Annotated in this window: 56 protein-coding genes (1 of these 56 cut by a window edge); 28 read left to right on the top strand and 28 right to left on the bottom strand. The window is 62.9% G+C overall.

Annotated elements, in window-relative coordinates; translation table 11 throughout:
• From ehuB to EN990_RS00270, 3 genes are all read right to left on the bottom strand, one after another.
• A protein-coding gene (gene ehuB / locus EN990_RS00280; RefSeq protein WP_013530327.1) for an ectoine/hydroxyectoine ABC transporter substrate-binding protein EhuB crosses the window boundary here: on the bottom strand, positions 1–830 show its 5' portion. 22 nt of this gene lie to the left of the window's left edge; only the first 830 of its 852 coding nucleotides appear in the window; its start codon is at positions 828–830; the stop codon falls past the left edge of the window.
• Positions 831–917: 87 nt separating this feature from the next.
• Complete coding sequence (gene ehuA / locus EN990_RS00275; protein WP_027162225.1) at positions 918–1709, bottom strand: ectoine/hydroxyectoine ABC transporter ATP-binding protein EhuA; 792 nt, start codon at positions 1707–1709, stop codon at positions 918–920.
• A 126-nt stretch (positions 1710–1835) separates the two neighbouring features.
• Positions 1836–3221, bottom strand: coding sequence for a PLP-dependent aminotransferase family protein (locus tag EN990_RS00270; protein WP_013530325.1), 1386 nt, complete (start codon positions 3219–3221; stop codon positions 1836–1838).
• A gap of 82 nt (positions 3222–3303) precedes the next feature.
• Here EN990_RS00270 and EN990_RS00265 point away from each other — a divergent pair, with 82 nt between their 5' ends.
• The 4 genes from EN990_RS00265 to EN990_RS00250 all read left to right on the top strand — a co-directional run bounded on the left by EN990_RS00265 (position 3304) and on the right by EN990_RS00250 (position 7943).
• Entirely contained in the window at positions 3304–3795 is a 492-nt protein-coding gene (locus EN990_RS00265; RefSeq protein ID WP_127368984.1) for an Lrp/AsnC family transcriptional regulator, read from the top strand.
• A 130-nt stretch (positions 3796–3925) separates the two neighbouring features.
• Positions 3926–5419 carry an NAD-dependent succinate-semialdehyde dehydrogenase gene (locus EN990_RS00260; protein ID WP_127385001.1) on the top strand — a complete coding sequence of 498 codons (1494 nt, stop codon included), beginning with the start codon at positions 3926–3928 and terminating at the stop codon, positions 5417–5419.
• A gap of 32 nt (positions 5420–5451) precedes the next feature.
• On the top strand, positions 5452–6831 hold the full coding sequence (locus tag EN990_RS00255; RefSeq protein WP_127370294.1) for an aspartate aminotransferase family protein: 1380 nt from the start codon (positions 5452–5454) through the stop codon (positions 6829–6831).
• Positions 6832–6839: 8 nt separating this feature from the next.
• Entirely contained in the window at positions 6840–7943 is a 1104-nt protein-coding gene (locus EN990_RS00250; protein WP_127388223.1) for an alcohol dehydrogenase family protein, read from the top strand.
• 12 nt (positions 7944–7955) lie between these two features.
• On the opposite strand, the gene EN990_RS00245 is transcribed toward EN990_RS00250, so the two are convergent.
• The 7 genes from EN990_RS00245 to EN990_RS00215 are packed head-to-tail and all read right to left on the bottom strand — an operon-like array spanning position 7956 to position 15490.
• The gene (locus EN990_RS00245) at positions 7956–9002 is read right to left on the bottom strand and encodes an ornithine cyclodeaminase (RefSeq protein WP_127369881.1); all 1047 of its coding nucleotides are present in this window, start codon (positions 9000–9002) and stop codon (positions 7956–7958) included.
• A gap of 28 nt (positions 9003–9030) precedes the next feature.
• Positions 9031–9660 carry an FMN-binding negative transcriptional regulator gene (locus EN990_RS00240; protein ID WP_127369880.1) on the bottom strand — a complete coding sequence of 210 codons (630 nt, stop codon included), beginning with the start codon at positions 9658–9660 and terminating at the stop codon, positions 9031–9033.
• Positions 9661–9664: 4 nt separating this feature from the next.
• The gene (locus tag EN990_RS00235; RefSeq protein WP_027035600.1) at positions 9665–10546 is read right to left on the bottom strand and encodes a branched-chain amino acid ABC transporter permease; all 882 of its coding nucleotides are present in this window, start codon (positions 10544–10546) and stop codon (positions 9665–9667) included.
• Positions 10547–10550: 4 nt separating this feature from the next.
• Positions 10551–11255 carry an ABC transporter ATP-binding protein gene (locus tag EN990_RS00230; protein ID WP_127388222.1) on the bottom strand — a complete coding sequence of 235 codons (705 nt, stop codon included), beginning with the start codon at positions 11253–11255 and terminating at the stop codon, positions 10551–10553.
• A gap of 4 nt (positions 11256–11259) precedes the next feature.
• A complete protein-coding gene (locus tag EN990_RS00225; protein ID WP_127369931.1) occupies positions 11260–12426 on the bottom strand; it encodes an ABC transporter substrate-binding protein in 1167 nt (388 codons plus the stop codon).
• A gap of 41 nt (positions 12427–12467) precedes the next feature.
• Positions 12468–14324: a branched-chain amino acid ABC transporter ATP-binding protein/permease gene (locus EN990_RS00220; RefSeq protein WP_127369932.1), complete on the bottom strand. Its 1857-nt coding sequence runs from the start codon at positions 14322–14324 to the stop codon at positions 12468–12470.
• Complete coding sequence (locus tag EN990_RS00215) at positions 14324–15490, bottom strand: FAD-binding oxidoreductase (protein WP_127385004.1); 1167 nt, start codon at positions 15488–15490, stop codon at positions 14324–14326. The genes EN990_RS00220 and EN990_RS00215 overlap by 1 nt, the downstream gene beginning before the upstream one ends.
• 145 nt (positions 15491–15635) lie before the next feature.
• On the opposite strand from EN990_RS00215, the gene EN990_RS00210 reads away from it, so the two are divergent.
• From EN990_RS00210 to EN990_RS00195, 4 genes are read left to right on the top strand one after another with little or no spacing between them, the layout of a single operon-like run.
• Positions 15636–16574 carry a MurR/RpiR family transcriptional regulator gene (locus EN990_RS00210; RefSeq protein ID WP_127368895.1) on the top strand — a complete coding sequence of 313 codons (939 nt, stop codon included), beginning with the start codon at positions 15636–15638 and terminating at the stop codon, positions 16572–16574.
• Positions 16571–17218, top strand: a complete 648-nt coding sequence (locus tag EN990_RS00205) for an isochorismatase family cysteine hydrolase (RefSeq protein ID WP_013530318.1) — start codon at positions 16571–16573, stop codon at positions 17216–17218. The genes EN990_RS00210 and EN990_RS00205 overlap by 4 nt, the downstream gene beginning before the upstream one ends.
• Positions 17215–18537 carry a glutamine synthetase gene (locus EN990_RS00200; RefSeq protein ID WP_127368896.1) on the top strand — a complete coding sequence of 441 codons (1323 nt, stop codon included), beginning with the start codon at positions 17215–17217 and terminating at the stop codon, positions 18535–18537. Before EN990_RS00205 ends, EN990_RS00200 begins: the two co-directional genes overlap by 4 nt.
• Positions 18537–19304 (top strand): N-formylglutamate amidohydrolase, encoded by a 768-nt coding sequence (locus tag EN990_RS00195; protein WP_024502302.1) that lies wholly within the window; start codon positions 18537–18539, stop codon positions 19302–19304. Before EN990_RS00200 ends, EN990_RS00195 begins: the two co-directional genes overlap by 1 nt.
• A 186-nt stretch (positions 19305–19490) precedes the next feature.
• Here EN990_RS00195 and EN990_RS00190 read toward each other — a convergent pair whose 3' ends face one another.
• The 4 genes from EN990_RS00190 to uxuA all read right to left on the bottom strand — a co-directional run bounded on the left by EN990_RS00190 (position 19491) and on the right by uxuA (position 24714).
• Positions 19491–20510: an NADP-dependent oxidoreductase gene (locus tag EN990_RS00190; RefSeq protein ID WP_127368897.1), complete on the bottom strand. Its 1020-nt coding sequence runs from the start codon at positions 20508–20510 to the stop codon at positions 19491–19493.
• Positions 20511–20535: 25 nt separating this feature from the next.
• Positions 20536–21858: an LLM class flavin-dependent oxidoreductase gene (locus EN990_RS00185; RefSeq protein WP_127368898.1), complete on the bottom strand. Its 1323-nt coding sequence runs from the start codon at positions 21856–21858 to the stop codon at positions 20536–20538.
• A gap of 335 nt (positions 21859–22193) precedes the next feature.
• Complete coding sequence (locus tag EN990_RS00180; protein ID WP_013530313.1) at positions 22194–23213, bottom strand: isopenicillin N synthase family oxygenase; 1020 nt, start codon at positions 23211–23213, stop codon at positions 22194–22196.
• Positions 23214–23529: 316 nt separating this feature from the next.
• Positions 23530–24714 (bottom strand): mannonate dehydratase, encoded by a 1185-nt coding sequence (gene uxuA / locus EN990_RS00175; RefSeq protein ID WP_127385005.1) that lies wholly within the window; start codon positions 24712–24714, stop codon positions 23530–23532.
• A 99-nt stretch (positions 24715–24813) separates the two neighbouring features.
• On the opposite strand from uxuA, the gene EN990_RS00170 reads away from it, so the two are divergent.
• On the top strand, positions 24814–25599 hold the full coding sequence (locus tag EN990_RS00170) for an SDR family oxidoreductase (RefSeq protein ID WP_127369247.1): 786 nt from the start codon (positions 24814–24816) through the stop codon (positions 25597–25599).
• 107 nt (positions 25600–25706) lie between these two features.
• Here EN990_RS00170 and EN990_RS00165 read toward each other — a convergent pair whose 3' ends face one another.
• Both EN990_RS00165 and EN990_RS00160 read right to left on the bottom strand, forming a co-directional pair.
• The gene (locus EN990_RS00165) at positions 25707–26513 is read right to left on the bottom strand and encodes an SDR family NAD(P)-dependent oxidoreductase (protein WP_127369246.1); all 807 of its coding nucleotides are present in this window, start codon (positions 26511–26513) and stop codon (positions 25707–25709) included.
• A complete protein-coding gene (locus EN990_RS00160; protein WP_127369245.1) occupies positions 26510–27364 on the bottom strand; it encodes an NAD(P)-dependent oxidoreductase in 855 nt (284 codons plus the stop codon). The genes EN990_RS00165 and EN990_RS00160 overlap by 4 nt, the downstream gene beginning before the upstream one ends.
• A gap of 232 nt (positions 27365–27596) precedes the next feature.
• Here EN990_RS00160 and EN990_RS00155 point away from each other — a divergent pair, with 232 nt between their 5' ends.
• The 3 genes from EN990_RS00155 to EN990_RS00145 all read left to right on the top strand — a co-directional run bounded on the left by EN990_RS00155 (position 27597) and on the right by EN990_RS00145 (position 30079).
• A complete protein-coding gene (locus EN990_RS00155; protein ID WP_063173769.1) occupies positions 27597–28241 on the top strand; it encodes an isochorismatase family cysteine hydrolase in 645 nt (214 codons plus the stop codon).
• Positions 28242–28289: 48 nt separating this feature from the next.
• On the top strand, positions 28290–28841 hold the full coding sequence (locus EN990_RS00150; RefSeq protein ID WP_024502291.1) for a MarR family winged helix-turn-helix transcriptional regulator: 552 nt from the start codon (positions 28290–28292) through the stop codon (positions 28839–28841).
• A 101-nt stretch (positions 28842–28942) separates the two neighbouring features.
• Positions 28943–30079: an amidohydrolase family protein gene (locus EN990_RS00145; RefSeq protein ID WP_245460996.1), complete on the top strand. Its 1137-nt coding sequence runs from the start codon at positions 28943–28945 to the stop codon at positions 30077–30079.
• A gap of 3 nt (positions 30080–30082) precedes the next feature.
• On the opposite strand, the gene EN990_RS00140 is transcribed toward EN990_RS00145, so the two are convergent.
• Both EN990_RS00140 and EN990_RS00135 read right to left on the bottom strand, forming a co-directional pair.
• Positions 30083–30667, bottom strand: a complete 585-nt coding sequence (locus EN990_RS00140) for an amino acid synthesis family protein (protein WP_127385006.1) — start codon at positions 30665–30667, stop codon at positions 30083–30085.
• Entirely contained in the window at positions 30664–31248 is a 585-nt protein-coding gene (locus tag EN990_RS00135; RefSeq protein WP_127368017.1) for an amino acid synthesis family protein, read from the bottom strand. Before EN990_RS00135 ends, EN990_RS00140 begins: the two co-directional genes overlap by 4 nt.
• 253 nt (positions 31249–31501) lie before the next feature.
• On the opposite strand from EN990_RS00135, the gene EN990_RS00130 reads away from it, so the two are divergent.
• The 6 genes from EN990_RS00130 (at position 31502) to EN990_RS00105 (ending at position 38152) form a co-directional block, all read left to right on the top strand.
• Positions 31502–32506 (top strand): BMP family ABC transporter substrate-binding protein, encoded by a 1005-nt coding sequence (locus tag EN990_RS00130; protein WP_063172800.1) that lies wholly within the window; start codon positions 31502–31504, stop codon positions 32504–32506.
• Positions 32507–32594: 88 nt separating this feature from the next.
• The gene (locus EN990_RS00125; RefSeq protein ID WP_127368016.1) at positions 32595–34172 is read left to right on the top strand and encodes an ABC transporter ATP-binding protein; all 1578 of its coding nucleotides are present in this window, start codon (positions 32595–32597) and stop codon (positions 34170–34172) included.
• Positions 34169–35209, top strand: coding sequence for an ABC transporter permease (locus EN990_RS00120; RefSeq protein WP_127368015.1), 1041 nt, complete (start codon positions 34169–34171; stop codon positions 35207–35209). Before EN990_RS00125 ends, EN990_RS00120 begins: the two co-directional genes overlap by 4 nt.
• Complete coding sequence (locus EN990_RS00115; protein WP_013530293.1) at positions 35197–36183, top strand: ABC transporter permease; 987 nt, start codon at positions 35197–35199, stop codon at positions 36181–36183. Before EN990_RS00120 ends, EN990_RS00115 begins: the two co-directional genes overlap by 13 nt.
• 11 nt (positions 36184–36194) lie before the next feature.
• Complete coding sequence (locus tag EN990_RS00110) at positions 36195–37208, top strand: nucleoside hydrolase (RefSeq protein WP_127368014.1); 1014 nt, start codon at positions 36195–36197, stop codon at positions 37206–37208.
• Positions 37209–37216: 8 nt separating this feature from the next.
• Entirely contained in the window at positions 37217–38152 is a 936-nt protein-coding gene (locus EN990_RS00105) for a nucleoside hydrolase (RefSeq protein WP_127368019.1), read from the top strand.
• A gap of 19 nt (positions 38153–38171) precedes the next feature.
• Here EN990_RS00105 and EN990_RS00100 read toward each other — a convergent pair whose 3' ends face one another.
• The 6 genes from EN990_RS00100 to EN990_RS00075 all read right to left on the bottom strand — a co-directional run bounded on the left by EN990_RS00100 (position 38172) and on the right by EN990_RS00075 (position 43996).
• A complete protein-coding gene (locus EN990_RS00100; protein WP_245460876.1) occupies positions 38172–39227 on the bottom strand; it encodes a hypothetical protein in 1056 nt (351 codons plus the stop codon).
• Between the two features lie 307 nt (positions 39228–39534).
• Positions 39535–40074, bottom strand: a complete 540-nt coding sequence (locus EN990_RS00095; protein WP_063170098.1) for a prepilin peptidase — start codon at positions 40072–40074, stop codon at positions 39535–39537.
• A 1-nt stretch (position 40075) separates the two neighbouring features.
• Entirely contained in the window at positions 40076–40618 is a 543-nt protein-coding gene (locus EN990_RS00090) for a tetratricopeptide repeat protein (RefSeq protein ID WP_127368012.1), read from the bottom strand.
• A 52-nt stretch (positions 40619–40670) separates the two neighbouring features.
• Positions 40671–41621: a type II secretion system F family protein gene (locus EN990_RS00085; RefSeq protein ID WP_063170096.1), complete on the bottom strand. Its 951-nt coding sequence runs from the start codon at positions 41619–41621 to the stop codon at positions 40671–40673.
• An 18-nt stretch (positions 41622–41639) separates the two neighbouring features.
• Entirely contained in the window at positions 41640–42608 is a 969-nt protein-coding gene (locus EN990_RS00080) for a type II secretion system F family protein (RefSeq protein ID WP_063170095.1), read from the bottom strand.
• Positions 42608–43996 carry a CpaF family protein gene (locus tag EN990_RS00075; RefSeq protein WP_127368011.1) on the bottom strand — a complete coding sequence of 463 codons (1389 nt, stop codon included), beginning with the start codon at positions 43994–43996 and terminating at the stop codon, positions 42608–42610. The genes EN990_RS00080 and EN990_RS00075 overlap by 1 nt, the downstream gene beginning before the upstream one ends.
• A gap of 531 nt (positions 43997–44527) precedes the next feature.
• On the opposite strand from EN990_RS00075, the gene EN990_RS00070 reads away from it, so the two are divergent.
• From EN990_RS00070 to EN990_RS00025, 10 genes are all read left to right on the top strand, one after another.
• Positions 44528–44746, top strand: coding sequence for a Flp family type IVb pilin (locus EN990_RS00070; RefSeq protein WP_127368010.1), 219 nt, complete (start codon positions 44528–44530; stop codon positions 44744–44746).
• 78 nt (positions 44747–44824) lie between these two features.
• On the top strand, positions 44825–45859 hold the full coding sequence (gene cpaB / locus EN990_RS00065; RefSeq protein ID WP_127368009.1) for a Flp pilus assembly protein CpaB: 1035 nt from the start codon (positions 44825–44827) through the stop codon (positions 45857–45859).
• A 53-nt stretch (positions 45860–45912) separates the two neighbouring features.
• Positions 45913–47358, top strand: coding sequence for a type II and III secretion system protein family protein (locus EN990_RS00060; RefSeq protein WP_127368008.1), 1446 nt, complete (start codon positions 45913–45915; stop codon positions 47356–47358).
• Positions 47345–47638, top strand: coding sequence for a hypothetical protein (locus tag EN990_RS00055; RefSeq protein WP_127368007.1), 294 nt, complete (start codon positions 47345–47347; stop codon positions 47636–47638). Before EN990_RS00060 ends, EN990_RS00055 begins: the two co-directional genes overlap by 14 nt.
• 71 nt (positions 47639–47709) lie before the next feature.
• Positions 47710–49239, top strand: coding sequence for a pilus assembly protein TadG-related protein (locus tag EN990_RS00050; protein WP_127368006.1), 1530 nt, complete (start codon positions 47710–47712; stop codon positions 49237–49239).
• A 7-nt stretch (positions 49240–49246) separates the two neighbouring features.
• On the top strand, positions 49247–49741 hold the full coding sequence (locus EN990_RS00045) for a TadE/TadG family type IV pilus assembly protein (protein WP_164753862.1): 495 nt from the start codon (positions 49247–49249) through the stop codon (positions 49739–49741).
• Entirely contained in the window at positions 49735–50370 is a 636-nt protein-coding gene (locus EN990_RS00040) for a TadE/TadG family type IV pilus assembly protein (protein ID WP_127368004.1), read from the top strand. Before EN990_RS00045 ends, EN990_RS00040 begins: the two co-directional genes overlap by 7 nt.
• On the top strand, positions 50367–51530 hold the full coding sequence (locus tag EN990_RS00035; protein ID WP_024502270.1) for an AAA family ATPase: 1164 nt from the start codon (positions 50367–50369) through the stop codon (positions 51528–51530). The genes EN990_RS00040 and EN990_RS00035 overlap by 4 nt, the downstream gene beginning before the upstream one ends.
• Positions 51514–52104: a L,D-transpeptidase gene (locus EN990_RS00030; protein ID WP_127388221.1), complete on the top strand. Its 591-nt coding sequence runs from the start codon at positions 51514–51516 to the stop codon at positions 52102–52104. Before EN990_RS00035 ends, EN990_RS00030 begins: the two co-directional genes overlap by 17 nt.
• Positions 52101–52694 carry a hypothetical protein gene (locus EN990_RS00025; protein ID WP_127368002.1) on the top strand — a complete coding sequence of 198 codons (594 nt, stop codon included), beginning with the start codon at positions 52101–52103 and terminating at the stop codon, positions 52692–52694. The genes EN990_RS00030 and EN990_RS00025 overlap by 4 nt, the downstream gene beginning before the upstream one ends.
• A gap of 38 nt (positions 52695–52732) precedes the next feature.
• Here EN990_RS00025 and EN990_RS00020 read toward each other — a convergent pair whose 3' ends face one another.
• The 4 genes from EN990_RS00020 to EN990_RS00005 all read right to left on the bottom strand — a co-directional run.
• Positions 52733–53266: a hypothetical protein gene (locus EN990_RS00020; RefSeq protein WP_013530274.1), complete on the bottom strand. Its 534-nt coding sequence runs from the start codon at positions 53264–53266 to the stop codon at positions 52733–52735.
• A gap of 60 nt (positions 53267–53326) precedes the next feature.
• Positions 53327–54241 carry a sugar ABC transporter permease gene (locus tag EN990_RS00015; RefSeq protein ID WP_064994612.1) on the bottom strand — a complete coding sequence of 305 codons (915 nt, stop codon included), beginning with the start codon at positions 54239–54241 and terminating at the stop codon, positions 53327–53329.
• Between the two features lie 111 nt (positions 54242–54352).
• Positions 54353–55648 (bottom strand): sugar ABC transporter substrate-binding protein, encoded by a 1296-nt coding sequence (locus EN990_RS00010; RefSeq protein WP_127368001.1) that lies wholly within the window; start codon positions 55646–55648, stop codon positions 54353–54355.
• 95 nt (positions 55649–55743) lie between these two features.
• On the bottom strand, positions 55744–56146 hold a 403-nt coding region (locus EN990_RS00005; protein WP_164766072.1), incomplete at its 5' end, for a carbohydrate ABC transporter permease.

Genomic DNA, 56146 nt, shown 5'->3' with positions numbered 1-56146 from the left:
TCGCGGCTGGTCGACATCGCGGCTGCCGCCGAGAAGCCGTAGGGCTCGATGATCTTGGCGAACTCGCCTGATTTCTTCATCTTGGCCAGTTCCACATCGAAGGCGTCGCGCAGTGCCTCGTCGCCCTTCTTGAAAGCGGCGCCGTCGCAATAGACCGGTGCGCCCTGCACCGGAGCGATGACTTCGAGGTTCGGATCGTTGGCCTTCTTGACCAGATCATTGATCGACAGGACGGGCAGCGAATAAGCGTCGATGCGGCCATCCTGGAGCATCTTCACGCCGCTCTGGCCATCCGGCACGACGATGACGCGATCGCGTGGCACGCCGGCATTGAGCGCGAGCTTCTCCTCGGTGCCGCCGCCCGGCGCGCCGATGGTCGCAGTCGTATCCTTGGCGACATCCTCATAGCTCTTGAAGCCCTTTGGATTGCCTTTCTTCACCAGCATCGCCTCGGCGTCGCACAGCACGGGTTCCGAATAGGCGACCGCAGCACAGCGCTCCGGCTTCATGAACAGGCCGGCGGTGACGACATCGAAGCGACCGGCCTGCAGGCCGGGGATCATGGCGCCATATTCGGAGATCGAAGCGGCAACGTCGGCGACGCCGAGCCGCTTGAATATCTCGCGGGCCACATCAGGCGCGGCACCCGAAACCTTGCCGTCGGCGGCGACCGCCGTATAGGGCGGCTCGTTGGCGATGGCGAGGCGGGCGAAACCTTGCGCCTTGAGCTGCTCGAGCTTGCTGTCATCGGCCGAACCGGGGATCGAGGCGGCCAGCACCGCCGTCAGTGCAAGACCGGCAACGCCGGCCAGAATGCCAAGTTTGTTCATTGTTCCCAACTCCTTGTTTCTTGTCTTGCTTTGTTGCATGGCGGCCCTCGCCGCCTCGGGACGACTTCGTCGCCCTGGGCATTGCGGTCAGACCCGATGTCCGGCCGCGATGATCTTCTTCAGGAAACCTTGCGTGCGCTCCTGCTTGGGATTGCGGAAAATCTCGTCCGGTTTGCCTTCTTCGACGATCCTGCCGCGATCGAAGAACAGCACCCGGTCGGCGAAATCATGGGCAAAGCCCATCTCGTGGGTGACCAGCAGCATGGTCATGTCGGTCTCGGCGGCGAGCTTGCGCATGACGTTCATCACCTCCTCGACCAGCTCTGGATCGAGCGCCGACGTCACCTCGTCGAACAGCATGATCTTCGGCGACAGCGCCAGCGCCCGAGCGATCGCCACGCGTTGCTTCTGCCCACCGGACAGCTGCGCCGGCATGTTCTTGGCCTTGTCGGCCATGCCGACCATTTCGAGCAGTTCCATCGCCCGCTTTTCGGCGGCGGCACGCGGCGTGCCCTTGGTCAGCATCGGCGCCAGCGTGACATTGTCCATGACGCACTTGTGCGGAAACAGGTTGAACAGCTGGAACACCATGCCGATCTTCTGGCGCATCCTTGTCAGATGCCGCTCATCGGCGGGCAACAGCTGGCCATTGCGCTCCATGTGATAGAGCTGCTCGCCGTCGATCTGGATATGACCGCCATCGATGCGCTCCAGCGTCATCAGGATGCGCAGGATCGTCGTCTTGCCCGAACCCGATGGGCCGATCAGTGCCAGCTTCTCGCCGGGCATGACTTGCATCGACAGGCCGTCCAGCACCTTGAAGCTGCCGAAGCTTTTCGAGATGCTGTCGATCTTGATGATGGGCGCTGGTGCGGACAAATCTATTTCCCCGTGCTGGAGAAGCTTATGCCCCTTAACGATGCGGAACGCGCCAAATCATGTCAATTGGGAAAATAATATCATGACAATTATTCTGATTCCGCACAATTTCCGGGCAAACCGGACCTAGATTGCGAGCAGCAGATGCTCCGGATCGCCAAGCAGCAGCTTGGTGACAACGCCGAGGCCGGCGCGCAGTTCCCCCTCGGTGGTCGAACCCAGCGAGATACGCACCGCCGGATGCCAGGGCGCACCCGAAATACGGAAGGATGTTCCGGGCGCGATAGCCACGCCTTGCAGGCGGGCCTGGGCGACAAAGCTTTCCTCGGCACGGTCCGCGGGCAGTTGAAGCCAGACATGCAGCCCGTCTCGCCGGGCGCGATAGTCGACCCCCGCCAGCACCTGCGCTGCAATATCCTGCCGGCGCCGCAAAGCCGCGCGCTGCCAGTGGACAAGCTCCATCGCCGTGCCGTCGGTCACCCATTTGGTGGCGATCTCGGCCACCAGCGGCGTCGCCATCCAGTTCGAAACCAGATGCCGGTTGGCGACGGCGGCGACGTAGCGGTCGGGTGCGGCCAGATAGCCGATGCGCAGGCCGGGCACGGTGATCTTGGTGAAGGAGGTGACGTAGAGCGTACGCTCCGGCGCGAACGCGGCAACCGGCGGCGGCCGGTCTTCGACCAGCGGACCCAGCACATCGTTCTCGATGATGGCGATATCGTGCTTGCGCGCGACCGCCGCGATCTCTTCTCGCCGCCGCGCATCCATCAGCGTCGCCGTCGGATTGATGACCGAGGGCTGCACGAAGACCGCGCGGATGTCGGAAAGCCGGCAGGCCTCGTCCAGCGCTTCCGGAATCAGGCCGTTGTCGTCGATCGGCAGGCCTTCCAGGTTGAAGCCGAGATAGCGTGCCAACGGCACCAGCGTATGGTGGCCGATCGCCTCCGTGGCGACCGTAGAGCCCGGCGGCGCGACGCTCATCAGCGCCACTGTCATGCCGGCGGTGGCGCCGTTGGTCAGGCTGACGTTCTGCGGCGATGCATCGAGGCCGCACAGTCTCAACCATTCGACCGCCACCGCGCGGTGGCGGGGAAACACCATGTTGGGCCGGAACGAAAGTGCTGAACTCGACGGCAGGTTCTCAGCCAGCCATCCCAGTGCCTGCTTCAGCCGCTCAAGATGCATCGGCTCGCAGACCGGTTTCAGGATCGAAAGGTCGATGACTTCACCGAGCCGCTCCGGCAGATAGGGCGGCTCGGGCTCGCGGCGCTGCGTCTGGACGAAGCTGCCGCGGCCGATCTCGCCCGAAATCAGGCCGCGGCGGATCAGTTCCTCATAGGCGCGGCTAACCGTCTGCACCGAAAGCTTGAGGTCGTCGGCCAGCCTGCGATGGGTCGGCAACCGCGCGCCATTGGCAAGGCGTCCGTCATGGATGGCGCGCGCGAACTGGTCGGCCAGCGACTGATAGGCCGGCCGCCGGATAAGCGCGGGATCGGGTTGCCACAATGTCATGACTTATTAGAGATCGAAATCAGTGCAATTGACAATCGAAATAATGCGCCGTCATGGTACTCGGACGAAAAAGTGAGCCCTGATGACATCAGCAAAACTCGACCCGATCGACCTGAAAATCCTCGACGCCATCCAGCGCGACGGACGCATCACCAAGCTGGCGCTGGCCGAGCAGGTCGGCCTGTCTCCGACGCCGTGCTGGATGCGGTTGCGCAAGCTGGAAAAGGCCGGCATCGTCTCGGGCTATCACGCCAGGATCGCCATGCGCGTCGTGGCACCCGTTGCCACCGTGCTGATGGAGGTGACGCTGGCAAACCACCGCCAGGCCGATTTCGACCGCTTCGAGCGCGTTATACGCGATGTTCCCGAGATCGTCGCCTGCTGGTCTGTCGGCGGCGGCGTCGACTATCTGTTGAAGGTAATGGCGCGCGACATCGACGCCTATCAGCGGCTGGTCGATCGCTTGCTGGACCGCGAGATCGGCATCGATCGTTACTTCACCTACATCGTCATCAAGACCGTGAAGGACGAGGTGGCGCTGCCCCTCGCAGAGCTTTTGCCGGCGTCGTCATAGGAGCGGAGAGATTCTCTCGCCGGGCAACCCGATAGAGAGAGTCTCTCTACGCCAGGACTTCCAAACAGCCTCTCTATCTGCATCGGGCGGATAGTCTTCCCGCATCAGTCCGAACCGGGAGGCTTTGACCATGTCCGCGCATTTCGCCCGCTCGCATCGCCATGAAGCGCTCGACGGCCTCGCCGACCGCCGGCTGCTGCGCGAACTGGCCTATGTCGATGGCCACTGGACCGCAAGCGAGGCTGCCGAAAGCTTCGAGGTCACCGATCCGGCCACCGGCACGACCGTCGCTTTCGTCGCCGCGCTCGATGGCCGGCAGACGACAAAGGCGATCGATGCCGCGGCGCGTGCCTTCCCGGCCTGGCGGGCGCTGTTGCCGCAGGAGCGCTCGAAAATTTTACGAAAATGGTTCGAGCTGATCGTCGGCGCCAAGGATGATCTGGCTCTGCTGATGACGCTTGAACAGGGCAAGCCTCTGCAGGAATCGCTGGGCGAGATCGACTACGCCGCCTCCTTCGTCGAATGGTATGCCGAGGAAGCAAAACGCGTGAACGCCGAGAGCGTCACCAGCCATCTGCCGAACGCCGAGATGATGGTGCGGCGCGAGCCGCTCGGCGTCGTCGGCGTCGTCACGCCGTGGAATTTTCCGTCGGCCATGCTGACCCGTAAGGCGGCCGCCGCCCTTGCCGCCGGCTGCACCATCGTCGCGCATCCGTCCTCGGAAACGCCGCTGTCGGCGCTGGCGCTGGCCGAACTCGGCGAACGCGCCGGCCTGCCCGTGGGCGTCTTCAACATCGTCACCGGCAAGGCTTCGGCGATCGTCGGCCGGATGTGCGAAGATCCGCGCGTGCGTGCCATGAGCTTCACCGGCTCGACCGAGATCGGCCGGCTGATCGCCGCCCAGAGCGCGCCGACCATGAAGCGGCTGGTGATGGAGCTTGGCGGTCATGCCCCGCTGATCGTCTTTGCCGATGCAGATCTGGACAAAGCGGTTGATATCGCCATCGACGCTAAATTCGCCACGTCGGGCCAGGACTGCCTCGCCGCCAACCGCATCTACGTCCAGCGTCCGATCTACGATCGGTTCTGCGCCGCCTTCGCCAAGCGCATCGAGACGCTGCGGACCGGCAATGGCCTAGCCGAGAAGATTAACATCGGGCCGCTGATGCATGAGCGCGCCATCAAGAAGGTGGAGGAACAGGTCGCCGATGCCATCGCTCACGGCGCGCGCTGCCTCACCGGCGGCAAGCGGCACCAGGCCGGCCCGCTGTTCTACCAGCCGACGCTGCTGGCCGATGTCAGTGACGAAGCGCTGATCATGCGCGAGGAGACGTTTGGCCCGGTTGCCGCCGTGACGCCGTTCGACAGCGAGGATGACGTGATCGCCCGCGCCAACGCCACCGAGTATGGCCTCGTCGCCTATGTCGTGACCGAGAATGGTGGCCGGCAGCAGCGCATGGGCCGCGCGCTCGACTACGGCATGGTCGCCATCAACCGCGTCAAGATCACCGGCGCGCCGATCCCGTTCGGCGGCGTCAAGCAATCGGGCATCGGGCGCGAAGGCTCGCGCCACGGGCTCGAAGCCTTCACCGATCTGAAGTATCTCTGTCTGGACGTCGCCTAGGTTCGTCCTGCCATCCCTCAAGGAGTTAAAAAATGCTCGACCAGTCCAACGAACTCGCCGCCTGGGATCGCGACCACTTCTTCCATCCCTCGACCCATATGGGCACGCATGCGCGGGGCGAAAGCCCGACACGCATCATGGCCGGCGGTGAAGGCGTCACCGTGTGGGACAACAATGGCAGGAAGAGCCTCGATGCCTTCGCCGGGCTCTATTGCGTCAATGTCGGCTACGGCCGCCAGAAGATCGCTGACGCCATCGCCGCCCAGGCGAAGAACCTCGCCTATTACCACGCCTATGTCGGCCACGGTACCGAGGCCTCGATCACGCTGGCCAAGATGATCATCGATCGCGCGCCGCAGGGCATGTCGCGGGTCTATTTCGGCCTCTCCGGTTCGGATGCCAACGAAACCAACATCAAGCTGATCTGGTACTACAACAACGTGCTCGGCCGGCCGGAGAAGAAGAAGATCATTTCGCGCTGGCGCGGCTATCACGGCTCGGGCGTGATGACGGGATCGCTGACCGGGCTCGACCTGTTCCACAACGCCTTCGACCTGCCGCGCGCGCCGATCCTGCACACCGAGGCACCCTACTACTTCCGCCGCGCCGACCGCTCGATGAGCGAGGAGCAGTTTTCGCAGCATTGTGCCGACAAGCTCGAGGAGATGATCCTGGCTGAGGGCCCGGAAACCGTCGCTGCCTTCATCGGCGAGCCGATCCTGGGCACCGGCGGCATCGTGCCGCCGCCGGCCGGCTATTGGGAAAAGATCCAGGCGGTGCTTAAGAAGTACGACGTGCTGCTGGTCGCCGACGAAGTGGTGACGGGCTTCGGCCGACTGGGCACCATGTTCGGCTCCGACCATTACGGCATCAAGCCGGACCTGATCACCATCGCCAAGGGCCTGACCTCGGCCTATGCGCCGCTGTCGGGCGTCATCGTCGCCGACAAGATGTGGCAGGTGCTGGTTGAGGGCTCCGACAAGCTCGGTTCGCTCGGCCATGGCTGGACCTATTCGGCACATCCGATCTGCGTTGCCGCCGGTGTGGCCAATCTCGAGCTGATCGACGAGATGGATCTTGTGACAAATGCCAAGGAGACGGGCGCCTATTTCCGCGCCGAGCTGGCCAAGGCGGTCGGCGGCCACAAGCATGTCGGTGACGTCCGCGGCGACGGCATGCTGGCAGCGGTGGAATTCGTTGCCGACAAGGACGACCGGGTGTTCTTCGACGCTTCGCAGAAGATCGGACCGCAGGTGGCAACAGCGCTTGCCGCAAGCGGCGTCATCGGCCGCGCCATGCCGCAGGGCGACATTCTTGGCTTCGCGCCGCCGCTCTGCCTGACCCGCGAGGAAGCCGACATCGTCGTGTCGAAGACCGCCGATGCGGTCAAGAGCGTGTTTGCCAATCTCTGAGATCGACTATGAATGCCATGACCAGAACCCTCCCCGCCACCATGGCCGCCGTGCTGCTTGTCGGGCACGGCGGGCCGGAAAAACTCGTCTACCGCAGCGATGTGAAAGTGCCCGCGCCTGCGCCAGGTGAAGTGCTGGTCAAGGTCAGCGCTTGCGGCATGAACAACACCGATGTCTGGGTGCGCCAGGGCGCCTATGGCACGGAAGAGAATGCGGCTGCCGTGTCGACATGGCGGCGCCAGGGCAACACGCTTGTTTTCCCGCGCATCCAGGGCACCGACACCGTCGGTACCATCGCCGCCGTCGGCGAAGGTGTGTCGCCGGAGCGTATCGGCGAACGGGTGATGGTCGATTTCTCCATCTACAATCGCGACGACGATTCGCTCGCCGACATCGACTATATGGGCCACGGCCGCGACGGCGGCTATGCCGAATACCAGGCCGTGCCGGCCGAGAATGCGCATGTCGTCGATACCGACATGAGCGACGTCGAACTCGCCACCTTCTGCTGCGCTTACCTGACCGGCGAACAGATGCTGGAGCGCGCCGGCTTGAAGGCCGGCGAGCGCGTGCTGGTCACCGGCGCCTCGGGCGGCGTCGGTTCCGGCATCGTGCAACTGGCACGGGCGCGCGGCGCCATTCCCTATGCCGTCGTCGGCAAGGGCAAGGAACAGGCGGTGCTGGACATCGGCGCCGAGGCGGTCATCACCCGTGGCGTCGCAGACCTGCCGCAAGCCGTGATTGAAGCGACCGGCGGCCAACCGATCGACGTGGTGGCCGACCTGGTCGGCGGCGCGATCTTCAACGATCTCTTGCGTATTCTCAGGCCCGAAGGCCGCTACACCACCGCCGGGGCGATTGCCGGTCCGGTCGTGCAGCTCGATCTCAGGACCATGTATCTCAAGCAGTTGCAGTTGCATGGTTCGAGCCAGGGCACGCGCGCGGATTTCCGTCGTATCGTTGGTTACATCGAGGCGAAGAAAATCCGGCCGCTGGTCGGTGGCGTCTACAAGCTCTCCGATTTCCACCATGCGCAGGCGGATTTCATTGCCAAGGATTTCGTCGGCAAGCTGGTGGTGGTGCCGGATGCCATGTGGGGTTCGGCTGGCTGAACACTCTATGCCTCAACCCTGCTGGGCCGCCCTCAACAGCATGCCGAACAGATCTCGCGGTTCGTCGGGGTCGGCCAGCATGTCGAGTTCCTGGTAGAGGCCGGTCGAGCGCAGTTGATCCCTGACATAGCGCAACGCCGAAAAATCCTCGATGGCGAAGCCGACCGAATCGAACAGCGTGATCTGGCCGGAATCGCGCCGGCCTTGCACGGCGCCTGACATCACCTGCCACAACTCGATCACCTCATGATCCGGCGCAAGCTGCTGGATCTCGCCCTCGATACGGGTCTGCGGCGGGTATTCGACGAAGATGTCTGAGCGCAGCAGGATATCGCGATGCAATTCGGTCTTGCCGGGGCAGTCGCCGCCGACCGCGTTGATGTGCACGCCGGAGCCGACCATGTTGTCGGTGAGGATAGTGGCGTACTGCTTGTCGGCGGTGACGGTGGTGATGATGTCAGCCCCTTCGACCGCCTCCTGCGCGGTGCCGCAAGCGACCATGTCGAAGCCGAGACCGGCGAGATTGCGGATGCATTTTTCGGTGGCCGTGCGGTCGATATCGTAAAGCCTCAGCCTGTCGACGCCGAGCAGCGCCTTGAAGGCCACCGCCTGGAATTCGGCCTGGGCGCCGTTGCCGATCAGCGCCATGCAGCTGGAGCCGGCCGGCGCCAGATACTTCGCGGCCAGAGCCGACATCGCCGCCGTGCGCAGCGCCGTCAGGATGGTCATTTCGGACAGCAATACCGGGTAGCCATTGTGGACGTCGGCGAGCATGCCGAAGGCGGTCACGGTCTGGCGTCCCTCGCGCATGTTCTTGGGATGGCCGTTGACATATTTGAAGCCGTAGACCTCGCCGTCGCTGGTCGGCATCAGTTCGATGACACCCTCGGCGCTGTGCGAGGCGACGCGCGGCGTCTTGTCGAACAGCTCCCAGCGGCGGAAATCATTCTCGATGTAGCCGGCGAGTTCGACGAGGAAGCGTTCGACGCCGATCTTCAGCACCAGCTTCATCATATGATCGACGCTGACGAAGGGCACGATGTTGAGATTGGGGATCATTTTTCTTTTCCTTGCCGCATGCAGGCGGTCAGTCCTGGCGATGCGCGTTGTGCGCCTTCATCATCGTTGCCAGCGCCGGATCGTTTTGCTCCAGCACCCTGATGGCTCCGCCTGTGTCGTAGAGGCGCTCATCCTGGCCCATCTTGAACTTGGCTTCGAGCCGCCCGATCGGCAGGTCAAACCCTATGATACCAGGTATGCGCCGCTCCATGCCGCCTGGTCCGAGCTCACGCATGCGCCAGCGATCGTCGCGATCCTTCTCCAGCACATCGACAAGCTGCAGGAGATGCCGGGCGGTGCCGTGATCGTCGAGCGGCACCGGATGCCCATGACAATGCACGACGGCAAAGTTCCAGGTCGGCGCGCTGTCGCGCACCGGATTGCGCGGATACCAGGACGGCGAGATGTAGCCATGCGGGCTGTGGAAGACAGTGATCGTCTCCCTGCCTTCGCTGATCAAGGTGCTGTGCGGATTGGCCCGGGCGAGATGCGAGATCAGCGTTCCATTTTCACCCCGCGCGCGATCGAGCACGAAGGGAAGATGAGAGACGACAAGGCCCTGCGGTCCCGCTGTCACCACCGTGGCAAAGGCCGCGGCCTCGATCAGGCCGAACACCTCGTCGCGCGACAGTGGCACGAACTCGGGCTTGGTATACATCAGGTCAGCTTCGCTGGGCGCGAACTGCCGGGATCAGGCCTTGCGGACGAACCAGCAGCACGGCGATGACGCCCGACAGCACGATGGCGTCGCGATAGGGCGCGATCGCTCCCGGCAATGTCGCTTGCAGCAGCACCTCGATGATGCCGAGCAGGAAGCCGCCGGCGACAGCACCGGGCAAGCTGCCGAGCCCGCCGACGACGGCGGCGATAAACGCCTTCAGCACCGGCGTGAAACCCATCAGCGGGTCGACCGAGGCACGCTGCGCCACCCACAGCATGGCCGCCAGCCCGGCGAGCAGGCCGGAGAGCAGGAAGGCGGTGGCGATGATGCGGCTGGCCGGAATGCCCATCAGGCGCACGACGTCGAAATCCTCCGCTGCGGCACGCATCGCCGTCCCGGTCACCGAGCGGCGCAGGAAGACTTCCAGCGCAATCAGCGCCAGTGCGGAGACGACGATGGAGATGCTGGGACCGACGCCGATGGTGAAATCGCCGAAGGAGAAAGCGCCGGTCATCCAGCCAGGCATGGCGACAGCCTGCGGCCGCGCCGAGATGCCGTTCTGGAAGACGACCTTCAGCAGGCTGGAGACAGCGAAGCTGGTCAGCAACAGACTGGTGACGCTGGCGCCGCGCATCGGCCTGAACGCGATGCGCTCCATGGCGACAGCGGCGAGCGCGCCGCAGGACACGGCGACAAGCACGGCTACGGGGAACGGAAAGCCAAGCACCAGCGAGGCGAGCAGCGCATAGCCCGACAGCGTCATCAGCTCGCCATGGGCGAAGTTGATCAAGCCGACGATGGAAAAGACGATCGCCAGCCCGAGCGCCAGCAGCGCATAGACGCCGCCGAGGCTCACCGCATTGATGATCTGCTGCGCGATCATGCTTCTAAGCTCCCAGATAGGCCTGGCGGACGAGGTCCGAAGAGGCGAGTTCTTTTGCCGTGCCCGACAGCACCACTTCGCCATTGGCGAGCACGACGGCGCGGTCGGCGATTTCGAGCGCCAGCGCCACATTCTGTTCGACCAGAAGGATGGTCAGGCCCTTGCGGCGCAGTTCGGCGATCAGGTCGAAGACGGTGTCGATCAGTTGCGGGGCAAGGCCGAGCGAGGGCTCGTCGAGGAGGATCATGCGCGGCTTGCCCATCAGCGCGCGGGCGATGGCCAGCATCTGCTGTTCGCCGCCCGACAGATTGCCGCCCTTGACGCGGTGGTAGCGGCGCAGGATCGGGAACAGCTCCAGCATCTCCTCTTCGCGCAGCCGTGCCTCGGCCGCCGGCTGATGCACCGCGCCGCCGAGACGCAGATTGTCGGCCACCGTCAGGCTGGCGAAGATGCGGCGGCCTTCCGGAACCAGCGCGACGCCCTTGCGGGCGATCGCCTCCGGCGCCAGGCCGGTGATGTCGACACCGTCGAAGACCACCTTGCCGGACGCCGCCGGCACCAGCCCGGCGACGGCGCCGAGCGTCGAGCTCTTGCCGGCACCGTTGGCGCCGACCAGGGCGATGATCTCGCCGCTGTCGACGGCGAGGTCGACGCGGCGCACCGCCTCGACCTCGCCGTACCGGATTTTCAGGGCTTCGACGCTCAGCATGACATCACGGCGCCGGAACGTCGGCGGCTTCGGGGATCAGGGTCTCGACATGCTTGCCTTCGCCGCCCTCGTAGCGCATCAGCGCCACTGGCCGCAGCGGCATGCGGTCGGTGCCGGCATAGGTGATCTTGCCGGTGATGCCCTCGAAATCCTTGAGGCCGGCGATGGCGTCGCGGATCGCCTTCGGGTCGTCGGAGCCGGCCGTCTTGACCGCCTGGTCGAGGATCAGGCCGATCTCGTAGCCATTGACCTCATAGGTCGATTCCGGCGCATGGCCGGCATATTTGGTGAAGGCGGCGTTGAAGGCTTCGAGCTTGCTGCCCGGCTCGGCATAGCCGGCCGCGGTGTAGACGATGCCGTCGACCAATTTGCCGAGCGCCTTGATGGTCGGCGTACCGATGGCATCGGCTCCATAGACCGGGATGGTGACGCCGGCGCCGCGCAATTGCTGGATGAAGGCTGGGAAATCGGGCTCATAGGCCGCCGTCATGATCAGGTCGGGCTTATCGGCCAAGCCCTTGATGTTGGTGATCTCGGCGGAAAAGTCGGGCTGGCCCATGCTGAAAGTGCCGCGGCCGACAATGGTGCCGCCCTTCTTCTCGAACACCTTGCCGAAATATTCCGGCAGATTGGCGGTGTAGGTGGAGTCCGGCGAGGTCAGCAGGAACACCTTCTTCTTGCCTTCGGAGACGGCGAAGTCGGCAACCGCCGTCGCCTGTACATTGTCGGCGGGATAGGTGCCGAACATGACATCGCCGACCGCGCCGGTGAGCACCGGGGCGGAGCCGCACAGCGTCAGGGTCGGAATGCCGAGAGGCTGGGTCAGCTGGCCGGCGGAAATCGAGGGATCGGCATCGCACGGCGTGATCATGATCTTGGCGCCGGCATCGATCAGCTCCTGCGCGACCGTGGCGGTCTGCGCGGTGTCGGAGCGGGTGTCCTTGATCAGCAGCTTGACGGTGTATTTGCCGCCGAACCCGCCCTTGGCGTCGAGTTCGTCGAGCGACATGCGCAGGCCGGCAAGTGCCGGCTGGTCGTAAGGGGCAAGACCGCCTGTCTGCGCGGTCGCGGCACCGATGATGATCTCCTCGGCGCTGGCCGTCGAAATGGTGGCGATGCCGAACACGGCAGCGCAGAAGGCGGCGCGATGGAGGCGATAGAGGCTTGGCATGTCGGTTCTCCTTCTGGATTTTTGTCGTTGGTCGTTGCGGTCTATGCGGTCTGGTTTTCAGGCGTTGCGGTCTTGGCGAGCGCCGTGCGGCTGCCGAGATAGGCGGCGATCACGGCGGGGTTCTTCTGAACGTCGCCCGGCGTACCGTCGGCGATGACGCGGCCATGATCGATGACGACAATGCGTTCGCACAGGTTCATCACCAGCCTCATGTCGTGCTCGATCAGGACGACGCCGATGCGGCGCTCGGTGCGGACTGTCGAGAGGATGGAAACCAGTTCGGCGGTCTCGACGGCGTTCATGCCGGCGGCCGGCTCGTCCAGCAGCAGGAAGCGCGGCTTCAACGCCAGCGCACGTGCCACTTCCAACCGGCGTCGCTGGCCATAGGCAAGCCTGGCGGCCGGCTGATCGGCAAATCTCTCCAGCCCCATGCGCGCAAGTTCACCCATTGCCGCCGCCTCGGCATGGACGAGATCAGGCTCTACCTGGCGTGCGGCGACGACGACGTTTTCCAGCACCGTCATGTGCGGGAAGACGCGGATGTTCTGGAAGGTGCGGGCAACGCCGGAGCGCGCGAAGCGGAAGGCAGAAGCCTGCCGCACCGCGCCACCCACCGACACGGTACCGGCACTTGGCTTGACATCACCGGCCAGCATGTTGAGCAGCGTCGTCTTGCCAGCGCCATTGGGGCCGATGATGCCGGTGATGCTGTCGGTTTGGAAATTCAGGCTGACGTCATCGACGGCGACGACACCGGCATAGCGACGCGACAGATGATCGGCGCTGAGCCGATCGCTTTCGACATGCCGAGGCGGCGCGGCCGAAGCCGTTACCGCCTGACGTCCGGGCCGGCGCAGCAGGTTCAATTCACGCTCGCCGAACAGACCGGTTGGGCGCCGCCAGATGACCAGGATCATGGCGATGGCGAGCACGCCCTGGGTCAGGCCGAACAGGACGGGCAGATGCAGGCCGAGCACCTCGCCGCCGCCTTCGAAGCGGCGCACCACCTCGATCAAGACGATGGTGACGATGACGCCGGCGAAGGCGCCGAGCGAAGAGCTCATGCCGCCGACGATCAGCATGGCAAGCATGGTGAAGCCGAGGTCGAAGTAGAAATCACGCGGCGAAAAGGCGCCAAGGAATTGCGCCATCATGGCGCCGGCGGCCATGGCGGCGACGACACCCGCCACCCAGGCGGCCAGCCGCGCCGTCCGCTGGTCGACGCCGACGGCGGCGGCACCGCGCTCGTCATTGGCGGCAGCGCGTGTGGCTAGGCCGAAGGACGTTTCGCGAAACAGCCTCGCTGCCACCAGCGCCACCGAAGCGATGGCCGCGGCCGTCCACAGCCCGACCTCGCGCGGCACGCCGTAGAAAGGCTGGCTGCCACGGGTGATCTCGCGCCCGGCGACCAGCAGCGTGTAGACGATGATCAGCATGGCAAGCGTGGCGATCGAGGCGCTCGACCCGGAAAGCCTGAGCAGTGGCGTGCCGGTCAACAGGCCGATGACGACAGCCAAAACCAGGACAACGGCCAGCGCCGCGAAGAAGGAGAGTTGGTGGCCGGCGAGGAACTGCGGCAGGTCGCGCAGTGCCGTTCGCTGCAATGCAGCGGGCATGGTGAGAATACCAGTGGCGTAGGCGCCGAGGCCGACAAAGGCCGCCTGGCCGAACGAGACGATGCCGCTGTTGCCGGAGAAGATCTGCAGGCCAAGCACCGCCGTCAGCATGATCGCAGCATAGGTGACGACGCGCTGCATGGCGGCGCCGCCGAAGATGAAGGCGGCAAGCGCCACCAGCAACAGCACCGCGACCATGCACAGGGCATCGGCCGTGGCGTTGCGGAACGCGGCCGGCATGAAGCCGGAACTCTTGCTCTCGCTCGTCGTCACCGACGCCATCACGCGGCCCTGAAGCGATCGGGTGAAAACGGGGCCAGGATCGGTTGCGCGCCTTCGGTGACCAGCCTGGCCACCGCCTCGCCGACTGCCGGCCCGGTCTTGAAGCCGTGGCCGGAAGACCCCGCCGAAACGACCAGCCCTTCGACATCAGGCATGGCGCCGATGACCGGCAGATCGTCGGGGCTCATGTCGTAGAGACCGGCACAGCCCGGCCGGATGCCAAGCTCGGCCATGGCCGGCACGCGGCTGGCGAAGGTCTCCAGGATCTCGACCGATTCCTGCTCCTCGACACCTTCCATGTAATCATCGGGATTTTCGACGAAGCGTGGACGGCCTGCATGTTCGTGGCGCAGGCCGGTGCCGCCGCCGGCCCAGGTCCCGGCGAGGATGACGCCGTCATTGTCTGGCCGCGCATAGTTGCAGGAAATGTCGTCGCACCAGGCGAACGGCATGACCTGCCTTGCCTTGCCGGCAGCGTCGAGCACGGCCATCGGATGGCGCTCGACATGCAGCGGCAGATCGAGGCCGACCGTCGCCAGCAGCCGGCGCGTCCACGGCCCGGCGGCCAGGACGACGGTATCGGCCTCCAGCATCGTTCCATCGGTCAAGATGACACCCGTGATGCGGTCGCCCTGCCGCTGGAGGCTCTCGACCAACGTGTTCTGCATGATCCTGGCACCACTGGCGCGGGCGGCACGGGCAATAGCATTGGTGGCGCCGAAGGCATCGGCATAGCCATACTCGGGTTCCCACAGCGCCAGCGCGACATTGTCCAGGGCAAAGCCCGGTGCGGCATCGGCAAAGGCCTGCGGCGACAATGTCTCGATGCGCGCGCCCTCGCCGCGGATGCGTTCGGCTGCCGACGTCCAGCTCGCCTTGTTGTCGTTGCCGCAGACCCACATCATGCCGATTTCGGTGACAAAGGATCCTTCGCCAGCGATTTCGGGCAGCGACACCAGGATCTCTCGGCCACGGATGGATAGCTGCGACAATTCCGGCATCAGGTAGAAGGCGTGCAGCAGCGCCGACGATCTGCCCGACGGGCCGCCGGCGGGATGGGTCTGCTCGACCAGCGTGACCTTCACACCGGCTTTGGCCAGATCATAGGCCGCGCTCGATCCGACAATACCGGCACCGACGACGATGACGTCGCTTCCATTTCGCATGGCTGTTCCCCACAGTCTCTTGGCTGCTTTTCGACAAGGTAGGGCCAGCGATCGCGCAATGTCAACATCTCTTCATTGTTGACCGAGATTTAAATCTCTGTAATAAACTCGACAAAACAAGAGAACACGGATTCCGGGGAGGCCCATGGCGATACGCGATGTTCTGATGCGCGGGGATCTTGCGCTGACGCCGTCGGAGGAGAAGATCGTCCGACTGCTGTTGACGGACTATCCGACCTCCGGCCTCGGTACCGCCTCATCGCTCGCCCGGCGCGCTGGCGTCAGCGATCCAACCGTGGTGCGGCTGGTGATGAAGCTCGGCTATGAAGGGTTTCCGGATTTCCAGGCGAGGCTTCTGGCCGAAGTCGAGGCAAGACTGCACTCGCCGCTGCTGATGATGGAGGCCAAGCGGCAGAGCGGTTCCAACGACAGCGCCGTGCTGGCCTATCTCGATAGCGTCACCACGGCCTTGCAGAAAGCCACCGCCGCGACACCCGTCCAGACTTACGAGCGGGCGGCCCGCTTGCTGATGGAGGCCAAGGGCGAGGTCGTGCTGGTTGGCGGCCGGTTCAGCCGCCACATCGCCGGCATGCTGGCCGGCTATCTCGTGCAGTTCCGCTCCGGGGTTCGCGATCTCGGCGTGCTCTCTCCGCAGATCTTCGACACGCTGGCCGACCTCGGCCGGCGCGACGTGCTCGTCGTCTTCGACTACCGCCGCTACCAACTCGATGTGATGGCCTATGCAAAACAGGCGGCGGCGCTCGATCTGCGCATAGTCCTGTTCACCGACCAATGGCTGTCGCCGATATCAGATCTCGCCGAAGTCACCATCGTCAGCCCGCTCGAAGTCGCCTCACCTTACGACACGCTGGCGCCGGCGATCGCACAGATGGAAGCGTTGGTCGCCCATATCGTTTCGACGCTGGGCGACGAGGCCCGCGCCCGCATCGAGCGACTCGAAAAGGTGCGGCATGCCAATGCCGTGACGCTCGACAGCGAACCGCAAGAGAACGGCGCGCGCAAGACACCCGGCCCCCGCAAGACACCGGGACCCAAATCAGCAAAGCAGGACGACAAAGCATGACCCAGGCCCTACCCAAACGAGACGAAGCCTTCCGTGCCGGCGAAACGGCACTGCTGCTCGTCGACATGCAGCGCATCTGGCTGGAGCCGGGCGCCGATCCGTCGCATCCGGAACGTGGCCCCGATCATTATTTTTACCGGCAGACATCCTCGCAGACGATCCCCAACCAGGAGCGCCTGCTGGCGGCGGCGCGGGCCAATGGCGTCGAGGTGCTGCACACCATCATTCAGAGCCTGACCGAAGACGGCCGTGAGCGCTCGCTCGACCACAAGCTGACACCGATCCATGTTGCGCCCAGTCTCCCCGAAGGACTGCCGGTGGCATCGCTGGCGCCGGTTGGCGACGAGATCATGCTGCCGAAGACGTCGTCGGGCATCTTCAATTCGACCAATGTCGACTATCTCCTCAAGAACCTCGGCATCCGCTATCTCGTCGTGGTCGGCGTGCTGACCGATCAATGCGTCGACATGGCGGTGCGCGACGGCGCCGACCGCGGCTATCTTGTCACCTGCGTATCGGATGCCTGCGCCACCATCACCCAGGAACGCCACGACATCGCGCTCAAGGCCTTCGGCGGCTACTGCTGGGTGGCCGACACCGACACGGTCGTCGACCGCTTCAACGCTTTGGGAAAACCGGCATGACGTCGACTGTCGAGCCTCTGGTTGCCGTCGTCACCACGGATCTCTCCGCCGTCACGCGGGGCCGTTTCGTTGCCGAAAGCAAGTTGCAGAAGACCGCCACGACCGGCGTCGGTTGGCTGCAGGCCAATCTGTCGCTGACACCGTTCAACTCGATCGTCGATCCCAACCCCTGGGGCTCGTCGGGCGACCTGCGGCTGATCCCCGATCTCGAAGCGCGCTTTCGCACGACACGCACCGGATCGGCAACGCCATTCGATATGGTCGCCGGCGACATCGTCGAGCTCGACGGCAGCCCATGGCTCGGCTGCACCCGCACGATGCTCAAAGACGCGCTGGCCGATTTGAAAGCCGCAACCGGCCTGTCGGTCATCGCCGCCTTCGAGCATGAATTCAACGTCGCCGACGGCGGCTTCGCACAGGCGCATTCAATGTCTTTCGCCGCACTGCGCCGCGCCGATCCTTTCGCGCCGAATCTGATGGCCGCGCTCGAGGAAGCCGGCGTCGTGCCCGAGGTGGTCATCGCCGAATTCGGCGACGAGCAGTTCGAGGTGACGCACGAGCCGGCGGACGCGCTGACGGCGGCCGACCGCGCCGTCGCCATCCGCGAAATCACGCGCGAGTTGGCGCGCAATGCCGGCTGGCGTGCGAGCTTCGCCCCCAAGACAGCGCCAACCGCCGTTGGCAACGGCGTCCACATCCATTTCAGCTTCGTCGACGAGGCCGGCAAGCCGATGACTTACGATCCGGCACTGGCGGGCGGCCTTTCCGCCAAAGCGGGCGCCTTCTGTGCCGGCGTGCTGCGCCATCTGCCTGGGATGACCGCCATGACGGCGTCGAGCGTGTCGTCCTTCTACCGGCTGAAGCCGCACAGCTGGAGTTCTTCCTACACCTGGCTTGCCGACCGCGACCGCGAGGCGTCGCTGCGCATCTGCCCGACGGTGACGATCGGCGGACGGGATCCGGCGCGGCAATACAACATCGAATACCGGGCCGCCGACGCCACCGGCAATCCCTATCTGTCGCTGGCGGCGATCATCCGCGCCGGGCTGGAAGGGCTGAAGGCGGGCCTGCCGTCGCCACCTTTGGTCACCGGCGACCCGACACTGATGAGCGAGGCGGAGCGGGCAAGTCTTGGTCTGGTGCGCCTGCCCGAAACCCTGCCCGCGGCACTGGACGCGCTGCTGGCCGACGGCACCGTGACGGGATGGTTCGCGCCCGTCTTCATCGAAACCTTCGTCGGCCTCAAGCGACATGAAGCCGAGCGTCTTGCCGGTCTCGATCCGGCCTCCATCTGCGATCTCTACCGGGCGCTCTATTGATGACCGCAGTGACAAAAAAAGATTGGCCCGAGGCCGTCGAGGCCCTCAACGAGCACGGCCGTTCCGATATCGTGCTGTTGTGCGAGCATGCGTCCAACCACATGCCGGTCGAGTATCGACAGCTTGGCCTCGATGCCCACCATCTGCAGCGCCACATCGCCTGGGATATCGGCGCCGCCGAAGTGACCCGCCTGCTGTCGTCGAAGCTCGATGCTCCGGCCTTCCTCAGCGGCTATTCGCGGCTGCTGATCGACCTCAACCGGCCACTGGGCACGCCAGGCAGCATTCCGGTACTGTCGGAAGACACCGACATTCCCGGGAATGTCGGCATCGATGCGGCGGAGCGGACCCGGCGCGCCGAGATCATCTTTTCGCCGTTCCATGACCGGGTGACCGCTTATCTCGACCGCCGGGCACAAGCAGGCCGGCAGACGCGGATCGTGACGATCCATTCTTTCACGCCGGTCTTCCTCGGCGTCAGCAGGCCCTGGCATGCCGGCGTGCTGCATGACCAAGCAAGAGGTCTCGCCGAAGCGATCCTTTCGGGCCTGCGCACCGATGCGGCGCTCAATGTCGCGGCCAACGTGCCCTATGTGATCAGCCGCGACGCCGACTACGCCGTGCCCATTCATGGCGACGATCGCGGCATCGCCGCCGTCCTCGTCGAGATCCGGCAGGATCTTTTGTCGACACGGTCCGGCATCGAGGAATGGGCGGACCGGCTGGCGGCGGCACTGCCGGCACTCGAGACAGAAACCGTGCCGTGAGCAATCCAAGCCTGCGCGAGCGCGACGCCGCGACCATCGCCCAGATCGGCAAGTTGCGTTTCTCGCCGCTCAGCGTCATCGGCAGCCGGGGCAACCGGCTGATCGGCGGCTGCTGGCAATCACGCCCCGCGGCCACGGCTGCGGCAGAAATTACCCAAGCAGCCCCGCCTGATCGTTGCGCGGCATTTATTCCGCGATACGCACGATCAGCTTGCCGAAATTCTTGCCATCGAGAAGGCCGAGAAAGGCCTGTGGTGCATTTTCGATGCCATCGACGATATCTTCCCTGTAGCGGACGCGGCCGGACGATATCCATTCGGCCATCTCACGATAGAAGGCCGGGCGCTGGTCGACAAATTCACGCTGGATAAACCCCCTGATCGTCAGGCTGCGGTACAGCACTTGCTGCATCAATACCGGCAACCGGTCGACGCCGGCATCCGCGATGACGTTGTACTGCGCGATCAGCCCGCAGACCGGCACACGCGCAAATTCGTTCAGCAGCGGAAACACCGCGTCCCAGACAGGACCACCGACATTCTCGAAATAGATGTCGATGCCACCGGGGCAGGCTGCCTTCAATTGCTCGGCAAAATCATCGGCACGGTGATCGACGACCGCATCGAAGCCGAGTTCGTCTCGCACGAAGGCGCACTTGTCGGCACCGCCGGCAATGCCGACGGCACGCGCGCCCTTGATGCGCGCGATCTGGCCAACGGCCGACCCGACCGCGCCGCTGGCGGCCGCCACGACGACCGTCTCGCCAGGCTTCGGCTGCCCGATGGTGAGCAGACCGGCATAGGCCGTGAAGCCCGGCATGCCGAGCACGCCAAGCGCCGTAGTGATGGGTGCCGCAGCGGGATCCAGCTTGCGCAGCCCCACACCGTCGGACAAGGCAAAACTCTGCCAGCCGGAATGGGACAACACGATATCCCCTTCGGTAAATTCCGGGTGGCGAGAGATCACGACGCGCGCAACGGTACCGCCTTCCATCACGCCGTCGACATCGACGGGCCTGGCATAGGATTTCGTAGCGTTCATGCGCCCGCGCATATAGGGATCGAGCGACAGATAGAGGATCTGCAGCAGCAGTTCGCCCTCTCCCGGCTGGACGACATCAACCGTCTCGATGCGGAAATCATCCGGCTTCGGCCGGCCTTGTGGCCGCGCCGCGAGCACGATGCGGGTGTTGGACTGGATCGACATCGAAAATCTCCCTGCGAAGAAGGCTCTACTCGAAAAACCGGTTGGGCGGACGCTTCAGGCCGAGATTCTCGCGCAGTGTCGACCCTTCATATTGCCGCCTGAAGATCCCTCGCCGTTGCAATTCCGGCACCACCTTCTCGGCAAAATCATCGAGCCCGGCGGGCAGGTATGGAAACATGACGTTGAACCCGTCGGAACCCTCGCCGATCAGCCATTCCTCCATCTCGTCGGCGATTGTTTCAGGCGTGCCGACAAAAGCAAGGCCGGAATAGCCGCCCAGCCTTTGCGCAAGCTGCCTGACGGTCAGGTTCTCCTCGCGTGCCAGTTCGATGACGCGCTCGCGGCCACTCTTCGAGGCATTGGTCTCGGGGATTTCGGGCAAGGGCGCGTCAGGATCAAAACCGGACGCGTCATGTCCGATGGCGATCGACAGCGAGGCGATGCCGCTCTCGTAGTGGACGAGACTGTCGAGCTTCGCCCGCCTGGCCTGCGCGTCCTCGACGCTGTCACCGACAACGACAAAGGCGCCGGGCAGGATCTTGATGTCGTCACGCGACCGGCCAAGCCTTTCCGCACGGCCTTTGACGTCGGCGAAGAAGCGCTGCCCCGCCGCGAGATCGGCATGGGCGGCGAAAATGACCTCCGCTGTCTCCGCCGCCAGCTGGCGTCCTGCCTCCGAGGCGCCGGCCTGCACGATGACCGGCCAGCCCTGGATTGGCCGCGCGATGTTGAGTGGGCCGCGCACCGAGAGATGCTCACCCTTGTGGTCGAGCACATGCAGCCTGGCCGGGTCGAAATAGAACCCGCTTTCGGCGTCGCGGATGAAGGCATCGTCGGCAAAGCTGTCCCACAGGCCGGTGACGACATCGTAGAATTCCCGGGCCCGCCGGTAGCGCTCGTCATGCTCGACATGCTCGTCGAGGCCGAAATTGAGCGCCGCATCCGGATTGGACGTGGTGACGATGTTCCAGCCGGCGCGTCCGCCGCTGATATGGTCGAGCGAGGCGAAGCGGCGGGCAACATGATAGGGCGCGTCGAACGTCGTCGATGCGGTGGCGACCAGCCCGATATGGTCGGTGACGGCGGCGAGCGCCGACAAAAGCGTGAACGGCTCGAACGAGGTGACCGTGTGGCTGCGCCGCAGCGCCTCGATCGGCATGTTGAGAACGGCCAGATGGTCGGCCATGAAGAAGGCGTCGAACTTCGCCGCCTCCAAGGTCTGGGCGAAGCGCTTCAGATGCGCGAAATTGAAATTGGCGTCGGCATAGGCGCCCGGATAGCGCCAGGCGCCGGTATGCAGGCTGACGGGGCGCATGAAGGCGCCGAGGTGCAATTGTTTTTGTGTCATGAAAGTCGTTTCGACCGATCGATACAGTCGAGCACTAGCGCTCGAATCCTAAACTCAGGATCGGACGGTCCGCGCAACTCGGGAAGATATCCTGTTCCTCCACACCGGCCTTTTGCAGCATAGGTTTTGCGCTGTCCGGGACCAGGACAAAAAATGGCCGGGCTCGAATGCGGCCCGGCCAAAAGAAGGTTTGAACCTTCAGAGGGGAACACCGTCCAGCGGAATGGGAGGAAACCGCTAAACGATTTTACCTTTTTGCGCCTATCTCGAAGCCTTGGCGACGAATGGCATTCCAAAAAACATATGAAACGGCAAAAATTCGTGCAGAGCTGAGTTCACGAACCCGCCGCTCCGGCCTGGAGAAGATCGGCATAGTGGCGGCGTGCCACGTCGGGATGTGAACGCAGTCGGCTTTTGAGCACATTGGTGCCGACATCGCGAAACAACGGATTGTCCGGATCGCTTGCCGGCCCGCGCGCTTCGGCCGCCAATTCCTCGGGCAGGGTCAGAAGCGGTATGGTCGCGTCCAGCCGCGCACTGAAGAAGAAGGGAACGGAGATCCGCTCGACGCCGGCAGGCGGCGTCACGACGCGGTGAACGGTGGCACGCAAATACCCATTCGATGCCAGTTCGAGCAGTTCGCCAATGTTGACGACCAGCGTTCCAGGGAGCGGATCCACATTCACCCAGCTTCCGTCATATTCGACCTGCAGGCCCTTGTTGTCGTCCTGCAGCAGCAGGGTGAGGAAACCGCCATCCTTGTGCGCGCCGACGCCCTGGTCGCCTTCGGTCGCGTCACGGCCGGGATAACGGACGATCTTCATGCGATGGTTGGGCGAGTCCCGATAGATCGCGTCGAAGGCGTCCTCGGGCTGATCGAGCGATAGTGCGAAGGCTTTCAGCAGCCGAATGGCCACCGCGGTCGCCTTGGCCTGCCATGCAAGCAGTGCCGGCTTGAGCTCCGGCAGTGCAGACGGCCACTGGTTCGGCCCCTGCAGCCGTGTCCACGGTGCAATTCCAGGTCCCTGCGCTATGGGCTGGCGCTCGACGCCGATGTCGAGTTGCTCACGCCAGTCGGCCGCGCCCTTGGTCAGTTCGCCGCCGGCGCGGGTGTAGCCGCGGAACTGCTGGGACTTGACCATTTCGATGGCCAGCTTGTCGGCCTCCGGCAACGCGAAGAACCGTCGCGAGGCATCGAGCACGTCGTCGATCTCCGGGGCGGAAATTCCGTGGCCGCTGAGATAGAAGAAGCCAACGTCCCGGGCTGCCGTACGCAGGTCCAGGAGAAAGGTACGATACTCGGACGCACCTTGTTCGAGGCGGCTCAGGTCAAGCACCGGCACAATTCTGGGCATGGTCAGCTTCCTTCTTTTCTCTGCCCTGGCTTAGGAGAAGTAGAAGCGACCACCGGCAAGAGCTTCGAGCATGAATGCATCTCAAAGTGACACGCAAGGCGTGCCGATCAAAGCAACAGGAAGTCCAATCCGGGCCGGATGGAAGAACGTCAGCGCTGCATATTATGACCTGTCGGCAAATAATTTCCCGACAAGTGCTTTACCCGCCATGCCTCTCGTGGACCGCACTTTCCAGTGCGACAGCGTATAAGTCGCAGCGGAAGCGCAATCGCGCGTGATCGTCTGTAAATCCCGCCAGCCGACCGGCAGGACGGCTTCAAGCCAGCTCGAACCGCTCGATGGCGCGCATGATGCCGCGCAGCTCGGCGAGGCCCTTCAGCCGGCCGATCAGCGAATAGCCGGGGTTGATCCTGGTCTTGCCGATGTCGTCGGCAAGCAGATGGCCATGGTCTGGTCGCATCGGAATGCGCCAGTCGGCACGGCCTTCCCCGCGACGGCGCGCCTCTTCCTGCATCAGAGCGAGGATAACATGCGCCATGTCGGTGCCGCCTTCGAGATGCTCGGCTTCGTAGAACGAGCCGTCATCCTCGATGGTGATGTTGCGGAGGTGGACAAAGTGGATGCGGTCCGCGAATTCCTTGACCATGGCGACGATGTCATTGTCGGCGCGCGTGCCATAAGAGCCGGTGCAGAACGTCAGGCCGTTGGCGGGGCTGTCGACGGCGTTAAGGATGAAACGCGCATCCTCGGCTGTCGAAACGATGCGTGGCAAGCCATAGAGCGAGAAGGGCGGGTCGTCGGGATGGATGCACATGCGCACCCCCTCCTCTTCGGCCACCGGAATGATCTCGCGCAGGAACCAGGCAAGGTTTTGGCGCAGCTCCTTTGGTCCGATCGCATCGTAGTCCGCCAGGGCCTCGCGAAAACTGTCCCTGTCATAGCTGCGCTCGGTCGCCGGCAGGCCGGCGATCAGGTTGCGTTCGATCCTGTCGATCGCTTCGCTGCTCAATTCCTTCAGCCGCGCTTCCGCTTCGGCGATACGGGCAGCGGTATAGCCGGCTTCGGCATTGACGCGCTTCAGCACGAACAGGTCGTAGGCTGCGAAATCGATGGCGTCGAAACGCAGCGCATAGCCCGTCGTCGGCAGCCGATAGGTGAGATCCGTGCGGGTCCAGTCGACCACCGGCATGAAATTGTAGCAGACCGTCGCAATGCCGGCCTTGGCGAGCGCGCGGATTGAGTCGCGATAGTAGCCGGCGTAGCGCTCGCGTTCCGGCGCGCCGATCTTGAAGGAGTTGTGGACCGGAATGCTCTCGACCACCGACCATGTCAGGCCGGCGGCCTCGATGACACGCTTGCGCTCCAGAATGCTCTCGAGCGGCCAGGCGCGCCCGTCATAGATATCGTGCAAGGCGCTCACCACGCCGGTCGCACCGGCCTGCCTGACATGATCGAGCGTTACCGGGTCGTTTGGTCCATACCAGCGCCAGCACTGTTCCATTGCCGCTTCCTTCTGCGAGAGGATGGCAACCTATTGTTGGACCACAATGGGTGTCAAACTAGGAACCGGTTTCGGACAGCGAATGAAGGAGTTTTCCCAATGAAGGATTTCGACGGCAAGGTTGCCTTGGTGACGGGGACGACCGGGATTGGCCTCGCAACCGCCAGACGCCTCGCTGCAGGGGGCGCTGCGATCGTCGCCTGCGGCATCGACCGCGCGGCCAACGCGGCGTTGAAAGCGGAACTGGAAAGCTCCGCAGCCGGGGCGCTGGTGATAGGCGCCGACGTCTCCGTGCCCGATCAGGTTCGCGACGCGGTCGCGGCCGGCGTGGAGCGGTTCGGCGGCCTCGATATCGTCGTCAATTCGGCGGCGGTGCATCCGTACGGAACCGCCGTCAGCACCGATTTCGAGACCTGGAACAAGGCGATGTCGGTCAATGTCGGGTCGATCTATCTGACCGCGCATTTCGGCATCCCGGAAATGGTCCGCAGGGGCGGCGGCGCCATCGTCAACGTCGCTTCGGTGCAGGGCTTTGCCTGCCAGCAAAACGTCGCCGCCTATGCCACCACCAAGGGCGCCATCCACACGCTGACGCGTGCCCTGGCCCTCGACCATGCGCGCTCCGGCATCCGCGTCAATTCCGTCAGCCCCGGCTCGATCCGCACCCCGATCCTGGAGCAGGCCGCCCGCGGCGAGAACGGCACGGACGCCGATGTCGAGGCCGCCTACAAGCGCTTCGGCGAAGCGCACCCCATCGGGCGCATCGGCGAGCCGGAGGAGGTGGCCGAACTTATCGCTTTCCTGTGTTCGTCGAAGGCCGGATTCTGCACTGGCGCGGACTACAAGATCGATGGCGGCCTGACCGCCGGCATCGGCGTGAAGTAGATCGCGAATGGGGCCTGGCCTTTAGCGGGAGCGGCCGGCATCCGACAATTGGTTTGCCGAATTCTTGCAGATCAATGCTCAAGCAAATCGAGCAGCGAAATTGAGCTTTAGCGAAATTTCGGAAACGCACCGCCATCAGGGGCGTTGGCCCAGCTCTGCAAGGTCTGGCCGCCGTCGATCAGCCAATCCACGCCTGTGACGTGCCTCGCCTCGTCCGAGGCCAGGAAAGCCACGGCGGCCGCGACATCGTCCGGCTGGCCGATGCGGCGCAATGGAATGCGGTCGGCGAAATGCTGGACGCTGCTCTTGAATTCGCCGTCACCGGAAGCCAGCACGCCAAGCGTCGTCTCGATCACGCCGGGGCAAATGGCATTGACGCGTATGCCGTAGGGCGCGGCATCGAGCGCCGCAACCCGCGTCAGGCCGACCACGCCGTGTTTGGAAGCGACATAGCCGGCACCGCCCGAAAGGACGTCCCAACCGGCCATGGATGAGCCCATGTTGACGATCGAGCCACCGGTCCCCGCCTTGATCATCGCCCGAAGCGATGCCTGCAGGACGAGGAAGATACCGCGCAGATTGATACGGATGGTCGTATCCCAGTCCTCGACCGGCAGGTCGTGAACGGGAGCGACGACGCCGGAAATGCCGGCATTGTTGAACACCGCGTCGAGGCCGCCGAACGTCTCGACGGTCGCCTCGACGGCGCGCCGCACATCCGCTTCATCGCTGACGTCGGCTTCGATGGCAATGGCGTTTTCACCCAGTGAGCGAGCCAGTTGCTGCGCCGCCGCGCCATTGCGATCGACAATGGCGACGCGCGCGCCTTCGTCAAGGAAACGCCGCACCGCCGCGCCGCCGATCGCGCCGGCGCCGCCAGTGACAAGGATCTTCTTCTGGTCGAATCGTTTCATCCCCCGGTCTCCGGCTTTGGATAGGAACGCCATGAATATTGTGGTTCGAAGCCGATCGTTTCGCGCGCATGGACCGTGTCGAGCACGGCGCCAAAGCCGGCGATCGGCCGCGATAGAGCGACATCGGGATAGACCCGGCGCACGAGCGCTTCGGTTTCCTCTTCCATGAAGGTGTCGGCGGCGCTGAGCAGGACGCGCAGATGGCCGTCGCCTTGCCATTCAAGCGCCCGCAGGAAGCCCTGCCCGGCGTCGCGCGCGTCGAGATAGGCCCACAGGTCGCGGGCACTGTCGGCCGTGGCGCGGCGCGGCCCGACGCCCTCGAAAAATGAACCCGGCGTCTGGATCCACGGCATGCGGATACTGACCGCCGAAAAGGCGCCGCGGCGCACCGCCGCGTCGACGATTTCCTCGCCCAGCCATTTCGACAGGCCGTACGGATCCTGCGCGCCGGCCGGGTGGTCCAGGTCGACCGGCAGATAGGGCGGCCGCACAGGTTTTTCGAAAAAGGGATAGCCGAAGACGCTGAAGGATGAGGCATAGATGAAGCGCCTAGCGCCGGCCATGGCGGCTGCCTCGACCACATTGTAGGCGGTCGCGATGTTGGTCTTGAACACCTCGCCGCCGGCCCGGCCGGTCGGCCGCGGAATGGCCGCGACATGCACAACGGCATCGCAATCGCGCACCAGCTGCAGTGTCGATCCCAGATCGGTCAAATCGGCGGTTGCGTGGCGCCATGCGACCTCACCCGGTACCACGGCATCGACACCAAGCACATCGTGGCCGGCCGCAACCAGAGCCTCGGCCACATGGCGGCCAAGCAGGCCGCTGGCTCCGGTGACGATGGTTTTCATATCTCGGCCTCGGCTCCGCAATTCAGCGGCTTGAATATCATTGATGGTCATACAAATCGAGCACATGCCTGACAAGCGTTGTCAAGGCCATTTCGCGATGGGCAAATAGCGCATACGCTTGTCGGAGCGCGGTGCGCAAGGCCGACCAGCACGCTTTGCGTCGAACGGGATTGACTTGGCATCCACTAGGGTTTTTTGTATGAGCATCAACGATCGGTCAAAGGAGCTCGCCATGTCCGTGGACAGTTTTTCCTCACATCGGCACGATGATGCGGTGCGCCTCGATCCACGCCGTGCAGCCGTTATCGTCATCGATATGGTCAATGAGTTCTGCAAGCCCGGCGGGGCCATGGTCCTGCCTGGGTACGAGACGCTGGTCGCGCCGCAACTGGCCGTGATCGAGGCCGCGCGCGCCGCCGGCGTGCCGGTGATCTGGGTCCATGACAGCCACCGGCCGGGCATGCGACGCGAGCGCGAATGGCTGAAGCGCACACCGCATTGCCTGGATGGAAGCTGGGGGCCGGAGATCATCGAGGATCTCGGCGCCCGCGATGATGAGATCCATGTCATCAAGCGGCGCTACTCGGCCTTCTTTCAAACCGACCTCGACCTGACGCTGAAAGACATGCAGGTCGACCAGTTGGTCATTTTCGGCGTGGTCACCAACATCTGCGTGCGCTCGACCGTCCATGACGCCTTTTTCCAGGGCTATGAGGTGGTGGTGCCAAGCGATTGCTGCGCAGCAACGGGACCCCGCGAGCAGGAAAGCTCGCTCTACGACATAGCGACCCATTTCGGCGTGGTCAGCGATTCGGCTGATGTCGTCGCAGCCCTCCGCGACGGGACGTCGCTTCAACCAGCGGAGGTCGCGGCTTGAGCTTTTCCAAACCGGCGACATCCGAGACAGCGGCGATAGGAGTCCGGTGTGACGACTGAAAAGAAACCGCAATCCGAAAAAGGCGCGACCTCGAAAACGCCGAGCGGCGATGCACCCCCGAGCCGCGAGCAAGTGCTGCAGCAATACGCCGAGACCGGCTATGAACTGGACCGTCACCCGGCGCACGTCATCCGCCGGGCGCATCAGCGCGCGACACTGCGCTTCCAGCAGGTCATGGCCGGCGAAGACCTTTCGCCAACGCAATTCGCGGCGCTCGCCACGATCCTCAAGCATGGCGAAGTCTCGCAGAACCATCTCGGCCGGCTGACGGCGATGGACCCGTCGACCATCAGCATCGTCATGCGTAAACTGCTCAAACACGGGCTGATCACGCGCAGCGCCTCCGAAACCGACCAACGCCTGACGATGATCGCGCTGACCAGCAAAGGGACCGACTATACGCTGGAGCGGCTCGAACGCAGCGTCGAGGTCGGGCGGCGGTTCCTGTCGCCGCTCTCCCCGGCTGAGCAGGCGACGCTGCTTCGCCTGCTCCAGCGCATCAATGACGACGATCCAACGAATGGCGACGGCGGCAAATAAGCCTCGTCCAGTCCTTTTTTCCATAACAGCAAAAGTGAGAACCGGTGTCGTCCGACCTCCAGTCGTCTGCCAACACGCTCGTCGTCCGCAATATCGGTCTCATGCTGAGCGGCGATCTCGCACAACCGATCATCGACGCCGACACCATCGTCGTGAGCGATGGACGCATATCAGGCATTGGCAAGGCAGGCGACATTGATGGCGGCAGCGCGGCGACGATCATCGATGCGATGGGCTGTGCGGTCGCGCCGGGTCTTATCGACAACCACGCCCATCCGGTGGCCGGCGACTGGACGCCCCGGCAGAACCAGATCGGCTGGATGGATTCGACCGTGCATGGCGGCGTCACCACGATCATTTCGGCTGGCGAGGTCCACACACCGGGCCGACCGCGCGATCTTGTCGGGCTGAAGGCGTTGGCGATCGCGGCGCAGCGCACCTTCTCCAACTTCCGTCCGAACGGCATGAAGATCCTGGCCGGGGCACCGATCCTGGAACCCGGCCTTACCGAGGAAGACTTCCGCAGTCTCGCCGAGGCCGGCGTGACGCTTGTCGGCGAAGTCGGGCTTGGCGGCGTCAAGGATGGGCCGACCGGCCGGAAGATGATCGCCTGGGCGCGCAAATACGGCATGACCTCGATGACCCACACGGGCGGCCCGTCGCTGCCCGGCTCCGGCCGCATCGGCGCGGATGTCGTGCTGGAGGTCGACGCCGACATCGTCGCCCACGTCAATGGCGGGCCAACCGCCCTGCCCGAGGCGGAAATACGTCAGATCTGCGAGAAGGGTTCGAGGGCGCTTGAAATCGTCCATAACGGCAATTTGCGCACCGGACTGTTCGTGCTCGACCTGGCAAGGCAGCGCGGCGAACTTTCGCGCGTCATCCTCGGCACCGACAGCCCGGCCGGATCCGGCGTGCAGCCGCTCGGCATCCTGCGAACCCTGACCATGCTGGCTTCGCTGGGCGGTATTGCACCGGAAGTGGCGTTCTGCCTTGCCAGCGGCAACACGGCGCGCGTGCGCGGACTGGACGATCGCGGTTTGATCGAGGTCGGTCGCGCCGCCGACCTGATCTTCATGGATCAGGCGATCGGCGGCGCCGGCGACGGGCTGCTCGACAGCGTGGCGCTCGGCAATCTTCCAGGCATTGGAATGGTCGTCATCGACGGCGTGGTGCGGACCGGCCGGAGCCGCAACACCCCGCCGGCGATGCGGGTGCCGGAAGTCCTGGCGGCCTGACGGTCAGCCGACGCCGTCAATGCCGACAATCTTGTCCTTGGTCAGCCCGCCGACGCGCGGGTGCGGCCTGCCGGAATCGGTGACGGCGATAGCGACGACGATCTCGTCGGCACGCGGTGCGTCGGGAACACGAACCTCCATGCCGTCGAAATGGCTGCGCACCCGCGCCGCGTCCTTGTGGCCGAGCGGAATATCGAGCGGCACGCCGAGGCCGCCGCGCTTCTTCGATGAGGGAATGAGCGCGGCGCCCTTGCCGAGCACATCGCGGAACGGGGCGCCGAGCTTTGGATGAAGGATGGCGGCGGCATGTTCGAGCTCGCCATCGGCGCCGACGGCGGCCGCCTTGCCGAAGCTCTCGACCCGGTTGCCGGCAATGCCCAGAGCAGCGACGGCGCGCTTGGGCAAGATTTCGCCCAACGCTTCGCCGATGGCGCTGAGTGCCGACAGATCCTCGACGTAGGTACCCGCATAGGGGTTGCGGATGACCGCAATGGCTGCGGCACGCCGCGTCGGCGGATCGACGTGCCGCCCGCCTTCGATCCGGGTTTCCTCGACGATGGTGATGATACGGCGGATTTCCGGGCTCATCGCAGTCCGTCCTCACCCTTGATGTCGGCGGCGGCAAGGCCGCCGACCCGTGCATGAACGCGTGCGCCGGTGGTCATCGCCAGGATGACCGCCATTTCATCGCTGCGCGGCGCATCGGCAATGCCGATCTCGATTGCATCGAAATGGCTGCGCACATAGGAGGCGTTTATGTGCGTGATCGGGATGTCGATGCGCGTTCCGGGGCCGCCGACTTTCTTGGTCGAAGGCACGATCGCCTTGGCATTGCCGAGCAGTTCGCGCATCGCGTAGCCGCCCGGATTGTGCCAGAGCGCGCCATGTTCAAGCTCGCCGGCGGCGCCGACTATGGCACCCTTGCCATAACCTTCGATGGCCTGGCCGCCCTCACCAATGGCGTCGATCAGGCGCCGAGCCATATCGAGACCGAGCGGCTTCAGGTCTTCCATGAAGCCGGTGATCTCTTCGACATAGCGTCCGGCAAAAGGGTTGGCGATGACCGCGACGATCGCGCCTCGCTTGAGCGGGCGTGCCGCGTGGGGTCCGCCCTCATGGAATATCTCTTCCATCTGAACCAGAAATTTCCTGACCACCACAGCCGGCATTGTTCTCTTCCTTCATCCCGTCGTTCATAAAACTCGTTAGAGTATCAACAATTATGCCTATCGACATTTGTCAAGCACAGACGTCGGGCAAGCGGGCGAAGGGCCAAGAAAACTGCATCGGATGACGATTGACAGCCTGTTAAGCCGCTCCTAAACTCATATGACCATCAACGAACTCGCCGTTGTCCCGGCGATGTGTGGGGGATGGTCAAAGCGTGGCTTCAAAAGCTGAAAAAAGCTGAAGGGGAATGACATGAAAAGGGCGCTCAAGAGTTTATTCCTGGCCGGCACGATGCTTGCCATTTCGTTCGGACCGGCCGCCGCACAGGCCAAGGTTTCCGTGGCCGCCATCTCGGGATACTTTGCACAGGGTTTTGGCGTTTCGATCGTCAACGGCCTCAACAAGGCCAAGACCGATTTCGGCATCGATCTCAAGCTGGTCGACACCGGCAATCGCGCGCTCGACTACCAGCAGCAGTTCGAGAATCTTGCCAAGGGCAAACAGTACGACCTGATCTTCGTGATGGGCTGGGAGCTGGTGGACTCGCTGCAAAAGGTCAGCGCCGAATATCCTGACCAGCGCTTCGTGTTCATCGATGGCGTCCTCGACAACCCCAAGATGATCTACGCCAATTTCGCCGAGGAGCAGGGATCCTTCGTCGCCGGCGCGCTTGCCGGCATGATCGAAGCCAAGGGCACCGCCTTCGACAAGATCGGCGACGGCAAGGCCATCGGCTTTGTCGGCGGCCGCGATATCCCGGTGATCCGCAACTTCCTGGGCGGCTACGAGCAAGGCGCCAAATATGCCGCGCCCGACGTCAAGGTGAACTCCGTCTTCGCCGGAACCTTCGACGACCCGGCCAAGGGAAGCGAACTTGCCCAGGCGCTTTACGGCCAAGGCTCCGACATTGTCTACAACGTCGCCGGCCCGACGGGTGAAGGCGTGATGCAGGCAAGTGCCGCGGTCGACAAATATTCGATCGGCGTCGACATCGACATGTGCGGCTCGGCCCCCGGAAATGTGCTCGCCAGCATGCTGAAGCGCGGCGACATCGCCGTCTATACGCTGATCAAGGACGAGGTCGAGGGCCGCAAGATCACCGCCGGCACCCGCACTTTCGACCTCGCCTCGGGCGGTGTCGAAGTCAAGGTCTGCGATGACATCGCCGTCAAGATCCCGGCAGAGATGACCGCCAAGCTCGACGAGATCAAAAAGGGCATCGTCGACGGCAAGATCGTGATCGCCAAGGCGAAATAAGCCAACACCAGCGCCTCCCTCCCAAGAAAGCGCTAGACTGATCCGCCGCGGCTTGCCGCGGCGGATCAGTGTCCAATCTGCGAGAGCCATGTTGTCGAACACGCCGGGGTCGCCGACCCTCCACAGCAATGCCGCGATGGCCGTCGAGTTGACTGGCATCACCAAGCGTTTTGGCGCATTCGTCGCCAATGACGGCATCGACCTTGCGGTCCGCCGCGGCGAGATCCACGCCATCATCGGCGAGAACGGTGCCGGCAAGACGACGCTGATGAACATCCTGTTCGGCCTCTTGCAGCCGGACGAAGGCTCGATCCGGCTGAACGGTGAAGAGATCGTGATCGCCGACCCGTCCATGGCGATAAAGGCCGGCCTCGGCATGGTTCACCAGCATTTCAAGCTGGTTCCCTCGCTCTCGGTTGCCGACAACGTCTTTCTCGGCATGGAAATCCGTCGCCATGGACTGATCGACCACGCTGCGCAGGTGGCGCGAACGCGCGACCTGTCGAAGCGCTTCGGCCTGCAGGTCGATCCGACCGAGCGCGTCGGGCTGCTCTCGGTCGGCATAGAACAGCGCATCGAAATCCTGAAGGTCCTGGTGCGCGGCGCGCGCACCATCATCCTCGATGAACCGACCGCCGTGCTGACGCCGCAGGAGAGCCGTGAACTGTTCCAGACGCTGCGCAGCTTCGTGGCCGAGGGCATGACGGTGATCTTCATTTCGCACCACCTGGAAGAAGTGATGGAAGTGTCCGACACGGTGACGGTGCTGCGCAACGGCAGGAAGGTGGCGACCAGGCCGACGGCCGAGCTCAGCAAGGACGAGTTGGTGCACATGATGGTCGGCCGCGAAGTGAGCTTCGACCGCCGGCCGCGCGCTTCGCTGCACGGCGACGTGGTGCTCGAAGTGAAGGATCTGTGGGCGCGCGACGATCGCCTGCTGCCAGCCCTTCGCTTTGCCAGTTTCACGGTCCGCTCCGGCGAGGTGGTGGGGATCGCGGGTGTGGCCGGCAATGGACAGACGGAGCTGGCGGAAGTGCTTTCGGGCCTGCGGCCGGCAAGCCATGGCGGGGCCTGGCTGAAGGGCCAGAATCTCACCGATCTCTCGCCCGCCGCGATCCGCCAGGCAGGCCTCGCCCATGTTCCAGGCGACCGCATGGTACGCGGGGTCGATCGCAACGCTTCGATAGCGGCCAACACCCTGATGGGCCGCCAGCATCGCGCACCATGGAGTCGTGGCGGCATGCTCAACTGGAATGCCATAAATCAAAACGCCGAAACGCTGATCAAGAGCTTCGATATTCGCGCGCGCGGACCGGGCGATGCGGTCAAGCGGCTTTCGGGCGGAAACATCCAGAAGGTCGTTCTGGCACGCGAATTCACCAATGGCGCCGATTTCCTGCTGATCGACCAGCCGACGCGCGGCGTCGACATCGGCGCCCAGGAGGCCATTCATGACGAGATCATGCGACAGCGCGCCGCCGGCCGCGCGATCCTGCTGATTTCCGTGCAACTCGACGAACTGGCCGCCCTTGCCGACCGCATCCTGGTGATGTTCAACGGGCGGATCATGGGCGAGGTTTCTGGCGATGACGCCGACGAGGAGCGCATCGGCATGATGATGGCAGGCGTGGCCGCGCCGGAATTCCCCGCGGAGACCGCATCATGAAAGACCATTTGCGTGCCGTTTCCGGCCAGGTCATCGCCATCGGCGTGGCACTGCTGATGGGCGCGATCATCATCCTCATGGTCGGCGAAAGCCCGGTGCGTGTGTTCATGACACTGTTGCGCGGCGCCTTCGGCGATCAGGAGAAGATTGCCGGGACCTTGCTGCAGACGACGCCGATCCTGATCTGCGGTGTCGCGGCCTGCATCGGCTTGCGCGGCGGCATGTTCAACGTCGGCATCGAGGGCCAGCTGTTCCTCGGCGGCTTCGCCGCCGCCTGGGTCGGCTTTGCCATGCCCCTGCCCGCGGGCATCCACACACTGGCAGCACTGGCGCTGGCGGTCGTGGCGGGCGCGGCCTGGGTCGCCATCCCCGCCTATTTCCGCGCCCGCTACAACACCAACGAGGTCGTCTCGACGATCCTGTCGAACTACGTGGCGGTGCTGCTCACATCCTACTTCACCATCTTCCTGTTCAAGCGGCCGGGCGGCTGGTCGGAGACGCCGCCGATCCTGGCGACATCCTATCTGCCGGAGATCTTCGCCTTCTCGCGGTTGAACTGGGGCCTGGTCATTGGCCTGGTGCTGGCGGTCGGCGCGGCCCTTGTCTTCCGCTACACCAAATGGGGTTACGGCGTCACGATGGTCGGCTCGGCGCCGAAATTCGCCGAATATGGCGGCGTCAACGTGAAACGGCAGGGTTTCCTGGTCCTGCTGCTTTCAGGGGCCGTCGGCGGGCTGGCCGGCGGCGTCGAGACGCTCGGCGTCCATCACCGCTTCATGGAAGGATTTGCCCCCGGTTTCGGCTTCGACGGGCTGATCGCCGCCCTGCTCGCCAATGGCTCGCCGGTCGCCACCATCTTCACCGCACTGTTCTTCGGTGCCCTGCGCAACGGATCGCTGCTGCTCGAGGTCGACACCAGCGCGTCGCGCGAAATCATCACCGTGATCCAGGCGCTGATCATCCTCAGCGTGTCGGCCCAGGTGCTGGTGAGAAAGCGCGGCGACAGCCAGGCAGGGGAGCGGCGATGGAAATTCTAGACAAGCTCATCAACGTCGCGCTGATCGCTGCGACGCTTCGCACCACCGCGCCCATCCTTCTGGTCGCGCTTGGCGGCTCGTTCACCACCAAGGCCGGCATCTTCAACATCGGCCTCGAGGGGCAGATGCTGGTCGGCGCCTTCTTCGCCGTCCTCGGTTCGATCTGGACCGGTTCCGCACTGGCGGGCGTCGCCTGCGGCGTTGCGGCGGCGCTCGTCTTCGCCCTGGTTTTTGCTGTCCTGGTGGTGAGCTTCAAGGCCAATGAAGTTGTCGTCGGGCTGGCGCTCAACATCCTGGCCGGCGGCATGACGATCTCGCTGATGAAAGCGATCTTCGGCACGCGCGGTTCGATCGTCGGTCACGGCATCGTCGGCCTGCCGAAAGTCCAGCTGCCCGGCGCCCGCGACCTTCTCGGCTCCTGGGCGCCGCTGATCTCCGGTTTCACGCCGCTCGTCTATGCCGCCTTCATCGCCGTGCCGCTGCTGGTCGTCTGCTACAACCGGACGCGGCTCGGCCTCTATATCCGCGTCGTCGGCGAAAAGCCGGAAGCCGCCGAGGCGCTTGGCATCTCGATCACCCGCGTCCGCTACATCGCATCCCTGCTGTGCGGATTGCTGGCGGGCCTCGCCGGCGCGCATCTGTCCCTCGGCTACATCACCATGTTCACCGAAAACATGTCGTCGGGCCGTGGTTTCATGGCGGTGGCGATCCTGATCTTTTCCAACGGCGATCCGCTGAAGGTGCTGGCCGGCTGCCTGCTGTTCGGCTTCGCCGATGCCTTTTCGTTGCGCCTGCAGACGTTTGGCTATCCGTCCTACCTGGTTCTCACCGTCCCCTATGTCGTCGCGCTGATCGCATTGTTCGCGCTGTCCTACCGGGCGCGCCCGAGGATCATCGCGGAGACGCTGGAATCGATGCGGAAACTGCTGTCGGTAGACAGGAACACCGAACCCGGCGGCAAAAATCCCCAGTGAAGGAAGCCTTTATGGAACGCATAATCCTCGACGTGGATTCAGCCGGCGACGATATTCTCGCCGTGCTGTTTGCAGCGGTCAATCCCAAACTCCGGCTCGAGGGTGTCACCACCGTGACCGGTGCGGCCGGCCCGATCGAACAGGTCACCAACGTCGTCCTCAACACGCTGACGCTCGCCGGGCGTAACGATATCCCGGTTCACGCCGGCGCGTGGCGGCCGATCGTCGGCAACGCCAAGGCCGACATGGAGGCGCCGGTGCATTTCGAAAAACGGCTTGTCGCCCGTTTCGGCGATCGCCTGAAGAAGTTCAACCCGCCGGCGCCGACGCCGGTGCGGCAGGCCACGTCGGGACATGCGGTCGATTTCATCATCGAGACGGTCATGGCCAATCCGGGCGAGATCACGCTGGTGACGACCGGCCCGCTGACCAACACGGCGATGGCGCTGTTGCAGGAGCCGGGACTGACCGGTGCACTCAAGCGGCTGATCGTGCTCGGCGGCAATTTCCAGACGCCGGGCAACATCACACCCCTGTCGGAGTACAACATCTGGGCCGATCCGGAGGCTTCGCGCATCGTGCTCAACGCCGATGTCGAGAAGATCCTCGTCCCCCTCGACATCTGCGAGGACAACCGCGTCGCCGACTCGATGCTGACGCGCGACGACATCGCCGACATGCAGGCCGTCGCCAGGGACAATCCCGTCCTTGAGATGATCGCCGACAGCTTCCCGATCTACATCGACATCTGGCGCGAATTCTTCGACCTCGTCGGGTTCCCGATGGATGACGTGATCACCGTGGCGCTGGCTTTCGATCCCGGCCTGGCGACGATGACCGAGCCGCTGTTCGCCGACGTCGTGCTCGACGGCAGGCTGGCGCGCGGCCAGACCGTCGCCTATCGCGGCCGGCAACTGCTGCCCGGCGGCGGGCCCAAGACCACCCGCATCTGCACCGGCCTGGACGGCCGGCGTTTCCTCGACGGCTTCAAGAAAACCATAGCGCGCTACGAGCGGGCGGCGTGAAAGACGACATGATGACCAAGCCAACTCCTATCCTGTTCGACTGCGACCCCGGCCACGACGACGCCATTGCGCTGGTCATGGCGCATCGCTCGCCGGCCATCGAACTCATCGGCGTCACCACGACCTGCGGCAATGCGGAAGTCGAGAAGACGACCGCCAATGCCTTGCGCATCCTGGAGTATATCGGCGCCGGCGACGTGCCTGTCGCGCAGGGCTGTCACCGCCCGCTGGCGCGCCCGCTGGTGCTCGGCACCGCCGATGGCCCGAGCGGGCTCGAGGGCTCGCCCTACCTGCCGCAGGCGACGATCAAGCCGGTTGACCGGCATGCCGTCGATTTCCTGGCCGACAGGCTGCGCGCCGCGCCCGAACCGATCCTGGTCGTCGCCACCGGCCCGCTCAGCAATATCGGCCTGATGATCCTCAAGCATCGCGACGTGCTGCCCAAGATCAAGGAGCTGATCTGGATGGGCGGCGTGTTCTACCGCAAGAGCGAGATCATCACGCCGACCGAATTCAACGCGTTCTGCGATCCCGAAGCGCTGAAGATCGTGCTGGACAGCGGCGTGCCGATCCTGATGGTCGGCCTCGACGTCACCATGCAGGTGCTGATCGAGGCGCCGCAATATGCCGAACTCGCCACCATCGACACGCCGCTCGGCCGGCTCGTCAACGACTGGCTGCTGTTCTACGAGAAGCTGCACCGCAACTCGATGGGCGTCGGCGGCGCCATGCACGATCCGCTGGCGCTGGCGCTGGCCATCGACCCGACATTGGTGCGCACGCGCCCTGCCCATATCGGAGTCGATCTGTCCGGCACCTACGCCTTCGGCGCGACCATCGCCGACTACTGGGGCGAGCGCGGTGAAAAGGACAATGCCCGCATCGCCCATGAGGTCGACGCGGACCGCTTCTTCAAGCTGATGTTCGATCTCCTGCGGGACTGAACATCCAACGGACTGAGGGTTAGCGGAACAGATATTTCGAGACTTCCGGGTTGCCGCGACGCCACATCACATTGTCCAGGAAGTAGTGGTGCACGTTGATGAATATCCACGCGATGAAGAGGAAAAGCGACGAGCCGAGCACCTGTTTGTCGTAGGGAACCAGGGCACTCAGCGCCATCGGCACGAGCCAGAAACCGAGAGCACCGAGAATTGTGCCAGCGATGATGAATATCAGCACCCGCAGCCTGTACATCGGCCCAAGAATGGACAGCACCCTGAATTCCGGATCCTTGACGGCATCCACGCGGTCGCGCTCGACGTTGGTCTGGTAACGCCAGACCACCGCCAAATACTGCAACGAATGGAGCGCCGGTACCACGAGCAGCCAAAGCGGGTTCAATCTCACGAACAGAATCCAGGCATAGAGGGTCGTGACGTAAGCGACGACACCGTTATACGGCAGAGCGCCGCCATGTTTGCGCCAGCGATTGACGAACATCACGGCGGTGGCCGCCGAGGAGGCAGCGGCGACCGCGAGCGCGATGTTGAGGAGCCAGGGCGGGACAGCGAATGTGTAGTAGTCCAGGCCCCAGAACTGCCTTTCGGTGATCACCGCGTTTGTCTGGAGCCAGGCGAACAGCCACACGGCATATCCGTTGAACAGCAGCGCTTTCTTGTCCTGATCGCTGAAGAATTTGCGCTTCAGCACCGCGTCCACCATCAGCATGCCATAGCCTTGCTTGACGTAGTGCCAGCCGACGAAAAAGCCCATCGCGTTGGTGGCATATCCCAGCAGGCGGGCGTTGCCGGTTACGGAGCCATAGGCGAAGAAAGCGACCATGATCATTGGGACGGCAATGCCCGCGATGATGTAGCGGATCTGGAGATTCCTGTCATATCCGTCGCCGCGCACCTTGCGCCCGAAATCGCGATAGAAAATCTGATACGAGTGGGCAAAATGTGGATGGTTTATCAGATTGGCGAGCAAGAGCATTACCGCCGCCACAACGCCCTCGTATCTAAGAGGCACAAAGAACAGGATCGGCAGGATCAGGAACGCGCTCCCGCCGAGCATGAAAAAATCGATGAACGGACCGAACAGATATTTCTGTGGAGGCGCCGCGACCGAGACCGGAGCATCCGCCGAAAGGTGAAGTGCCATGCTGCCTTCTCCCTGTGATTGTTTATCTAGCCATCAACCTGATAGGAATTTTTTCTTGACTCCCTGCACTCAGCTATGGTACATTTTTGTCCATGGTGCTGATTTGCGCCAGTGACCCGCCGCACAGGCGGGTTTTTCGTTTGTTCCGTCAGCCAACGCGCCGGCGAAGGCTTCGGGGAAGTGTCGATCGCAGCGCGTTCAGCCGCGCGAACTGTCGAGGTCAGTTGAGCTGATTGAGGATCCCAGAACTGCTCGCCAGGATCAAGCTCTTGTAGATCAGGAACGCCAGCGTACAGATCGCGGCCAGCGAGGTCGGCACGCCGAACGGCACCACCCCCTTGCGGTCCAGATGCTGGACGATGAGCCGAAAAGCGCCCGCCGGCAGCAGGAATGGGTTTTTCACGATCGCGGCAGTGGCCAAGGCGAAAACCAGGAGCAGCACCGAAAACACCGCGAGACCGCTGCCGCTGATCAGGAAGGGCACGACTGCTATCAGCTTGACATCGCCGGCGCCGATCTTGCGCAAGGCCCAGAAGGGCAAGAGCGCGACGAACAACAGAAGCCCCGCACTGGTGCTCAGTCCCATGTCCCACCACGACCCGGATTGGAGCGACAGCAACAGCAGGCCCCCGGCGCCCAGACAGAGCAGCAGCAGCACGTCGCGATTGGAAATTTTCTGGGTGGTGAAATCGAGCCAGGCAATCCTGGCCAGCAGAGGGATTGCGAGCACCTTCAGCAGCAGCGCTTCGGCAAGCAACATGCTAGCGCTCGACGTTCTGCACGCTTGACGACAAAAGCTTCAGATTGTTGGCGACGGTCGGGTCGTTGGGCGCCAGCTCGTAAGCCTTGAGGAAGTTCGAGCGGGCATCCTGTAACTTGCCGCGCAGCAGGTAGGAATAGCCGACATTGTTGTAATATTCGGGCGTCGCGCCGCCCAGCTTGAAGGCCCTGGCATAGGCGCGGTCGGACAGGTCGAAACGGTGGATCCGGTCGGTGCAGGCGGCCAGCCCCATCCAGGCGTTGCCGTCATTGGGTGCCAGTTGCGTCGCCTTGAAGAACAGCGCGCCGGCATTGCCGTAATTTTCGGCACGGAACTGGTTCTTGGCTTCGGCGACCGCCTGGTCCGAGGCATAGTATTCGACGTCGCTGACCGTTTTCAGCCCGTCGAAAGCATCGCCAAAAGACGTCACGTCGCCCTTCGACGGCTCGTTGGTGCGCACGACACCGTCGGTTGTGTCCGCCGTCTGGCAACCGGCAAGCACCGCCATGAGCAGACAGGCCGCGGCCGCGATAACCCTCTTCATACGTCCGTCCCCTGGGCCCCCGACTCACATTAGGGCCAAATGATATACTAAACTAGAAGAAAACGCCTCTCATGCGAATGATGACCGGCAACATGATCACCACCATCACGACTGGGAATATACAGAGACCCAACGGAATCATCATCTTGACCGGGAGTGAATTGGCGCGCTCCTCGGCACTCAGAATTCTCTGACTGCGCATTTCGGCGCTATAAACACGCAAGGCATCGGTGAGGCTGGTGCCGAGTTCTTCCGATTGCCGGAACAGCACCGCTAGTGCCCGCGCCTCCTCAAGGCCTATGCGATCGGCGAGTTCCCGTAACGCCTCCCGCAACGGCTTGCCGGCGCGCAGTTGCAAATTCATGATAGACAGTTGGATCCCCAGCCACTTGTGGGTGGCAGCCATTTCGTGACTCACACGTTCGACCGCCGCCTCAAGGCTCATGCCTGCATCGGCGCATGTGATCATCATGTCCATGAAGTCGGGAAAGGCACGGCGATAGATTCGTTTCTGACCATTCTCGAAGCGATCGAGCATGATGCTCGGAATCACCATGCAGGCCAGGCCGAACAAAGCAGAGCCGGCAAAAGTTATGAAACCAGGCAGCTGTGGTGGAAGGACCCGCGACAGCAGGGCATAGATGGCCAAAAACCCAATGCAGACTGCAACCAGACGGGACAGGGTGTAAACCAGCGGTGCACTTGATTTGTAAAAGCCGGCACGAAAGAGCTTCGCCTCCAAAGCATTCGGCTCATCGCGCTCCTTTTCGATCGACTTGAAGTAGGCGTCGACTGGCCGTTGTGCCGCAAGCTTGGCAAGCACGTCCTGTCCAAGCATTGACCGGCGGTCTGTAATTCCTTCGCCCATCAGGCTCTGCGCGACGAGCTTTCGTGTTTGCAGAGCCGGCAGGAAGACGAGCGCACCGAACAGGAAAAAAGATGCCGCCGCCGCAAACACGACGATAGATACCAAGAAACCCAGATCCTGAATATTCGAAAACAATTTTATTCGTCGCCCCTGTTAGAAATCAAAATTAACCATTCGATACATGATGAAATCCCCCAACAAAGCCCACACCCCGAATACGGTGAAGACTGGGAAAATGAGCTGATCGTGCCACACGCCTCCATAATAGGAGGGAGCAAGAAGTTGAAGGATCAAGAACATGACGAGCGGAAACAGTGATATAATCCAGGCCGACACGCGCCCTTCAGCGGAAAGCGCCCGAATTTTCATTCGAAGCTTTTGCCTTTCTCGCAGTACCGAGGATAGGTTGGACAAGATTTCGGTCAAATTACCGCCGGTCTTGGCCTGGATCGACAGGGATACCGACAGCAACTGAAGACCCTCGAAGCCGACACGCTGCGAAAGCTTTCGCACAGCCTGCTCGATGCTGAGACCGAAAGTGATCTCATCGGAGACGATGCCGAACTCGGTGCCGAGCGGATCCGGCATTTCGCGCGCGACCAGACCGATGGCGACCGAAGCCGGGTGTCCGGCGCGCAGCGAACGAACGATCATGTCGAGCGCGTCCGGCAGCTGTTTGGCAAACTTCTGGATTCGCTTGTTGCGGGCGCGCCGGAGGACGAGAAGCGGCAGGACAAGCCCTACGACCAGAAAGATAAGAAGCGACGCCAAAGCGGAAAAATTGAAGAGTACCAGGAGCAACGCCATCGCTAGTCCGACGAGCAGGAATGTCGCGGCGAACGTCAGGGGATTTCCGGTAATGCCGGATTGAGTATAGAGTCTGTTCAGCCACACCATTCCAAAAAGAAAGTCGCCGGAGTCAGTGAGGCCACGCTCCCGCAGCAATCCCTGTAGCGTTTGTTCGGCCGGGACGTCGCCAGCGAGCCGCTTCAATCGGCGATTGACTGCTAGAGACCGAGAGCGGCGGCCGGCAAATGAAAGATAAAGAGCTTCGCCGGCGAGGATGACCGAGGCTGCCGCCAGCATGTAGATGAAGTATAGCAGAGCTTGACCAGTCGGCATCAGAGGGCAACCTGCGGGTTGAAGGCGTCCTTGGCAAAATGATGGCCAAGCGTCGCCGCCTCTGGAGCGAAGCGCGGACGGACACCGGTTGCGCGAAAGTCTCCGACGACCTTGCCCTCGGCCGTCACCTCACGGCGGACGAAATGATAGATTTCCTGAAGCTGCACGACATTGCCCTCCATGCCGGTCAGTTCCGATATGGAGGTGACACGCCTGCCGCCATCCGAGAGCCGCTGTGTCTGGACGATGATGTCGATGGCGGAGGCGATCTGCGCCCGGATCGAATCATGCGTCATCGGCATGCCGGCCATGCCGACCATCTGCTCCAGCCGCGAGATCGCATCGCGCGGCGTGTTGGCATGGATTGTCGTCATCGAGCCTTCGTGGCCGGTGTTCATTGCCTGTAGCATGTCGAAAGCTTCCTCGCCGCGCACCTCGCCGACGATGATGCGGTCCGGTCGCATGCGCAGCGCGTTCTTCAGCAATTCGCGCTGGCGAACCTCGCCCCTGCCCTCGACATTGGGCGGGCGCGTCTCGAGCCGGCCGACATGCGGCTGCTGCAATTGCAGTTCTGCCGCATCCTCGATGGTGATCAGCCGCTCCTTCGAAGGGATGTAGCTCGACAAGGCGTTGAGCAACGTTGTCTTGCCGCTGCCGGTGCCACCCGAAACCAGGATCGATTTGCGCGCCTGGACTGCGATCCGCAGCAGGTCGATCATCGGCGGACGGATCGAATTGAATGCCATCAAACGTTCGAGCGAATAGGGATTCTTCGAGAATTTGCGGATCGATACCAGCGGGCCGTCGACCGAGACCGGCCGCACCGCGATGTTGACACGTGAGCCGTCTTCCAGCCGGGCATCGACCATGGGCGACGATTCATCGACCCGCCTGCCGATAGCCGAAACGATCTTGTTGATGACGCGCAGCAGATGGGCCTCGTCCCGAAACCGGATTGGCGTCTCTTCGACGATGCCCCGCCGCTCGATGAAAACGCGCTTGTGAGTATTGATCAGGATGTCGGTAATGGAATCATCCTTGAGCAGCGGTTCGATCGGCCCGAGGCCCAGCATCTCGTCGGCGGTGTCGCTGGTGAGTTGATCGAGTTCGCGCGCATTCAGCGGCACCGCGCGAGCGCGAACGAACTCGCGCACGATTGGACGGATCTCGTTCAGGATCTCATCCTTGGAAGCACTTTCAAGCGCGGTCAGGTTGAACCGGTCGATCAAGTGGCGATGCAGCTCGACCTTGATCGTCAGGAAATCGTCACCATGCGATTGAATATCAACGGCTGGCAGAAGAGCCGGAGCAACAGGCTGCACCGCCAGCAGCTCGACCTTTGTCACTGCCTGCTGTTCGCTTGGCCCCTTGATGAACCGTCCCAGCATAATTGCTTATACTCCCCTCGGACACGCATTAGCGGAAACTAAACGTTAACCAACGAGCGCACAAGCGCCTGGATGCCCGGCGCACAGCCATTACTTTCGGCATAGTTAAGATCAAGGACCGCAAATCCCTTGATTATTTGATGCAGAGGGCATGCGGAGTTCCCCAAATTTATCCTCAGCTCTCAGGCTCATGCGCCCGCGCCGCGAAAATTAGCAAAACTCCCTCTTAAGTCCTTAGATATAAAGGAATATGCATTTCTTCTAATGCTTCCACGGTTTCGCCACATGAGCGGCTAAATTGTGAATGAATGGTTAAGGGCAATCGAAAAATGAAAAGAATCAATCCCTTGATAAGATTTCACTTTGCAACCTTCTTGCCGAATCAGGTACATGAAAGTTAAGGAACCCTTAATGTCGTTTGACTCTGCATTTTCTCGGGACCTAGGATCGAGATGACGGGGGATGCTTGGGTATGGATTTCATCTCTTGCTCTGTCTCGTCGGGTTCCAACCTCCAAAGGGAGAAATTGACATGAAGAAGCTCATGACGATGACCCGGCAGTTCCGCGACGATGAAAACGGCGCTGCCATGGTCGAATATTCCATCCTCATCGGCATCATTGCCGCGGCGTCGATCGTGACGATCATCGCTATCGGAGTGTGGGTGAACGGCTCGTTCACCAATCTCTGCAGCAAGCTGACGGGCGTTGCTGGCGTGACGAACTGTACTGTTGCTACGGCTACTCCCTGATCATTTTCCAATCGGGACCCGGATCTGATCCGGGTCCCTGTCGCCCGATATGTTGCCTTTCTTGGGGTTTTTGGGATCATGCGCGCGAACACACTCATCATGATCGTTCTTGCCGGTGTTTTCGGTGTCCTGGCGGTTGTGCTGGTCAATATCTGGCTGGCTGGCCAGCGAAGCGCCATGGCGCAAACGGGCATTGTTCAAGGCAGCACTGTCGTCGTTGCGGCAATGCCGCTGAAGTTCGGCGATACGCTTAGCGCAGACAAATTGCGCGAAGTCGCATGGCCGGCGGGCTCGATTCCAACTGGCGCCTTCAAGACAACGAAAGAGGCCTTGGCCGGCGAAGGCATCAGGCAGGCGCTTCAAACCATTAGCGCCAACGAACCAGTCCTCGCCAGCAAGATCACTGGCCCAGGCCAACGCGCCACGCTTTCGGCGGTGCTTGGCGAAGGCATGAAAGCTGTTTCCATCAGGGTGAACGACGTGCTCGGCGTCGCCGGCTTCGTCTTCCCGGGTGACCGGGTCGATGTGCTGCTGACGCGAACGGTGCGCGGCGATGATGGAGCGGACAAGAGTTTCGTCGATGTGCTGCTGCAGAGCATGAAGGTGCTCGCCATCGACCAGGTGGCCGATGTGAGCAAGGACAGCCCAACCGTGGTGAAGTCCGTAACGCTGGAAGCCAGCACCAAGGACGCGCAGAAGCTGACGCTTGCGGCAGGCGCCGGCCAATTGTCGCTGGCGCTTCGCCAGGCCGCCGCCAGCAAGGGCGAAATGACCGAGCGGGTGACGCTTTCCGACCTGACCGGCGAAACGCCGGCCGATGTCGCCGCCAGGCAGGCGGAGCTCGACAAGAAGGCAGCAGCGGAAGCGGAGGCAGCAGCCGAGCGCAAGCGCGCCGAGGACAAGATTGCCGGGTTGACCCAGGCTGTGGAGCGGGTGGGAAGCCGCCTCGACGAGTTGGGCAAGGTAAAGATTGCTCCGATCGTGATGGCGGCACCGCAGCCGGTCGTCAAGGAAGTGGTCAAATATGTGCAGCCTGAGCCGCCGGCGCGGGCAACGATCGGCGTTTTTCGGGGTGTGAAGCTCGAGACATATGACGTGCCGCGACAACCATGATAAGGTGCGGCTAATAAACGGGACTGCCACCGGCAGCGAGTGGGGAGACGGGGATGCGGGGATATTGCTTAGGGATAGCGACGGCCGCGTTGTCGTGCCTAGGGGCGCTGTTGCTGTCGGGCCTGGCGGCCAATGCGGCCGACCGCTTCATCGATGTGTCGACCCCCAGCGTTCATCGGATTTTCCTGCCGATGTCGCAATCGGTGACGATCCAGGTGAGTGCCAATCTGGGCGACATCGTCGTTGGCGACGAGAAGATCGCCGATGCCCAGCCAATGACCGACCGCACGCTCTACGTCATCGGTAAGGGCGCCGGCACCACCACGGTTAATCTGTTCTCCACCGATAAGCGCTCGCTCGGCGCCCTCCAGATCGAGGTCGGCGTCGATGTCAGCGACATGGCGCAGGCGATCCGCCAGGTCGCGCCAAAGTCGCGCATCGAAGTGGGCTCGGTCAATGGCAAGGTCAGGCTTGGCGGCCATGTCAAGGACGGCGCCACGCTGGCGTCGATCCTGGAGGTTGCGCAGCAATATGGTCCGGACGCTGTCATCAACTCGGTCATCGTAGACGACAGCCAGCAGGTCAATCTGGAAGTGCGCGTGCTGGAAGCCAAACGCAATACAGGCCGCGATCTCGGCGTTTCAATCAAGAGCACGAACGGGAGTGGGACGAGCCGAGTTGGAACCGGCATTGCCACAGTCGACAAGGACGGAGCAGAGCTTGGCGCGGGCGACCTGGTCAGCGGCCTACTGTCGAACACCAATCCCTTCGCGGCGCTGATCACCCGCGTGATAGACAGCAACATCAAGGTCGACCTGATCATCGAGGCGCTTGAGGCCAAGGGCGTGGTTCGCACGCTGGCCGAGCCGAACCTCACCACGCTATCGGGCGAGCCGGCCAGTTTCAACGCCGGAGGCGAAGTCCCCATCCGTAGCGTCGACAAGGATGGACTGATCCAGATCGATTACAAGCAGTTCGGCGTCAATCTCGTGTTCACGCCGGTTGTACTTGACGAAGGCAAGATCCACATCAGGCTGGCGCCAGAGGTCAGCGACCTGACCGGCTTCACCACCGCCGGCGACCCGATCTTCACCAATCGCAAGCTGACAACCGTGGTCGAACTGCGCGACGGCCAGAGCTTCGCCGTCGGCGGGCTGCTGTCAAGCAAAACCACCAAGCAGCAGAACCAGGTGCCATGGCTTGGCCAAGTGCCTGTCATCGGGACGCTGTTTCGCAATTCGAGCAGCCAGAAGGAAGAAACCGAGCTGGTGGTCATTGTCACGCCACACATCGTGCGGCCGGTGAAGCCCGGCGAACAGCTGGCGACGCCGTTCGACAAGACGCGGCCCGCCAACGATCCGGAATTCTTCGTGCTCGGCCAGCTCGAAGTGACCAAGGACATGGTGCGCAAATATGAACTGGGCGAAGGTGTCACCGGCCCCTATGGCCACATGCTCGACTTCAAATCGAAGGACAAGATGCTCTATGTCAAGAAATAGCGCCTTGATCCTTATCCTGTGCGCCAGCGCGCTGTCGGGCTGCGCCGCGGACTATCTGAACCACTACGATTCGGTGACCCTGGCCGCCGGCGACACGCAGAAATACAATTCGCTGCTGCAGACGATCGACCCACTCAATCCGAACTCAAGGAATACGAAGATCGAAGGCGACGGCGCGCGCGCCGCCGCCGTTGCCCAGGGCTACAAATATCCACCGCCACCGCCACCGCCGCCGGCGATCACGGTCAATGTGGGCGGGTCGGGCGTGACGACGCAGTGAACTGAACGGAAGGATGCGGAGGGCGCCGGGCATGCGAGGGGCTCTGGCGCAAGAAAGCAGAGAGTAAGGTCATGTTGGGGACCATTCGTGCCTTCTGGAACGATCAACGCGGCGTCGCGATGATCCTCGTGGCGATCACGCTGCCCGTGCTTATCGGCTTTGCTCTGCTGGCTATCGATATGAGCAGGGCCAACGGACTGCATAACGATCTGCAGAAAGGTATCGATGCGCTTGCGCTTGCGACAGCCGCGGAACTTGATGGCAGATCGGATTCGATCACCCGAGCCGAACTGGCAAAGACGACACTTCTCACCAACAAAACAAAGTTTTCAACATCTGGCAATCATACGCTCGCTTTGGCTGATGTGACCATTAAATATTTAACCGGGATACCTGCCGACGACAGCATCGGGTTGAATGCCGCTGGTGTCGACGCTAATGGCCATGACTGGTCAAGCACCGATCCCAAAGCCGTGTCGTTCTCCTTGGTGACCGTGAATCCGTCCGTCGCGGCGGCAGATGGTGCCGGGGCCTTTGAGGCGATCTTTCCAGCAAGCTTTCTTGGCGGCAATAACACCTTCGATATCAGACCTCAGGCTGTGGCCGGATTTGTCCAGTCGATCTGCGAAACGGTGCCAATCTTCATGTGCAATCCGTTCGAGACGACCGACCCGCTGACCAGCAAGACCATCCAGCAGGCATTCGCGTCGGGCGATACCTACAGTCGCGAGTTCCGTATCCTTAAGGTCGACAGCAATCCTGGTCCCGGTAACTTCGGCCTGCTCGACAACAGCCTCACTTCGCTGCGCGATGCCATAGCAATGGGAACAGCCGGCACTTGCTACAACCGGAATGCAATCACCACAAAAACCGGTGTGACCTTGGGCCAAGTAAGCGCAGGCCTTAACGTCCGCTTTGATCTCTACAGCGGGTCTCTCAATAAATATAACAAGGACTGGGCGTATCGACCGGCAAGCAATGTTCGCAAGGGACAGCAAAGCAATACGTGCAACAAATACGATCCTGCAACCGACGGCCCCCCGGCATCGGCACTGCCGCTCCCGCCCGGCGTATGGGACGCTGGCAACAACGCATATTCGCAGAAGATCACCAACGCCACGACATTCTACGGCAATTATTGGAGTAGCAATCACAAAGCCAGCGTCCCTAACATCCCCAGTTCTACCAACCCGGTATCGAAGACGGCACCGGCGTCTCGATACGATGTCTACAAATATGAAATCGCGACCACTGGTCTTGTTGCAGACAAATCAAAGGGTCCATCAAACGAGAGAGGAACGCCTGCCTGCTTCAATGGCGCGACCCCGACTGCGGATCCCGATCGGCGGCTGCTCAACATGGCGATCGTCGACTGCATCGCCAACCAGGCCAAGATCAACGGGCATACGCAGCTGAAGCCGGACGGATATGCCAGTGTTTTCTTGGTCGCGCCAATTGCGAAATCCAACCCGAGTGACGACCCAGACGGCACCGGCGCCGAGAAGCCTATCAGCCTGGAGATCGTCGACGTTGATGGCGGGTTCGCGAACAACACCCTGGTCGACAAAGCATTTCGCAACGAAGCCCAGTTGTATCGGTAGCGTTGACATGACCAGGTTCGGCAAAATCATTGGACGGTTCCAAGTCGACGAAAGTGGCGCCGCTTTGGTGGAAGCCGCGATCACCATACCACTCGTCTTGCTGTTATCGGCCGGTGTGTTCGAGTTCTCCAATATCCTGAACACCCGGCTGCTTCTCGAAGCCGGCGTTGAGGATGCGGGGCGCTACATGGCACGATGCAGCAGCGACTGGGCGACTTGCAAGGCGCGGGCTCAAAACCTTGCTGCCTATGGGACGGTCGATAGCGGCAACGCCCGGGTGACCGGATGGCTTCCAGCGACAGTTGACATCACCAAGGCGGTCTCGCTGGACGCGGTTGATGCCGCCACGGGCACGCAGCTTTATCTCAGCAGCACGACCAAAGTCGATGTCGTGGACGTCAGCACGTCCTATTCTTATCCGGACGTTGGATTCTGGTCGTATCTTGGCTTTGGAGCCCTGACCCTCAGTGTATCCCATCAGGAACGGGTCATTGGATGGTGATGGAACGCACCAAGTTTTGGGCTAGCCAGTCCGGAACGACAATGGTCGAAATGGCCATAGTGATGCCGCTGCTGTTGACGCTTCTGCTTGGCTTCGTCGATTTCGGCTACGCCTTTTACCAATGGAATGCCGGGAATAAAGCGGTGCAAGCCGGCGCAAGGCTGGCGCAGATCTCAACACCTGTCGCCAGCGGGCTCCTGGCCGAGACGATAACGCAGACTGACCTAACTAAAGTTGGCACTGCGGTACCGGCAAACACTTACAACTATATCTGCACCGCCAACACCGCTGGAAGTGTCTCTTGCGTTTGCGGCACAGGCGCTACATGCCAGAACCTCAATGTAAGCCAAGATGCCTTTAATTTCATTTTTAGCGGCAACAGCAGCCGGGCCGGAATGCAGACATTCCTGCCGATGCTGGCCAAGTCCGAAGTCAGGATTCAATACCAGGCGTCCGGCCTCGGCTACTGGACGCGACCCAGCGGGGCGGTGCCTACCATCACCGTCAGCATCACCAACCATCCCTTCCAATTCTTCTTCCTGGGCGGACTGCTCGGATTCGGAAACATCACCATGCCCTCCATGCTGAGCACAGTCACGGGCGAAGATTTGAAGAGTACCTGGCCATGAACGCCATCAACACCAAGGTCACGCCGACCAAGCGCAAGCAGGTGGCGCTGTTTTCGTCGGATCCGAATTTCAAGCGCGATGTGGCGACGCGGCTCGATGCGCTGGCGATCTATGACGTCAGGGTTTCCGAGACGAGCGATTTTCTGAAAGGACCGCCGGCGGACACACGCCCGGGCATCGTCATCCTCGATCTCGGCAATGGCGAGCTGCTCGGCAGGCCCGGCATCGTCGAGGCGCGCGCGCTGTGGGCCAGCGTGCCGCTGATCGCGGTTTCCGACGAGCTGAGCTCGGAGCAGACGCGCGTTTTGGTGCGCATGAACGCCTCGGACTGGCTGCACAAGCCGCTCGACGGCAAGGAACTGCTCAACGCGGTGACCTTCCACGACACCGGCAACCAGGGAACCAAGAGCCGGATCATCACCTTCATCAGCGCCAGCGGCGGCGCCGGCGCCACGACGCTGGCGCTGTCGGCTGCCGAATTCCTGGCGTCGAAATCGGCTGAGCGCGCCGCGTCCACCTGTCTCGTCGACCTGGATTTCCAGAGCGCCAATTGCGGCGCCTATCTCAATCTGTTCAACCAGTTCGACCTTGCCGGCATCATCGGCCAGCCGGAGCGGCTCGATGTCGAGCTGATGGACGTCATCAAGCTGTCGCGCCCGTCCGGCCTCACCCTCTACGCATTCGAGCGGCCGCAACTGCCGTTCGAGCCGCATGGCAGCGATTTCGTCTTCCGGCTGCTCGACCTCGTCGCCTACCGCTTCGACGACATCGTCATCGACCTGCCCAATCTGGAAACGCCCTGGCACAATTCCGTGCTGTCGACGAGCGACGAGATCTTCATCGTGTTCGAACTCAATGTCGCTTCGCTGCGGCAGGGCAAGCGGCTCTACAAGAAGATCCGCGAGCTGCGCGGCAATGCGGTCAGCATCACGCTGGTCGCCAACAAGCACAAGCGCAAATGGTTCGGGAACCATTTTTCGCGCAGCGAGCTCGAAAAGATCTTCAAGGCGCCGCACATCAAGTCGGTGGCGCTGGACAATGCGCTTCTGACCGATGCGCTGAACAGGGCCATCCCGCCTTCCGAAGTGGATGGGCGGGCGCGCTTCAACAAGGATCTGAAGCGGATGTTCAAAGAGCGGCTCGATGACGCTGCCCGATAGATATCGGATCGCCCCAAAGCTCGCCGGCGCCTGCGTGCTCGGCGTGGCGCTGGCGCTGTCCGTCCACGGCTTCGCCGAGGCGCGATCAGCACTTTCGGAGCGGCCGCCGCTGCCGGCGATGGGGCCCAGCCTGCGCAAGGCCGTCGCCTTTAGAACCGCCGAGCAGCCGGGAACGATCATCATCCGCAAGGACGAGAAGGCGCTTTACCTGGTGACCCGCCAGGGCCAGGCGCTGCGCTACCAGATCAGCGTCGGGCGCGACGGGTTCGGCTGGACCGGCATCGTCAAGGTCGGGGCGAAGACCGAATGGCCGGAGTGGCGCCCGCCGCAGGAAATGCGGGCCCGCCAGCCGGAGCTGCCGAAAATGGTGCCCGCCGGCCCCTACAACCCGCTCGGCGCAAGGGCGCTCTACCTGTCGCGGGACGGGCGCGACACGCTCTACCGCATACACGGCACCAACGACCCGTCGGGTGTCGGCTTCGACGGGACATCGGGCTGTTTTCGCCTCACCAACACGGATGTGATCGATCTTTTCAAACGCGTCGCGGTCGGCGCAAAGGTGGTGGTCCAATGACGATGATCAGCGAACCGGACATGCCGGCGATCGATATCGGAAACCAGGAACAGCGCGAACCGGCTGCCACCGGGAAACCCAGCAAGGCAAAGACGATCGCCGTCATCGTCGCCGGTGGCGCGCTTTTGATCACCACGGTCAACATGGCGGCCGCGGTCTATCTCTATCGGGGCATGAGCGACCTGCGTTTCGTCGAGGCGCGGCTGGAGCAGCTCGGCGCGTTCGAGCAGCGGATCGCGGCCCGGCTCGACACAGTCAACAACGGTTTTCAGAGCCGGTTCGAGAAACTGGACAGCCAGTTGCAAGGCAGCTTCAACGAGATCGATGCCAGCATTGCCCGGCTGGGGCAGACTATGCCGGTCGCCGGCGGCGAGGCCATGCCGGGTGCGGAAGAACCCTCCGAGATCGCCACCAGCACGCTGGCGCAAGCGCCCGAAGCCCTCGGCGGCGAGAGCGCGAGCGAACCCGGCGTCATCGAAGCGCCCGCACCCAGGAGGAGAATCGCATCGGCGTCGCCCCCTGCTCCCAGCTCCAATTACCAGCGCATCCAGCAGCCCGACGGCAAGGTCTATTACCGCCGGATCAACTAGACTTCGGGCGTGGCTGAACGAAGGCCGCTTGGACGGATCTAAAGATCGCGCTGCAGCGCCAGGATGCGGATGGCCCGGACGGACCGCTCCCGCGCCTCGGTGAGAAAGGCGATGTGGCAGTAGGCACAGGCCACGAAGCCCAAAAGCAGCACCAAGCTGTTCTTGAAGGTGAAATCGACGGCCAGCGAATAGGGAAGACCCTTGGGCGACGTGAATTCGGCAATCGTGCTTGCCGTTTCCGAATGGCTGCCGACCGCGATCATCAGCCCGGCGAAAATCAGGGCGATATGGTTGGCGAGGAAGAAGAAAGCCGACCGCTTGGCGTGGCACGCCATCCAGCAGACGATCGATGCGGCGGCAAGGATAGCGGCTTCGAAAGCCATGGAACCGCCCAGCCAGACATCCACCTGCTGCCAAAGCACCGTCGACAAGGGGCGCAGTTCAAGCCATAGCCACCATGCGGTGGGGCTGGCTGGATAGATGCCCAGCAACAAGGTCGCCATGCGCTCCCCTGCCAGGACCGCCAGAATGAGAAACGGAAAGGCGAAAAGCAGAAGCGGCTGGCGTTTCATGTTCCCTCGACAATCTGCAGGCCAGGATAGACCGCATAGATTGCTCAAGGCTTAACAGCCCTACTTCCGGCCCTCTCCCGATTGCGAGCGTTCGAGGACGGCGAAGAAGATCACGGTGAGCAGAAGCACGATCAGCAGCAGCACGAACGCGGCTGCCGCGCCTTCGTTGAGCGAAAGGCCGAGAAAGGCACGGCGATAGGCAAAGAAGCTCAGCACTTCGGTCGCGTTGCCTGGCCCGCCCTTGGTCAGGACATAGGGCAGATCGTAGGTCCGGAATTCGTTGATCAGCTGGATGATGATGGTGATCGCCGCGACCGGCCGAAGCATCGGCAGCGTGATGTAGAAGAATTGCTGCCAGCCGCGCGCGCCGTCCACTTCAGCAGCCTCATAGGGATCGCGCGGCAAAGCGGCGAGCCCGGCGGCGAGGATCAGCACGACGAAGGACATTTGCTGCCAGATGTCGATCGCCGCCATCGTCCAGAGTGCCATGCCTGGCGTGCCTAGCCAGTCGAGGCGCGGCAGGCCTGATATCTCCATGAGATGATTGGCGATGCCGAGATTGGGCTGGAGCAGCATGCGCCAGATCAGGGCGACGCTGATCGGCGACATCGCCATGGGAATGGTCAGAACCGCGAAATAGACCGGCTTCATCCGGACCGTCCGGTTGAGCATCAGGGCAATGCCGAGCCCGATCACGAATTCGCCGACCACGGTCACCGCCGAATAGCGCACGGTGAGCCAGAGCGCGTTCCAGAACAGCTCATCGCCGATCATCGAAGCGAAATTCTTGAACCCGACAAGCGGCAGGAGCTGCGGCTTGATCAAGGTCATCGAGGAGATCGAGAGGATGCAGGCATAGGCCAGGGGAAAGCCCATCACGATCGCCAGCAGCAGCAGGCCGGGCAAGGCAAAGGCCCAGCCGGTCCGCCACTCGCGGCCACGGGCAGCCCATCCTTTTTTGATCGCATTGTGCATCGTGGCCGAGCCTTGGTGGGGGTGGCGTTGCTGATCTCGTCAAGATCCGGGGTCTGGAAAATCCGGCGCGGCTGACATCGCCGCGCCGGGTCTCCTTGCCGAGCCGGACCGCTATTTGTCGAGGAGCCCCTGCAGGCCGTCGGAAGCTGCCTTCAGCGCCGCGTCCGATGTCGCCTGGCCACCAGCCGCCAGCGAAAGCTGGGTACCGAGCAGATCCTCGTATTGCGCCGAATAGGTGAAGATCGGGAACGACTTGCCGGTCGCCACCACATCCTGGGCGGTCTTGTAGAAGGGATATTTCGCCAGCACCGCCGCATCGGCATAGACATCGCTGCGCACGGGCGCGTGGCCCTCGAGCGCGCGCTTCACCGAAACATCCTTGCTCTGCACCCACTGGATGAAGGTCCAGGCGGCTTCCTGCTCTTCCGGCGACGTGTTCTTGGGAATGCCCCAGCCCCAACCGCCGCTCTCGCCATGGCCGCCCGGCATCACCGACAGGCCGACCTTGCCGGCGACCGTCGGACACTTCACGGCATCGTCCATCTGCGGCAGCATCCACCAATAGGTGACCATGCTGAAGGCGGAACCGCTGCACATCAGACGCATGGTGTCGTCGAGCGTGGCCGACACGGCACCCTGCTGGGCGCCGCGCTGGATGTTGTCGACATAGAGATCGAGCGCCTTCTTGGCCTCTGCCGTGTCGAGGCTCGCCTTGCCGTCGGCATTGAGATAGCTGCCGCCGGCGGAGAACAGATAGTTGGAGAATTCCATGCTGTTGGGATCGCCGCGCTGGCCCTGCATCGCGGCCCCGGCGACACCGGCATTGGCCTTCATGAATTTGGAAATCGCCACATAATCTTCGAGCGTCGTCGGCAAAGCGAGCTCCTTGCCGGTTGCCGTCTTGTAGGCGGCCTTGAGCTTCTCGTCGCCGATCAGGTCCTTCCGGTAGAGGAGGCCCATCGAGTAGTTGTACATGGGCACCAGGAACAGCTGGTCCTTGGTTCGGCCGAGCAGGTCAAGCGTCGAGGGAATGAAGGGGCTCAGATCGTATTTGGATTTCTCGACGAAGGGTTTCAGGTCGGCCAGCCAGCCGGCCGCCGGAAATTCGCCGGCCCACAGGAAGTCGACCTCGAGCACATTGTAGTAGCTCTGCGGCGCGGTCAGCTGCGACACCAGCTTGTCGTGCATGTCAGGATAGCCGATCTTCTCAAACTCGACCTTGATGCCGGTCTGCTTCTCGAATTCGGGCAACAGCGCTTCAATGATCTTGGTTTCCGGCACGTCCTCCATCAAGGCGTGCAAGGTGATGGGCTCAGCCGCCCTGGCCGGAAGCGATGCGCTGACAACAGCTGCCCCGCTCACGGCCGTCATCAGCATTTTGATCAAGGTCTGCTTGTTCCAAGTCATAACTCTCTACTCCTCTTTCCCTCTGGACGCGGCGGTGATCCCGCCACGATTTCATAACCGGCTAGCGAGCCATGTCGGCTCTCGGAGCGGCCGGCCTATTTCACGCTGCCGAACGTCAAGCCCTGGACGATGAAACGCTGGATGAAGCGGGAAGCCACGACCAGCGGCAGGATGGCAAGGACGACGCCGGCAGAAACCTTGGCGATCTGGACGCCGTTCGAGGTCTGCAACGCCGCAAGCGCAACCGGTATGGTTGCCGTCTTCGGCCCGCTCAAAACCAGGGCAAACAAAAACTCATTCCACGCCAGGATAAAGCCGAGCACGCCGGCGGCCGCGATACCGGGCATCGACACCGGCAGGACAATACGCCAGAAGGCGCCCCAGGCGGTCGCGCCGTCGGTCATCGCCGCCCATTCCAGATCCACTGGAATGCCCTCGAAGAAGCCCACCAGTATCCAGGTCAGGAAAGGCAGGTTGAGCGCGGCATAGACGATGATC

This window comes from Mesorhizobium sp. M7A.F.Ca.US.005.03.1.1 (genome assembly GCF_003997975.1).
Classification (GTDB): Bacteria; Pseudomonadota; Alphaproteobacteria; order Rhizobiales; family Rhizobiaceae; genus Mesorhizobium; species Mesorhizobium ciceri.
This window is presented reverse-complemented; position numbering and strand designations above follow the sequence as displayed.

Bases quoted from the DNA above. Each gene is read 5' to 3' on its own strand.
- EN990_RS00270 (WP_013530325.1), bottom strand. From the start codon at position 3,221: ATGACATTGTGGCAACCCGATCCCGCGCTTATCCGGCGGCCGGCCTAT.
- EN990_RS00265 (WP_127368984.1), top strand. From the start codon at position 3,304: ATGACATCAGCAAAACTCGACCCGATCGACCTGAAAATCCTCGACGCC.
- EN990_RS00260 (WP_127385001.1), top strand. From the start codon at position 3,926: ATGTCCGCGCATTTCGCCCGCTCGCATCGCCATGAAGCGCTCGACGGC.
- EN990_RS00255 (WP_127370294.1), top strand. From the start codon at position 5,452: ATGCTCGACCAGTCCAACGAACTCGCCGCCTGGGATCGCGACCACTTC.
- EN990_RS00250 (WP_127388223.1), top strand. From the start codon at position 6,840: ATGAATGCCATGACCAGAACCCTCCCCGCCACCATGGCCGCCGTGCTG.
- EN990_RS00245 (WP_127369881.1), bottom strand. From the start codon at position 9,002: ATGATCCCCAATCTCAACATCGTGCCCTTCGTCAGCGTCGATCATATG.
- EN990_RS00240 (WP_127369880.1), bottom strand. From the start codon at position 9,660: ATGTATACCAAGCCCGAGTTCGTGCCACTGTCGCGCGACGAGGTGTTC.
- EN990_RS00235 (WP_027035600.1), bottom strand. From the start codon at position 10,546: ATGATCGCGCAGCAGATCATCAATGCGGTGAGCCTCGGCGGCGTCTAT.
- EN990_RS00230 (WP_127388222.1), bottom strand. From the start codon at position 11,255: ATGCTGAGCGTCGAAGCCCTGAAAATCCGGTACGGCGAGGTCGAGGCG.
- EN990_RS00225 (WP_127369931.1), bottom strand. From the start codon at position 12,426: ATGCCAAGCCTCTATCGCCTCCATCGCGCCGCCTTCTGCGCTGCCGTG.
- EN990_RS00220 (WP_127369932.1), bottom strand. From the start codon at position 14,324: ATGGCGTCGGTGACGACGAGCGAGAGCAAGAGTTCCGGCTTCATGCCG.
- EN990_RS00215 (WP_127385004.1), bottom strand. From the start codon at position 15,490: ATGCGAAATGGAAGCGACGTCATCGTCGTCGGTGCCGGTATTGTCGGA.
- EN990_RS00210 (WP_127368895.1), top strand. From the start codon at position 15,636: ATGGCGATACGCGATGTTCTGATGCGCGGGGATCTTGCGCTGACGCCG.
- EN990_RS00205 (WP_013530318.1), top strand. From the start codon at position 16,571: ATGACCCAGGCCCTACCCAAACGAGACGAAGCCTTCCGTGCCGGCGAA.
- EN990_RS00200 (WP_127368896.1), top strand. From the start codon at position 17,215: ATGACGTCGACTGTCGAGCCTCTGGTTGCCGTCGTCACCACGGATCTC.
- EN990_RS00195 (WP_024502302.1), top strand. From the start codon at position 18,537: ATGACCGCAGTGACAAAAAAAGATTGGCCCGAGGCCGTCGAGGCCCTC.
- EN990_RS00190 (WP_127368897.1), bottom strand. From the start codon at position 20,510: ATGTCGATCCAGTCCAACACCCGCATCGTGCTCGCGGCGCGGCCACAA.
- EN990_RS00185 (WP_127368898.1), bottom strand. From the start codon at position 21,858: ATGACACAAAAACAATTGCACCTCGGCGCCTTCATGCGCCCCGTCAGC.
- EN990_RS00180 (WP_013530313.1), bottom strand. From the start codon at position 23,213: ATGCCCAGAATTGTGCCGGTGCTTGACCTGAGCCGCCTCGAACAAGGT.
- uxuA (WP_127385005.1), bottom strand. From the start codon at position 24,714: ATGGAACAGTGCTGGCGCTGGTATGGACCAAACGACCCGGTAACGCTC.
- EN990_RS00170 (WP_127369247.1), top strand. From the start codon at position 24,814: ATGAAGGATTTCGACGGCAAGGTTGCCTTGGTGACGGGGACGACCGGG.
- EN990_RS00165 (WP_127369246.1), bottom strand. From the start codon at position 26,513: ATGAAACGATTCGACCAGAAGAAGATCCTTGTCACTGGCGGCGCCGGC.
- EN990_RS00160 (WP_127369245.1), bottom strand. From the start codon at position 27,364: ATGAAAACCATCGTCACCGGAGCCAGCGGCCTGCTTGGCCGCCATGTG.
- EN990_RS00155 (WP_063173769.1), top strand. From the start codon at position 27,597: ATGTCCGTGGACAGTTTTTCCTCACATCGGCACGATGATGCGGTGCGC.
- EN990_RS00145 (WP_245460996.1), top strand. From the start codon at position 28,943: ATGCTGAGCGGCGATCTCGCACAACCGATCATCGACGCCGACACCATC.
- EN990_RS00140 (WP_127385006.1), bottom strand. From the start codon at position 30,667: ATGAGCCCGGAAATCCGCCGTATCATCACCATCGTCGAGGAAACCCGG.
- EN990_RS00135 (WP_127368017.1), bottom strand. From the start codon at position 31,248: ATGCCGGCTGTGGTGGTCAGGAAATTTCTGGTTCAGATGGAAGAGATA.
- EN990_RS00130 (WP_063172800.1), top strand. From the start codon at position 31,502: ATGAAAAGGGCGCTCAAGAGTTTATTCCTGGCCGGCACGATGCTTGCC.
- EN990_RS00125 (WP_127368016.1), top strand. From the start codon at position 32,595: ATGTTGTCGAACACGCCGGGGTCGCCGACCCTCCACAGCAATGCCGCG.
- EN990_RS00120 (WP_127368015.1), top strand. From the start codon at position 34,169: ATGAAAGACCATTTGCGTGCCGTTTCCGGCCAGGTCATCGCCATCGGC.
- EN990_RS00115 (WP_013530293.1), top strand. From the start codon at position 35,197: ATGGAAATTCTAGACAAGCTCATCAACGTCGCGCTGATCGCTGCGACG.
- EN990_RS00110 (WP_127368014.1), top strand. From the start codon at position 36,195: ATGGAACGCATAATCCTCGACGTGGATTCAGCCGGCGACGATATTCTC.
- EN990_RS00105 (WP_127368019.1), top strand. From the start codon at position 37,217: ATGATGACCAAGCCAACTCCTATCCTGTTCGACTGCGACCCCGGCCAC.
- EN990_RS00100 (WP_245460876.1), bottom strand. From the start codon at position 39,227: ATGCTCGGCGGGAGCGCGTTCCTGATCCTGCCGATCCTGTTCTTTGTG.
- EN990_RS00095 (WP_063170098.1), bottom strand. From the start codon at position 40,074: ATGTTGCTTGCCGAAGCGCTGCTGCTGAAGGTGCTCGCAATCCCTCTG.
- EN990_RS00090 (WP_127368012.1), bottom strand. From the start codon at position 40,618: ATGAAGAGGGTTATCGCGGCCGCGGCCTGTCTGCTCATGGCGGTGCTT.
- EN990_RS00080 (WP_063170095.1), bottom strand. From the start codon at position 42,608: ATGCCGACTGGTCAAGCTCTGCTATACTTCATCTACATGCTGGCGGCA.
- EN990_RS00075 (WP_127368011.1), bottom strand. From the start codon at position 43,996: ATGCTGGGACGGTTCATCAAGGGGCCAAGCGAACAGCAGGCAGTGACA.
- EN990_RS00070 (WP_127368010.1), top strand. From the start codon at position 44,528: ATGAAGAAGCTCATGACGATGACCCGGCAGTTCCGCGACGATGAAAAC.
- cpaB (WP_127368009.1), top strand. From the start codon at position 44,825: ATGCGCGCGAACACACTCATCATGATCGTTCTTGCCGGTGTTTTCGGT.
- EN990_RS00060 (WP_127368008.1), top strand. From the start codon at position 45,913: ATGCGGGGATATTGCTTAGGGATAGCGACGGCCGCGTTGTCGTGCCTA.
- EN990_RS00055 (WP_127368007.1), top strand. From the start codon at position 47,345: ATGTCAAGAAATAGCGCCTTGATCCTTATCCTGTGCGCCAGCGCGCTG.
- EN990_RS00050 (WP_127368006.1), top strand. From the start codon at position 47,710: ATGTTGGGGACCATTCGTGCCTTCTGGAACGATCAACGCGGCGTCGCG.
- EN990_RS00045 (WP_164753862.1), top strand. From the start codon at position 49,247: ATGACCAGGTTCGGCAAAATCATTGGACGGTTCCAAGTCGACGAAAGT.
- EN990_RS00040 (WP_127368004.1), top strand. From the start codon at position 49,735: ATGGTGATGGAACGCACCAAGTTTTGGGCTAGCCAGTCCGGAACGACA.
- EN990_RS00035 (WP_024502270.1), top strand. From the start codon at position 50,367: ATGAACGCCATCAACACCAAGGTCACGCCGACCAAGCGCAAGCAGGTG.
- EN990_RS00030 (WP_127388221.1), top strand. From the start codon at position 51,514: ATGACGCTGCCCGATAGATATCGGATCGCCCCAAAGCTCGCCGGCGCC.
- EN990_RS00025 (WP_127368002.1), top strand. From the start codon at position 52,101: ATGACGATGATCAGCGAACCGGACATGCCGGCGATCGATATCGGAAAC.
- EN990_RS00020 (WP_013530274.1), bottom strand. From the start codon at position 53,266: ATGAAACGCCAGCCGCTTCTGCTTTTCGCCTTTCCGTTTCTCATTCTG.
- EN990_RS00015 (WP_064994612.1), bottom strand. From the start codon at position 54,241: ATGCACAATGCGATCAAAAAAGGATGGGCTGCCCGTGGCCGCGAGTGG.
- EN990_RS00010 (WP_127368001.1), bottom strand. From the start codon at position 55,648: ATGACTTGGAACAAGCAGACCTTGATCAAAATGCTGATGACGGCCGTG.